The sequence below is a fragment of the Pseudomonas flavescens genome (genome assembly GCF_013408425.1).
GTDB classification, from domain to species: Bacteria; Pseudomonadota; Gammaproteobacteria; order Pseudomonadales; family Pseudomonadaceae; genus Aquipseudomonas; species Aquipseudomonas fulva_A.
In genome coordinates this window covers 114,557-171,581 of record NZ_JACBYV010000001.1, presented here as the reverse complement: position 1 = coordinate 171,581, position 57,025 = coordinate 114,557, and the positions used below count along the sequence as shown (strand labels likewise).

General features: G+C 62.1%; 52 protein-coding genes (2 of these 52 cut by a window edge). 10 read left to right on the top strand and 42 right to left on the bottom strand.

All coding sequences use genetic code 11. The annotated features are described in order from the left end of the window. Positions 1–505, top strand: the 3' portion of a protein-coding gene (locus FHR27_RS00740) for a TMEM165/GDT1 family protein (protein WP_042555212.1). 86 nt of this gene lie to the left of the window's left edge; only the last 505 of its 591 coding nucleotides appear in the window; its start codon lies beyond the left edge, outside the window; its stop codon occupies positions 503–505. A 53-nt stretch (positions 506–558) separates the two neighbouring features. Here FHR27_RS00740 and FHR27_RS00735 read toward each other — a convergent pair whose 3' ends face one another. The 5 genes from FHR27_RS00735 to FHR27_RS00715 all read right to left on the bottom strand — a co-directional run bounded on the left by FHR27_RS00735 (position 559) and on the right by FHR27_RS00715 (position 3,598). Beyond that, positions 559–1,557, bottom strand: a complete 999-nt coding sequence (locus FHR27_RS00735; protein ID WP_179537522.1) for an NAD-dependent epimerase/dehydratase family protein — start codon at positions 1,555–1,557, stop codon at positions 559–561. A 60-nt stretch (positions 1,558–1,617) separates the two neighbouring features. Further along, positions 1,618–2,433, bottom strand: coding sequence for a M48 family metallopeptidase (locus FHR27_RS00730; protein ID WP_042555210.1), 816 nt, complete (start codon positions 2,431–2,433; stop codon positions 1,618–1,620). A gap of 67 nt (positions 2,434–2,500) precedes the next feature. After that, positions 2,501–3,118: an SOS response-associated peptidase gene (locus tag FHR27_RS00725; protein ID WP_179537521.1), complete on the bottom strand. Its 618-nt coding sequence runs from the start codon at positions 3,116–3,118 to the stop codon at positions 2,501–2,503. Positions 3,119–3,155: 37 nt separating this feature from the next. Further along, positions 3,156–3,416 (bottom strand): putative signal transducing protein, encoded by a 261-nt coding sequence (locus FHR27_RS00720; RefSeq protein WP_042555208.1) that lies wholly within the window; start codon positions 3,414–3,416, stop codon positions 3,156–3,158. After that, the gene (locus FHR27_RS00715) at positions 3,416–3,598 is read right to left on the bottom strand and encodes a CPXCG motif-containing cysteine-rich protein (RefSeq protein WP_042555207.1); all 183 of its coding nucleotides are present in this window, start codon (positions 3,596–3,598) and stop codon (positions 3,416–3,418) included. Before FHR27_RS00715 ends, FHR27_RS00720 begins: the two co-directional genes overlap by 1 nt. A 152-nt stretch (positions 3,599–3,750) precedes the next feature. Between FHR27_RS00715 and FHR27_RS00710 the strand changes: the two genes are divergently transcribed. Next, positions 3,751–4,914, top strand: coding sequence for a 1-acyl-sn-glycerol-3-phosphate acyltransferase (locus FHR27_RS00710; RefSeq protein WP_444964371.1), 1,164 nt, complete (start codon positions 3,751–3,753; stop codon positions 4,912–4,914). A 73-nt stretch (positions 4,915–4,987) separates the two neighbouring features. Here the strand turns inward: FHR27_RS00710 and FHR27_RS00705 are convergent, their stop codons facing one another. Then, positions 4,988–5,572 (bottom strand): YajG family lipoprotein, encoded by a 585-nt coding sequence (locus tag FHR27_RS00705; RefSeq protein ID WP_042555205.1) that lies wholly within the window; start codon positions 5,570–5,572, stop codon positions 4,988–4,990. Positions 5,573–6,398: 826 nt separating this feature from the next. Here FHR27_RS00705 and mqo point away from each other — a divergent pair. Beyond that, positions 6,399–7,901 (top strand): malate dehydrogenase (quinone), encoded by a 1,503-nt coding sequence (mqo, locus tag FHR27_RS00700; RefSeq protein ID WP_042555203.1) that lies wholly within the window; start codon positions 6,399–6,401, stop codon positions 7,899–7,901. Positions 7,902–8,056: 155 nt separating this feature from the next. Here mqo and rpoS read toward each other — a convergent pair whose 3' ends face one another. From rpoS to ispF, 7 genes are all read right to left on the bottom strand, one after another. Then, on the bottom strand, positions 8,057–9,067 hold the full coding sequence (gene rpoS, locus FHR27_RS00695) for an RNA polymerase sigma factor RpoS (RefSeq protein ID WP_042555202.1): 1,011 nt from the start codon (positions 9,065–9,067) through the stop codon (positions 8,057–8,059). A 108-nt stretch (positions 9,068–9,175) separates the two neighbouring features. Further along, complete coding sequence (locus tag FHR27_RS00690) at positions 9,176–9,994, bottom strand: peptidoglycan DD-metalloendopeptidase family protein (protein WP_082045847.1); 819 nt, start codon at positions 9,992–9,994, stop codon at positions 9,176–9,178. Positions 9,995–10,085: 91 nt separating this feature from the next. Further along, a complete protein-coding gene (locus tag FHR27_RS00685; protein WP_042555200.1) occupies positions 10,086–11,015 on the bottom strand; it encodes a DUF368 domain-containing protein in 930 nt (309 codons plus the stop codon). Positions 11,016–11,037: 22 nt separating this feature from the next. Further along, positions 11,038–11,706, bottom strand: a complete 669-nt coding sequence (locus FHR27_RS00680) for a protein-L-isoaspartate(D-aspartate) O-methyltransferase (RefSeq protein WP_042555199.1) — start codon at positions 11,704–11,706, stop codon at positions 11,038–11,040. Next, positions 11,703–12,455 carry a 5'/3'-nucleotidase SurE gene (surE, locus tag FHR27_RS00675; protein ID WP_042555198.1) on the bottom strand — a complete coding sequence of 251 codons (753 nt, stop codon included), beginning with the start codon at positions 12,453–12,455 and terminating at the stop codon, positions 11,703–11,705. The genes FHR27_RS00680 and surE overlap by 4 nt, the downstream gene beginning before the upstream one ends. Beyond that, positions 12,443–13,501, bottom strand: a complete 1,059-nt coding sequence (gene truD / locus FHR27_RS00670) for a tRNA pseudouridine(13) synthase TruD (protein ID WP_042555197.1) — start codon at positions 13,499–13,501, stop codon at positions 12,443–12,445. The genes surE and truD overlap by 13 nt, the downstream gene beginning before the upstream one ends. Continuing rightward, positions 13,498–13,971, bottom strand: coding sequence for a 2-C-methyl-D-erythritol 2,4-cyclodiphosphate synthase (gene ispF, locus FHR27_RS00665; protein ID WP_042555196.1), 474 nt, complete (start codon positions 13,969–13,971; stop codon positions 13,498–13,500). Before ispF ends, truD begins: the two co-directional genes overlap by 4 nt. A 331-nt stretch (positions 13,972–14,302) precedes the next feature. Between ispF and FHR27_RS00660 the strand changes: the two genes are divergently transcribed. Further along, positions 14,303–14,848, top strand: a complete 546-nt coding sequence (locus FHR27_RS00660) for a Dps family protein (RefSeq protein ID WP_052493837.1) — start codon at positions 14,303–14,305, stop codon at positions 14,846–14,848. Between the two features lie 56 nt (positions 14,849–14,904). Here the strand turns inward: FHR27_RS00660 and fghA are convergent, their stop codons facing one another. Next, positions 14,905–15,750 (bottom strand): S-formylglutathione hydrolase, encoded by an 846-nt coding sequence (gene fghA / locus FHR27_RS00655; protein WP_179537519.1) that lies wholly within the window; start codon positions 15,748–15,750, stop codon positions 14,905–14,907. Between the two features lie 59 nt (positions 15,751–15,809). Then, on the bottom strand, positions 15,810–16,922 hold the full coding sequence (locus tag FHR27_RS00650) for an S-(hydroxymethyl)glutathione dehydrogenase/class III alcohol dehydrogenase (RefSeq protein ID WP_042555194.1): 1,113 nt from the start codon (positions 16,920–16,922) through the stop codon (positions 15,810–15,812). Between the two features lie 134 nt (positions 16,923–17,056). On the opposite strand from FHR27_RS00650, the gene FHR27_RS00645 reads away from it, so the two are divergent. Then, positions 17,057–17,944, top strand: a complete 888-nt coding sequence (locus FHR27_RS00645) for a LysR substrate-binding domain-containing protein (protein WP_179537518.1) — start codon at positions 17,057–17,059, stop codon at positions 17,942–17,944. A gap of 111 nt (positions 17,945–18,055) precedes the next feature. Beyond that, positions 18,056–18,379: an HPF/RaiA family ribosome-associated protein gene (locus FHR27_RS00640; RefSeq protein ID WP_042555192.1), complete on the top strand. Its 324-nt coding sequence runs from the start codon at positions 18,056–18,058 to the stop codon at positions 18,377–18,379. A 124-nt stretch (positions 18,380–18,503) separates the two neighbouring features. Here FHR27_RS00640 and ispD read toward each other — a convergent pair whose 3' ends face one another. The 5 genes from ispD to FHR27_RS00615 all read right to left on the bottom strand — a co-directional run bounded on the left by ispD (position 18,504) and on the right by FHR27_RS00615 (position 23,523). Then, entirely contained in the window at positions 18,504–19,214 is a 711-nt protein-coding gene (ispD, locus tag FHR27_RS00635; protein ID WP_042555191.1) for a 2-C-methyl-D-erythritol 4-phosphate cytidylyltransferase, read from the bottom strand. Beyond that, entirely contained in the window at positions 19,211–19,489 is a 279-nt protein-coding gene (ftsB, locus tag FHR27_RS00630; protein ID WP_042555190.1) for a cell division protein FtsB, read from the bottom strand. Before ftsB ends, ispD begins: the two co-directional genes overlap by 4 nt. A gap of 157 nt (positions 19,490–19,646) precedes the next feature. Then, the gene (eno, locus tag FHR27_RS00625) at positions 19,647–20,936 is read right to left on the bottom strand and encodes a phosphopyruvate hydratase (RefSeq protein ID WP_042555189.1); all 1,290 of its coding nucleotides are present in this window, start codon (positions 20,934–20,936) and stop codon (positions 19,647–19,649) included. 148 nt (positions 20,937–21,084) lie between these two features. After that, positions 21,085–21,930 (bottom strand): 3-deoxy-8-phosphooctulonate synthase, encoded by an 846-nt coding sequence (gene kdsA, locus FHR27_RS00620; protein ID WP_042555188.1) that lies wholly within the window; start codon positions 21,928–21,930, stop codon positions 21,085–21,087. A 3-nt stretch (positions 21,931–21,933) separates the two neighbouring features. Next, positions 21,934–23,523: a CTP synthase gene (locus tag FHR27_RS00615; protein WP_257027011.1), complete on the bottom strand. Its 1,590-nt coding sequence runs from the start codon at positions 23,521–23,523 to the stop codon at positions 21,934–21,936. Between FHR27_RS00615 and FHR27_RS26775 the strand changes: the two genes are divergently transcribed. Next, entirely contained in the window at positions 23,450–23,635 is a 186-nt protein-coding gene (locus tag FHR27_RS26775; protein ID WP_236101343.1) for a hypothetical protein, read from the top strand. The genes FHR27_RS00615 and FHR27_RS26775 overlap by 74 nt on opposite strands. 225 nt (positions 23,636–23,860) lie before the next feature. Here FHR27_RS26775 and tilS read toward each other — a convergent pair whose 3' ends face one another. The 18 genes from tilS to rpsB form a co-directional block, all read right to left on the bottom strand. Next, the gene (gene tilS, locus FHR27_RS00610; RefSeq protein ID WP_179537517.1) at positions 23,861–25,186 is read right to left on the bottom strand and encodes a tRNA lysidine(34) synthetase TilS; all 1,326 of its coding nucleotides are present in this window, start codon (positions 25,184–25,186) and stop codon (positions 23,861–23,863) included. A gap of 79 nt (positions 25,187–25,265) precedes the next feature. After that, positions 25,266–26,216, bottom strand: a complete 951-nt coding sequence (locus tag FHR27_RS00605) for an acetyl-CoA carboxylase carboxyltransferase subunit alpha (protein ID WP_042555185.1) — start codon at positions 26,214–26,216, stop codon at positions 25,266–25,268. A gap of 245 nt (positions 26,217–26,461) precedes the next feature. Then, on the bottom strand, positions 26,462–30,001 hold the full coding sequence (gene dnaE, locus FHR27_RS00600; RefSeq protein WP_179537516.1) for a DNA polymerase III subunit alpha: 3,540 nt from the start codon (positions 29,999–30,001) through the stop codon (positions 26,462–26,464). A 76-nt stretch (positions 30,002–30,077) separates the two neighbouring features. Next, positions 30,078–30,686 carry a ribonuclease HII gene (rnhB, locus tag FHR27_RS00595; RefSeq protein ID WP_042555184.1) on the bottom strand — a complete coding sequence of 203 codons (609 nt, stop codon included), beginning with the start codon at positions 30,684–30,686 and terminating at the stop codon, positions 30,078–30,080. Further along, entirely contained in the window at positions 30,686–31,819 is a 1,134-nt protein-coding gene (gene lpxB, locus FHR27_RS00590; protein WP_042555183.1) for a lipid-A-disaccharide synthase, read from the bottom strand. Before lpxB ends, rnhB begins: the two co-directional genes overlap by 1 nt. 3 nt (positions 31,820–31,822) lie before the next feature. Then, a complete protein-coding gene (lpxA, locus tag FHR27_RS00585) occupies positions 31,823–32,599 on the bottom strand; it encodes an acyl-ACP--UDP-N-acetylglucosamine O-acyltransferase (protein ID WP_042555182.1) in 777 nt (258 codons plus the stop codon). Next, the gene (fabZ, locus tag FHR27_RS00580; RefSeq protein ID WP_042555181.1) at positions 32,596–33,036 is read right to left on the bottom strand and encodes a 3-hydroxyacyl-ACP dehydratase FabZ; all 441 of its coding nucleotides are present in this window, start codon (positions 33,034–33,036) and stop codon (positions 32,596–32,598) included. Before fabZ ends, lpxA begins: the two co-directional genes overlap by 4 nt. A 49-nt stretch (positions 33,037–33,085) precedes the next feature. Continuing rightward, positions 33,086–34,147 carry a UDP-3-O-(3-hydroxymyristoyl)glucosamine N-acyltransferase gene (lpxD, locus tag FHR27_RS00575; protein WP_042555180.1) on the bottom strand — a complete coding sequence of 354 codons (1,062 nt, stop codon included), beginning with the start codon at positions 34,145–34,147 and terminating at the stop codon, positions 33,086–33,088. Further along, positions 34,147–34,650, bottom strand: coding sequence for an OmpH family outer membrane protein (locus FHR27_RS00570; RefSeq protein WP_042555179.1), 504 nt, complete (start codon positions 34,648–34,650; stop codon positions 34,147–34,149). The genes lpxD and FHR27_RS00570 overlap by 1 nt, the downstream gene beginning before the upstream one ends. Positions 34,651–34,698: 48 nt before the next feature. Continuing rightward, positions 34,699–37,059: an outer membrane protein assembly factor BamA gene (bamA, locus tag FHR27_RS00565; RefSeq protein ID WP_042555178.1), complete on the bottom strand. Its 2,361-nt coding sequence runs from the start codon at positions 37,057–37,059 to the stop codon at positions 34,699–34,701. Positions 37,060–37,132: 73 nt separating this feature from the next. Further along, entirely contained in the window at positions 37,133–38,485 is a 1,353-nt protein-coding gene (gene rseP / locus FHR27_RS00560; RefSeq protein ID WP_179537515.1) for an RIP metalloprotease RseP, read from the bottom strand. Further along, the gene (gene ispC, locus FHR27_RS00555; RefSeq protein ID WP_179537514.1) at positions 38,482–39,675 is read right to left on the bottom strand and encodes a 1-deoxy-D-xylulose-5-phosphate reductoisomerase; all 1,194 of its coding nucleotides are present in this window, start codon (positions 39,673–39,675) and stop codon (positions 38,482–38,484) included. The genes rseP and ispC overlap by 4 nt, the downstream gene beginning before the upstream one ends. After that, positions 39,672–40,487: a phosphatidate cytidylyltransferase gene (locus tag FHR27_RS00550; RefSeq protein ID WP_179537513.1), complete on the bottom strand. Its 816-nt coding sequence runs from the start codon at positions 40,485–40,487 to the stop codon at positions 39,672–39,674. Before FHR27_RS00550 ends, ispC begins: the two co-directional genes overlap by 4 nt. Further along, positions 40,487–41,251, bottom strand: a complete 765-nt coding sequence (uppS, locus tag FHR27_RS00545) for a polyprenyl diphosphate synthase (protein ID WP_179537512.1) — start codon at positions 41,249–41,251, stop codon at positions 40,487–40,489. The genes FHR27_RS00550 and uppS overlap by 1 nt, the downstream gene beginning before the upstream one ends. A gap of 16 nt (positions 41,252–41,267) precedes the next feature. Continuing rightward, on the bottom strand, positions 41,268–41,825 hold the full coding sequence (frr, locus tag FHR27_RS00540; RefSeq protein ID WP_042555173.1) for a ribosome recycling factor: 558 nt from the start codon (positions 41,823–41,825) through the stop codon (positions 41,268–41,270). Beyond that, entirely contained in the window at positions 41,822–42,565 is a 744-nt protein-coding gene (gene pyrH / locus FHR27_RS00535) for a UMP kinase (RefSeq protein WP_042555172.1), read from the bottom strand. The genes frr and pyrH overlap by 4 nt, the downstream gene beginning before the upstream one ends. 187 nt (positions 42,566–42,752) lie before the next feature. Next, positions 42,753–43,616, bottom strand: a complete 864-nt coding sequence (gene tsf, locus FHR27_RS00530; RefSeq protein ID WP_042555171.1) for a translation elongation factor Ts — start codon at positions 43,614–43,616, stop codon at positions 42,753–42,755. Between the two features lie 128 nt (positions 43,617–43,744). Next, positions 43,745–44,488, bottom strand: a complete 744-nt coding sequence (gene rpsB / locus FHR27_RS00525; RefSeq protein WP_042555170.1) for a 30S ribosomal protein S2 — start codon at positions 44,486–44,488, stop codon at positions 43,745–43,747. A gap of 298 nt (positions 44,489–44,786) precedes the next feature. Between rpsB and map the strand changes: the two genes are divergently transcribed. Beyond that, a complete protein-coding gene (gene map / locus FHR27_RS00520) occupies positions 44,787–45,587 on the top strand; it encodes a type I methionyl aminopeptidase (RefSeq protein WP_042555169.1) in 801 nt (266 codons plus the stop codon). 38 nt (positions 45,588–45,625) lie between these two features. Continuing rightward, positions 45,626–48,322 (top strand): [protein-PII] uridylyltransferase, encoded by a 2,697-nt coding sequence (locus FHR27_RS00515; protein WP_042555168.1) that lies wholly within the window; start codon positions 45,626–45,628, stop codon positions 48,320–48,322. 1,757 nt (positions 48,323–50,079) lie between these two features. Here FHR27_RS00515 and FHR27_RS27380 read toward each other — a convergent pair. Then, positions 50,080–51,972 carry a methyl-accepting chemotaxis protein gene (locus tag FHR27_RS27380; protein ID WP_042555167.1) on the bottom strand — a complete coding sequence of 631 codons (1,893 nt, stop codon included), beginning with the start codon at positions 51,970–51,972 and terminating at the stop codon, positions 50,080–50,082. Positions 51,973–52,175: 203 nt separating this feature from the next. Here FHR27_RS27380 and dapC point away from each other — a divergent pair, with 203 nt between their 5' ends. Continuing rightward, a complete protein-coding gene (dapC, locus tag FHR27_RS00505; protein ID WP_179537511.1) occupies positions 52,176–53,372 on the top strand; it encodes a succinyldiaminopimelate transaminase in 1,197 nt (398 codons plus the stop codon). Positions 53,373–53,408: 36 nt separating this feature from the next. Here dapC and FHR27_RS00500 read toward each other — a convergent pair whose 3' ends face one another. The 3 genes from FHR27_RS00500 to FHR27_RS00490 form a co-directional block, all read right to left on the bottom strand. Then, positions 53,409–54,353 (bottom strand): methyltransferase, encoded by a 945-nt coding sequence (locus FHR27_RS00500; protein WP_179537510.1) that lies wholly within the window; start codon positions 54,351–54,353, stop codon positions 53,409–53,411. Positions 54,354–54,370: 17 nt separating this feature from the next. Further along, a complete protein-coding gene (locus FHR27_RS00495) occupies positions 54,371–55,747 on the bottom strand; it encodes an iron-containing redox enzyme family protein (RefSeq protein WP_042555164.1) in 1,377 nt (458 codons plus the stop codon). 412 nt (positions 55,748–56,159) lie between these two features. Further along, a protein-coding gene (locus FHR27_RS00490; protein WP_042555163.1) for a hybrid sensor histidine kinase/response regulator crosses the window boundary here: on the bottom strand, positions 56,160–57,025 show its 3' portion. The gene runs 1,543 nt beyond the window's last position; the window shows 866 of its 2,409 coding nt (coding positions 1,544–2,409); its start codon lies beyond the right edge, outside the window; it ends in the stop codon at positions 56,160–56,162.

The following is a 57,025-nucleotide window of genomic DNA, read 5'->3' as shown; positions in this document are numbered from 1 at the left end:
CGCGCGCTTCCGCAGGCCGTGGCCGATCATCTGGGGCATGGTGGTTGCCACGCTGGCCAACCACCTGGTGGCTGGCGCGGTCGGTAACTGGGTAGCGGGGCTGCTCTCGCCCGCGCTGCTCAGCTGGATACTCGCCGCCTCGTTCATCATCGTGGCGCTGTGGACGCTGATTCCGGACAAGCTCGACGATGACGAAAGCTCCAACCTGAGACGCTACGGCCCATTCCTGACCACCCTGATCGCCTTCTTCCTGGCCGAAATGGGCGACAAGACCCAGGTAGCCACCGTGATGCTCGCCGCCCAGTACCCACACTTCATCATGGTGGTCATCGGCACCACCCTGGGCATGCTGATCGCCAACGTGCCGGTGGTACTGGCTGGCAACTTCGCCGCTGATCGCCTGCCCCTCACCCTGATCCGTCGGCTGGCCGCCACCGCCTTCGCGGCGCTGGCGCTCTATGCGGCCTATCAGGCACTACTGCTGAGCGGCCTCGTCGGCAAGTGATCGCCGAGGCCTGCTGACGCTTCACCGCGGCGGCGCCGAAAGGTCAACAGCCCCTAAGCCGGGCGACGGCGCAGATAGCCGTTCTCGGCGAACCACTGAATGCTGCGCTGCAAGGTATCGTCCACCGACTGGCGGGCAACGAAACCCAGTTCTTCACGGGCCTTGCGCCCGTCGAGGAACTGGCTTCCGGACATCAGCGCGATGGCCGTCTCATCGAGCCACGGCCAGGCGCCGGTGAGGCGATGACGCAGCCTGCCCCATGCCGCCAGACCGTTGGCCTTGTTCAGTGACAACTCTGCCGGCACGGCGACACCCAGCCGCTCGGCGATACGCCCGACCAGATCGGCCATCGGAATGTTCTCGCCGGTGATCAGGTAGCGTTCCCCCACACGGCCATGCTCCAGAGCCAACAGCAAGCCACGCCCCGCTTCGCTGGCATCGATCAGATTGCGTTGACCCGGCACGTAGCCGCGCATCTCGCCACTGTCGATGGCAGTGATCAGCCGCCCGCTGCTTGGCCCGGCATCCAGCTCACCGATACACAGGCCGGGAATCGCGATCACCACCGGCAGCCCGGCACGCGCCTGCTCACGGGCCTGCTGGTCCAGCGCCCATTTGGACAGAAGGTAGGCATTACGCGAGCGCGGCATTTCGTCGTAGAACAGCCCCTCATGCCCAGGCTGCCCCGATGGGTGCCGAGGCAGCGCGATGGCCGAGCCGACGTAGACGATGCGCGTCACCTCGGCAGCCTGGCAGGCGTTGTAGAAACGCTGGGTCTGATCGAGCGCGCTGGCGACCTCGTCCTGCCAGTGGCGGGGCCGCTGCGGATAATAGCCAGCGCAGAAAATCACGCCGTCTACGCCCTGCAGGGCCCTGGTCAGAGCCTGCTGATCGAGCAGCTCGGCTGCCCGGCATTCTGCACCGAGATAGGCCAGGCGCTCGATGCGCGAAGACAGACGATGGACCAGTACCAGCTGATGCCCGGCAGCCTTGACCGCGCGCGCCGCGTGATGACCGAGCAGGCCCGACGCGCCGACGACGGCAATTTTCACGAACGACTCCCGCGCAGCCGAAAAACGGCTAGCCCAGGACGATCACGCACGCTGTCCAGATCACTTCTTCGCTTGCTGATACAGCGGCATCACCTTCGGAATGGCGGCCTGCAGGGATGCGATGCGGCTCGAAGACGCGGGGTGAGTGCTCATGAACTCAGGTGGCGAACCCTCGCTGGCCTTGGCCATTTTCTCCCACAGGGTAACCGCCGCATTCGGGTTGAAACCGCCACGTGCCGAGAGCTCCAGACCGATCAGGTCGGCTTCGTTCTCGTTGCTGCGGCTGTTGGGCAGGGTCATGCCGTAGTTCACCGCGGCATCGGCCAGGGCCATCTTGTCCGGTGTCACACCCAACAGCGCAGCGGCGCCCTGCTTGGCCAGGTTCACACCATAGGCCTTGGACATCGCCTCACGCCCATGCTCGCGCAGGGCGTGGGCGATTTCGTGGCCCATTACCGCGGCGATTTCGTCATCGGTGAGTTTCAGTTTCTGGATGATGCCGGTGTAAAAAATGATCTTGCCGCCCGGGCCGCAGTTGGCGTTCAGTTCCGGGCTGTCGATCAGGTTGACCTCCCACTGCCACTGAGCGGCATCGGGCCGGAACAGTGGCGCCTGCTTGATCAACCGGTCGGCGATACGCTGCAGGCGCTTGGCATCCGCGCTGTTCTTGTCCAGCACGCCCTTGGTGGAGGCTTCCTTGAGCGTTGCCTGATAGGACTGGGCATACATCTGGTTGACTTCATCGGTCGACAGCGCACTGAACATGTACTGCTTGCGCTCGACGCCGACCGCTCCACCGCTGGTGGTATTGACGGCCTGGCATCCTGCCAACAGCAATGCCGCTGCCAGAGTGGTGAAAGACAACGACGATTTCATGCTGGATCTCCCTGAGAACTGAGCGACGTATGCTAGGGGCTGTTAGAGGTGCTCGCAAGCCGAGCGGTCAGGCGGGGGTCAGACACTCCGGCCCGTCGAGCTTCGGATCATTGACCAGGTTGCTCAATACCCGTTCCCGCAGGGGCTGCGGTGCCCCGACGAGCAGCGCCTTCAGCTCCTCCAGCGGTGTATCCGCAGCCAGCCAGCGCTGCTGATCCTGCGCATTCAGAATCAGCGGGCGACGCAGCGTGGCAGCGGCCTGAGTGACCATGGCAGTGCTGAGGTAGACATGCCCGTCGACCGGATAGGCTTCCCAGATGGCCGCGAAGTAAAGGAGCGAGTCCTGGCCGCTCAACCAGTAGGGGCGTTTGCGGGCGGCACCGCGCCACTCGTAGAAACCGTTGGCCGGGATCAACCCGCGCCGCAGGCGAAAGCCGTCGCGAAACATGGGCTGATCGACCAGCGTCTCGGCACGCGCGTGGGCTGGCGTCTTCGACAGGTCGGTGAGCCAGGGCGGTGTCAGCCCCCAGCGCGCCCGCGCCAGCGAACGCTGCTCGCCATCGGCACGCTGCAGGAGCACCTGAGCGCCGGGCGCCAGATTCCAGTGAGGCTGTTGATCAGCGGGAAAACCGGCCAGCGCCGTAAAAGCAGGCGTCCAGCGAAACAGGGCGAAGCGTCCACTCATGGGTGACCCGATCAGGAGGGAGGGACGCGCGGCTGCATCAGCACAGCAACACACCCTGGAAGTTATCCGGCTCGTCACCGGGCAGCGGTTGCGCACCATTGTACTCGGCGATCAACTGGCGGGCGCGCTCGCAATCATCATCCTCGACCAGCATACCCAGCAGACCACAGGCCGGCAGCTCGCCCACCGCGCCAACCAGGTGGCCACCGACCAGATGCGCCTGAATGCCCTCGCTGGCGAGCATGCCTTTCAACAACTCACCCTCCATAAGGTCCTGGGGCTCGTAGATCCGCTTCATCAGTCATTCTCCCCCCTTACGTCCAGTTGCCACTCCACACCATCGGTATTGAGCGAAAACACGATTGGCCGGCAGCACACTGGGCAGTCCTCGATGTACTGCTGATCACCGGCCGACAGGTCCAACACGGCCTCGACCGGCTCACCGCAATACGGGCATTGATAGTCCTGGGTTTCCAGCATAGGGCGCCTCCATGTGACTTGCAGGGTATAATGGGCGGTCTATTGCTGCCTCTCGGGTCGGCTGTCGTCGTGCTCGCGGGCCCGAACGGCGGCGGCTCTCCTCGACGGGGCGCTCAACCTCTCAATCGCAGCGACAATCACAAGAGATCATGATGGGCGAATTCGATAGCATCCGACCCTACGCCGACGCGGAAATTCCAGCGGTTCTGGCGCGCCTGTTGGCCGACGATGCGTTCCTCGACATCCTTACCCAGTTTCGTTTCCCGCGTCTTGCGGGGCCATTCGGCTGGCTGCTCAAACCTCTTATAGCTCACCGACTGCGTTCGCGGTTGCGAGGCATCGATTCGGTGAGAGCCCTGCAGGACACCATCGAGCCCTACGTCGACCGCACCGTCGAGAAAGCCACCGATGGCGTGACCTACTCCGGGGTGGAAACCCTCAAGGCAGGCAGCGCCTATCTGTTCCTGGCCAACCACCGTGACATCGTCATGGATCCGGCCTTCGTCAATTACGCGGTGTATCACGCCGGGCTGCAGACGCCACGTATCGCCATCGGCGACAACCTGCTGCAGAAGCCCTTCGTTAGCGATCTGATGCGCCTGAACAAGAGCTTCATCGTACACCGCTCGATCAGCGGCCGCCGCGAGAAGCTGGCAGCCTACCAATTGCTGTCGGCCTATATCAGCCACTCGATTCGCCACGACGGCGAATCGATCTGGATCGCCCAGGCCGAAGGTCGCGCGAAAGACGGCGACGACCGTACCGATTCGGCGATCCTCAAGATGTTTCACATGAGCCGCAAGGACGAGCCGTTCGCCGAGGTCATCGGCAGCCTCAAGCTGACTCCGGTGTCGATCAGCTATGAATATGATCCCTGCGACCTCGCCAAGGCCCGTGAGCTCTATACCCGTGCGACGACCGGCAGCTACACCAAACAGCCGGGTGAAGACGACAAGAGCATCGCCTTGGGCATCACCGGCTACAAAGGTCGCGTACACGTGCATTTCGGCGACCCGCTAACCAGCGGCTTCGAAGACGCCAAGCAGTTGGCCGCCATCACCGATGCGCACATCCTCACCGGCTATCGCCTGTTTCCCGTGCACTACCTGGCGTATGCGATGTGGAACGAGCGCGATGCACAGCTCGATGTTCCCGCGGCCGAGACGCTGTTCGACGCCGCCGAGCTGGCCGCCGCCAGGGAGCAATGGCAGCAGCGCCTGGGCAAATGCCCGAGCGAACAGCAGCCCTATCTGGTGCAGCAGTACGCCATGCCGGTGCGCAACCAGTACCGCATCAAGGCTGGCCTGCCACTCTGATAACGCAGAATCTGCTAGCTCAGAAATGAAGAAGCCCCGACATGTCGGGGCTTCTTCGTACTGCGTGATCGATCTACTGACCGCTGAGAATCTGCGACAGCGTCGGATCCTTGAAGGTGCGGGTCAGGGCATCGCTCAACACGTCACTGACCAGCTTGGTGTTGGTTTCCTGATTCGGCGCCATGCCGAAGCGCTGGTTGAGAGAAGCACCGTAGCGGCCGCTGTAACGGCGATTGCTGTTCTGCACGTCGGCGCGGAAGGTGGCGGTCATGTCGGCTTCGGTGACGTACAGACCTTCCTTGGGCGACTGATACTTCAGCTCGGCCAGGGTCAGGGTCAGTTGCGGCGCGTTATAGGCGTTGGCCGAAGGCGTGAAGCCCAGCAAACGCACTGCGGCTTCGGCTTGAGCCTGCAGCTTGGGCAGTACGTCCTGGCCAGCGACGCTGATGGCGCTGGTTTCCGGGTAAAGACCGCCACGGGTCCCCAGAACCGGGGATGGACGGCCGTCAACGACGCGTACGACCACGGGCTGGCCCTGGCCAACGGGGGTCAATGATCCGATGAGCTTGGGTTGCGGGCTGATTTGCTGCGGGCTGTGGGCACAACCGACAAGAGCCAGACTGAGAGCGGCAACCAGACCAAACAACAGGCGATTCATACTCGGTTCTCCATGGAGGGGCGCATAAGGCGTCGCGAAGTATAACGAATCGACCTGCAATGGGTGAACGCGGTTCCGGTCATGTGCTCGTCACATGCCAGCGGTATAAGACTTTGGTCGCTTTGCACGATGGAAGTTTGTTTGATGCGCGCACTACTGAAAAAGGCTGCACTGCCACCACGCCCTCGGATTTTCGCCTGCGTCGATGAACACGGCATATGCCGAGCATTTCGCCAGAGCGCCCATGCTCCGGGGCCTGCAAGCTGGCACGAGGTCAACGAGCAACGCCTCGCCTGGCTCGGCTCCGCGCTCCCGGACAGCGCTTTCACCTCCCGCTGAACGCACATCCGGGCGTTTGCAGGCAGAACTGCGCGTGCAATAAAAGTCACACGCATCTGATCAATTCTCTCGCTTTCGCCTTATAATCGCGCCCCGATTATAAGGACGCCTCCTGATCGGCCTCGCCGTACCGCTGATGCACTTCAAGCCATCGGCAACGCCACAGAGAGTCGCCCACTTCGTGCTGCTCGATATCGACAGCCGTCCTCGCTCCATGCAGCGATTACCGCGTTTTCGCGGAACATCTGCCGCCGAGGATGGCCCAACAGGCACATGAACTTTTGAGGTTCGCGTTCCAAAAGAACGTGAAAAAACGGTTTCAATAACTTCACAAGAGTGTGGCGAACATATGAATCATCTTGCGGCAGGACAAGGCGACCCCCTCCCGTCACCCGGATCCCCAGGACAGCTCTGCAACCGCTGACAGGCGCATCTACGCCCAGGCCGAAGGCCATCGATTGGAAGCTGATTTTTTGGAGATGTGGTAATGGCGCAGAACGATTACGAAGCTGTAGATGTAGTGCTGGTCGGAGCCGGCATCATGAGCGCGACGCTGGCCGTGCTACTCAAGGAACTCGATCCGGGCATCAAGCTGGAAGTCGTGGAAGCGATGGACGCCGGTGCAGTTGAAAGCTCCAACCCCTGGAATAACGCAGGCACTGGCCACGCCGGCCTGTGCGAGCTCAACTACACCCCCGAGTCGGCTGACGGTTCCATCGATATCAAGAAGGCGGTGAGCATCAACGCCCAGTTCGAGGAATCCAAGCAGTTCTGGGCTTACCTGGTCAAGAAAGGCACCTTCGGCTCGCCGAAGACCTTCATCAACTCGGTCCCACACCTCAGCTTCGTTCGCGGCCAGAAAGGCATCGACTACCTGAAGAAACGCTTCGAGGCACTGCGTGTGCACCATGCCTTCGAAGACATGGTGTACAGCGAAGACCGCGACACCATGGCCCAGTGGATGCCACTGATGATGCCAGGCCGCGATCCCGGCGAGCCGATTGCAGCGACCCGCGTGGCCAACGGTACCGACGTCAACTTCGGCGCGCTGACCAAGAGCTTGCTGGACTACCTGGTGCAGCAGAGCAACGCTCGCGTGACCTGCAACCAGCGCGTCACGGACCTGACCCGCAACGAGCACGGCTGGCGCGTAAGCACCAAGGACCCGAAGAGCGGTAATCACCGCGAGATCCAGGCCCGCTTCGTGTTCCTCGGTGCCGGGGGCGGTGCCCTGCCCCTGCTGCAGATGTCGGGCATTCCGGAAGGCAAGGGCTTTGGCGGCTTCCCGGTCAGCGGCCAGTGGCTGCGCTGCGACAACCCGGAAGTGGTCAACCAGCACCAGGCCAAGGTGTACAGCCAGGCCGAAGTGGGCTCGCCACCCATGTCGGTGCCGCATCTGGATACCCGCGTCGTCGACGGCAAGAAATCCCTGCTGTTCGGACCTTACGCCGGCTTCACCACCAAGTTCCTGAAGAAGGGCTCGTTCCTCGACCTGCCCATGTCGGTACGCCTCAACAACATCGGCCCGATGCTGGCAGTGGCTCGCGACAACTTCGACCTGACCCGTTATCTGGTCAAGGAAGTGATGCAATCCCAGGATCAGCGCCTCAATACGCTGCGCGGCTTCTATCCGCAAGCCAAGGCCAGTGACTGGCGCCTGGAGATCGCCGGCCAGCGCGTGCAGATCATCAAGAAGGACACCAAGAAAGGCGGCATTCTGCAGTTCGGTACCGAGCTGGTGGCAGCCAAGGACGGTTCCATCGCCGCCCTGCTGGGTGCCTCGCCAGGCGCCTCGGTAACGGTCTCGATCATGCTCGACCTGATTCGCCGCTGCTTCCCCGAAAAGGCGGCATCAGCCGAGTGGAGCAGCAAGCTGCACGAGATGTTCCCAGCACCTTCTGCGGTACTGAGCAGCGATGCAGAGCAATATCGTGCCGTGCAATCGCACTCGGATGCCCTGCTGCAGCTAAAGGAAACGCAGCCGCTCTGATCGGACACAGGAAAGCGAGACGGCGCCCACATGGGCGCCGTTTTTTTTGCTCACCGAGCGAGCAGGACGCGCTGCGAACCGGTTTGCCGGAATCACGCGCCCAATAAAAAGCCAGTCAGCGGAGCTGACTGGCACAAGGCCTGGCAGGCCGGGGTTTACTGGAACAGAGAATCGGCGGAAAGACCGTTCTTCTCGAGTATCTCGCGCAGGCGCTTCAGCGCCTCCACCTGGATCTGCCGAACGCGCTCACGGGTCAGGCCAATCTCCTGACCTACCTCCTCGAGCGTACAGCTCTCATGACCACGCAGACCGAAACGGCGCACCACCACCTCACGCTGCTTGTCGGTCAGTTCCGAGAGCCATTGATCGATGCTTTGGGACAAATCGTCGTCCTGCAGCAACTCACAGGGATCGGTGGGCCGATCATCGGTGAGCGTATCGAGCAGCGTCTTGTCAGAGTCTGGGCCAAGCGACACGTCAACGGACGATACCCGCTCATTCAGCCCGAGCATGCGTTTGACCTCGCCCACCGGCTTTTCCAGCAGGTTGGCGATTTCTTCGGGGGACGGTTCGTGATCGAGCTTCTGGGTCAATTCCCGCGCTGCGCGCAGGTAGACATTGAGCTCCTTGACCACATGAATGGGCAGGCGAATGGTGCGGGTCTGGTTCATGATCGCCCGCTCGATGGTCTGCCGAATCCACCAAGTGGCGTAGGTGGAAAAACGGAAACCACGCTCGGGATCGAATTTCTCGACGGCCCTGATCAAACCGAGGTTGCCCTCTTCGATCAGGTCCAGCAGCGAGAGCCCGCGGTTGACGTAGCGCCTGGCGATCTTGACCACCAGCCGCAGGTTGCTCTCGATCATGCGCTTACGACCGGCAGGATCGCCCTTCTGCGCCAGACGCGCGAAGAACACTTCCTCTTCCGGGGTAAGCAGGGGGGAAAAACCGATTTCGTTGAGGTAAAGCTGAGTGGCGTCTAGCGCCCGGGTGTAGTCGATGTACTTGTGTTGCTTGCTGCCGGTGGATGGCTTGGCTTTGGCGCGCGCAGTGGTCTTGGTACCAGCCTGCTCGCCTGCCCCATCGTCAAGATCGATGTCGGGCTCCATCAGGAGCACTTCATCGTCGATGTCAAACTCCGGCGCTTCTTTGGTCTTGAGTGCCATTTTATTCTTCCGTCCCTTGCTGAGTTCGACCAGCAAGCCCCGATGCGCCGTTATCCTTGGCAACATCCGAGCCCGTCCATCCCACATGAGGGGCGAACGAGCGACAGATCAACGACGTGGCAGGTATTGCATTGGATCTACAGGCTTACCCTGGCGGCGAATCTCGAAGTGAAGCTTCACCCGGTCAGTTCCTGTGGAACCCATCTCGGCAATCTGTTGCCCGACTTTGACCTGCTGCCCCTCACGTACCAACAGCCTTCGGTTGTGACCGTAGGCACTCACGTAGGTATCGCTGTGTTTGATGATCACCAATTCACCGTAGCCCCGTAACCCACTCCCGGCGTAGACAACGGATCCACCAGACGCAGCAAGGACAGGCTGTCCCAATTCACCTGCGATATCAATGCCTTTATTCAAACTACCGTTTGAGGAAAAACGTCCGATAATCGCACCACTGGCAGGCCATGCCCACCCCGTCGCCGAACGCTGAACAGGCTCCACGGGCGTGGTTGCCGGGGTCACGACGACCGGCGTCGAAGGCTGTGTGGTGGTTCTTGCCGGAGGCGCCTGAACCGGCGTGGTTGGCCGACTTGGCGTAGTCACTACAGGTGTGCTGGCAGAAGGGGACGAGGTCGCTACCGGCCTGCTCGAACTGCCTGAGCCGAAGCGAATAACCTGGCCAACCCGGATCATGTAGGGAGCGGCGATGGCGTTGTGGGCGGCCAGCGCTTTCCAGTCCCAGCCGTAGCGAAAGGCGATGGAGTAAAGTGTGTCTCCTCGTTGCACGCGGTATTGACCAGACGTCACCGGCTGGCGCTGCGCGGCAGCGTTGTTGCGGTCCACTACCTGCACATTACCGGAGTGCGAGCTGGCACAACCTGCCAGTACCGTGCTCAACACGGCCAGAACCAGCACATTGCGTAGCATGCCCGAGCAAAAGCGCCCTTGATTGGCTGTGAAACTCACCCGTATCTCCCTTGCAGACGGCCTCGAGCGACCCGTAACGAACGCCGAAACGTCAGACTTCTTGCAACTGGCGGCGGCGCGCCAGCCATTCCACACCCAGCACCAATACGATGGCAAAACAGCTCAGGGCAATGGCCAGCAGCAGTTGTGCGTCTTCGCCACTGACATCAGAGAACTGCCACGGCAGTAGATTGACCTGTTCCAGAGGAAACGATTCACCATGACGGTTGATTTGCCATGTAAGCGTCTGCTTCCAGGGCCATACCTTGACCAGCGAACCCAGCATCAGGCCAGCGAGAAACGCCATGGTCAGGTCGCGCATATGCGCCAGCAGCCAGCTCAGTGCCTTGGAAAAGGTCAGCAGGCCCAGCACGCAACCGGCAGAAAATATCGCCAGTACCGCCAGATCGAAATTCTTCACGGCACCCAGCACCACCGGGTAAAGCCCCAGCAACACCAGGATGAAGCTCCCAGAGATGCCCGGCAGAATCATCGCGCTGATGGCGATGGCGCCGGCGATGAACAGCATCAGTGGGTCAGCGGAGAGCTGCATGGGCACAGCGAGCGTGATCCACAGCGCGAACGCCAGCCCCACTGCGAAACCGACCAGCCGATTGGCGCGCCAGGCACTCACTTCGCGCCCCACCAGGTACACGGAAACCAGCACAAGACCGAAGAAGAACGCCCACAGCGGTACCGGGTGCTCGCTCATCAGGAAACTGATCGCCCGCGCCAGGGTGAAGATGCTGCTGAGGATGCCGAGCATGACGACCAGCAGAAAGCTGGCGTTGCAAGCCTGCCAGGCATCCTTGACGCGTCCGCGGAAGAACAGCAGGAGCGCTTCGGGCATGGCGGCAAACGAGGCGAGCAGCTTGTCGTATATACCTGTGATCAGGGCGACGGTGCCACCGGAGAAACCGGGCACCACGTCGACAGCGCCCATGGCTATCCCTTTGGTATATAGCAACAAGGTTTTCTTCATGCATCCTTCCGTATTGATTGAATCAGGCCAGAGGGCCGTTAAGCAGGGGCACGAACCGAACCGCGTCGAGTACGTGCCGAGAAAAACCATGTTCCTCGCGAATGATCAGTAACAATTGCTGAACGTCACCTGAACCGACAGGAATGACCAGTCGCCCACCTGGGGCCAATTGATCCAACAGGGCCTGGGGCACATCGGATGCAGCAGCCGTGACGATAATGCCATTGTAGGGCGCCAGTGCAGGCCAGCCTTCCCAGCCATCGCCCCAGCGGAACACCACGTTGCGCAGGCTGAGTTTGACCAGTCGTTCCTTGGCCCGTTCCTGCAGGCCCTGAATGCGCTCGACCGTGAACACCCGCTCGACCAGTTGAGCCAGAATCGCTGTCTGGTAACCGGACCCCGTACCGATCTCCAGCACCTTGTCCAACGGACCGGCGGCGAGCAGCAACTCGCTCATGCGCGCGACCATGTAGGGCTGCGAGATGGTCTGGTTATGGCCGATCGGCAGCGCCGTGTCTTCATAGGCACGGTGGGCCAGTGCCTCGTCGACGAACAGATGGCGCGGTGTACGGCGAATCACTTCGAGCACCTGGGCGTTCGACAGGCCTTCATCGTAGAGACGCTGGATCAGGCGCTCGCGGGTGCGCTGAGAGGTCATGCCAATCCCGTGGCGGTCATGCTCCCGATTCATGTCATCAGCCCCTCCAGCCAGGGTTTGAGGCGATTCAGGCCATCCTGATAGGTGCGGTCGAGTTGCAGCGGCGTTACCGAGACGTAGCCCTGCATCACCGCGTGAAAGTCGGTGCCCTGAGCGCCATCTTCCACGTCGCCGGCAGCGGCGATCCAATAACCTTCCTTGCCACGCGGGTTGACCACTTTCACCGGCGCCGCAGCCCGAGCGCGATGGCCGAGTCGGGTCAGTTGCACGCCACGGATATGCTCGAGTGGCAGATTGGGCACGTTGACGTTGAGCACGGTGCGCGGCGGCAGATCGAGCTGCTCATGGGCCTCGACCAGCTTGCGAGCGAAATAAGCGGCGGTCGGCATGTTTTCGGCGGAACGCGAAAGCAGCGAAAAGGCGAATGCCGGGCGGGCCAGGAAACGGCCTTCGAGAGCCGCGGCTACGGTACCTGAATACAGCACGTCATCACCGAGGTTGGCCCCCAGGTTGATACCCGCCACGACCAGATCGGCAACGTCGGGCAGCAGGCCATGGAGTCCCAGGTGCACGCAGTCGGTCGGCGTACCATTGAGACTGATGTAGCCGTTGGCCAGGACGCACGGGTGCAGCGGGCGATCGAGGGTCAGCGAACTGCTCGCGCCGCTTCGGTCACCATCGGGTGCAATCACTGTGCAGTCGGCGTAATCGGCCAGCGCAGCATGCAACGCGGCAAGGCCCGGTGCGGCCACGCCGTCATCGTTTGAAATCAGAATACGCATGGGTTGTCCGTCTGCCCTGCAGGCAAAAGGTCGACGATTTCGCGCACCAGAGCAGTGGCGAAACATCCAGCCGGCAGGACGAATTCCAGTTGCAGAATGTCAGGCTCGGGATAATGCCACGTCAAACCGCTAATGGGGAGGCGCAGGATACGCCGTTCGTGCGCCATGCCCGCTTCTGCCAGCCATAAGGCCAGCTGCGCCTCGGCGTCACCGATGCCCTGCTCCAGATGTCGAGTGCTTCCAGCCGCTGGGGACGGGCCTTCGCCCCACAACGGACCGGTCGGGTGCAAGTCCAGCTGGGCCAATCGCGGATCCAGGCATTCGGCTTCACCGGCAGCGAAAAAACTGCGGCTGTTGGTGAACGCCAGCAGGTCGCCGGGCTGCGCCTGGTTCCAGGTGCCGGCGGCGACTCGCTCGGCCAATACCCGGTTGAACAGAAAGCTGCGCGCGGCCGACAGGACGCGAGAGCGCACATTGCGCTTTTCCGGCAGCTCCTTGCGCTCGGCGAAATGCCGGGCATGCGCAACGTTGCCGCCCTCGAAACCGAAGCGCTGAGCGCCGTAGTAATTGGGAATGCCCTGGGCGGCGATGCTTCTCAGGCGTTCATCCAGCGCCGCCTGATCGGCCTGCAAGGCAGTCAGGCGCAGGATGAAACCATTGGCAGCATGGGCGCCGCGCTGCAGCTTTCGCGAATGGCGAACCTGCTTGAGGATCACCAGGGATTCGTCCTGAGCCTTACCCAGATCGGGATCGCTCTTGCCGGGCAAATGCAGGCTGAACCACTGCCGAGTCAACGCCTGGCGATCCTTCAGCCCGGCATAACTGATCATTCGTACCGGCACTCCGGCGGCACGCGCCAGGCGGATAGCAGCCTCCTCGGTATTCAGGCCACGCTTCTCGACCCACAGCCACAGATGCTCACCTGCGCCGGACAATTCGATATCCAGCACTTCGTCGACCTGAAAATCCTCGGCGACGGCCTTAAGAACAGCCTTTCCGCAGGGCTCGCCATAGGCCCGCGGGCCGAGCAGTTCCAGTTCGGTCATGCGCTGACCAGCAAGGCCACGGCATGCACCGCGATACCTTCTTCACGGCCCACGAAACCCAGCTTCTCGGTGGTGGTGGCCTTGACGTTGACCTGATCCAGTTCGACCTGCAGATCCTCGGCGATCAGCCGGCGCATCGCTTCGATATGCGGAGCCATCTTTGGCGCCTGAGCTTCGATGGTGGCGTCGACGTTGCCAACCTTCCAGCCCTTGGCGTGAACCAGCCCCAGCACATGGCGCAACAGCACACGGCTGTCAGCGCCCTTGAAGTCAGGGTCGGTATCCGGGAAATGCTTGCCGATATCACCGAGCGCTACGGCGCCGAGCAACGCATCGGCAAGGGCATGCAGCACCACATCGCCATCGGAGTGGGCAACCAGGCCGAACTTGTGGGGGATACGCACACCGCCCAGGGTAATGAAATCCCCATCGCCGAAGCGGTGCACATCGTAACCATGGCCAATCCGCATGAACCGATGCCCTCGCAAAAAAGGCCGATTCTACCCGAAAGAACAACTGGAGGCGGACTTGCCCGGCTGCTGAAGCGGCCAATGGAATAAAACCCATTCCCGCCTAGCCATTTTCAGTGATCTCCATGTCGAGCAAAACACCGCGCTCCGGCACAGGTTGCTCAGGGCGTCAGCGCGCGACCGTACAGGCGACCTGAAGAGAAAAACCGCAAGGCAGCTTCCCCCTCCACCGCCTTCGCAAACTCTATATCGCGAAAATGTTGGAATGTTCTCGCCCTACGGATAGTCGACAAGAGGTAGCAAAACATTTCTAGCAACCATGGAGACCATCATGGCCGTAGCACGCAAACCGACAGCAGCAAAACCCAAGGCAAAAGCCAGCGCACAGAAACTCAAGGGCGATGGCCTGGCCATCAATACCAGCGTCGATGGCGCTGCCCGCGAGAAGGTCGCTGAAGCACTGACCAAGGCGGTCGCGGACAGCTACACCCTGTACGTCAAGACCCTGGGCGTGCACTGGAACGTGCAAGGCTCGAACTTCTATGGCCTGCACAAGCTGACCGACGCGCAGTACAACGAAATTCATCAGGCCGCTGACGAGCTTGCCGAGCGTATCCGCGCCCTGGGCAAACTGGCGCCGACCGGTGGGGAAACCTTCCGCGCGCTCACCGTCATCGACAATGAAGCGCCACACAAACCTACACCGCAGATGATCGGCGAGCTGGTGAAGGACAACGAAGCAGTGGCTCGGCGCATGAGCGAGTTCGCTGAACTCGCCGAAGAAGCCGGTGACCTGTTCAGCCACGACATGCTGGTAGCGCGCATCGGCGTGCACGAGCAGAATGCCTGGATGCTGAGATCCAGTCTGGGTGAGTGATCCGTAGCAGCGAAAGGAAGGGCGCTGCCGGTTGAACCGGTAGCGCCCTTTTTCATTCAGCGAGCCAGCGCCTCGGCATGATGGCGCAAGTGGTCTTCGATGAAACTGGCGATGAAGTAGTAGCTGTGGTCATACCCCGGCTGCAGGCGCAGGGTCAGCGGATGGCTGGCCGCCTTGGCCGCCGCTTCCAGCGCATGAGGCTTGAGCTGGCCGTCGAGAAAATCGTCACGATCTCCCTGGTCCACCAGAATCGGCAACTTCTCCGTCGCATCGGCGATCAGCACGCTGGCATCCCATTCGCGCCAGCGCGAACGGTCGTCACCGAGATAGTTGGAAAACGCCTTCTCGCCCCACGGGCAGTTCAGCGGATTGGTGATCGGCGAAAAGGCCGAGACCGAAGCATAACGCCCCGGATTCTTGAGCGCGCAGATCAACGCGCCGTGGCCGCCCATGGAGTGTCCGGCGATACCGCGCTTGTCGGATACCGGAAAGTTGGCCTCGATCAACGCTGGCAGTTCCTGCACCACGTAATCGTACATGCGGTAATGACGCGCCCAGGGCTCCTGCGTCGCATTGACGTAGAAGCCGGCACCCAGACCGAAGTCGTACGCGCCATTGGCGTCGTCCGGCACGCCCTCACCGCGCGGGCTGGTGTCGGGGGCGACGATGATCAGGCCGAGCTCGGCTGCCATGCGCTGGGCGCCGGCCTTCTGCATGAAGTTCTCGTCGGTGCAGGTCAGCCCGCTGAGCCAATACAGCACTGGCAGCCTGGCGCCCTTCTCGGCTTGCGGCGGCAGATAGACGGCGAACACCATGTCGCAGTTGAGCGACGTGGAGCGGTGGCGATAGCGCTTGTGCCAGCCGCCAAAGCTCTTGTTGCTGGAAACGATTTCCAAAGTCATGACGAGTCCTCACGGGCGGCGGACAAGCCGTCGGGCGACGGCGTTATCCGCCCCACTGATCAATAGTGGATGACGGTGCGGATGCTCTTGCCTTCGTGCATCAGATCGAAGGCGTCGTTGATCTGCTCCAGGCCCATGGTGTGGGTGATGAAGGTATCCAGCGGGATTTCGCCACTCTGCGACTTCTCCACATAGCTCGGCAGTTCGGTGCGGCCCTTGACGCCACCGAAAGCCGAACCACGCCAAACGCGACCGGTTACCAGCTGGAACGGGCGGGTGCTGATTTCCTGGCCAGCACCGGCCACGCCGATGATCACGCTTTCACCCCAGCCCTTGTGCGCGCACTCCAGTGCGGCGCGCATCAGTTGCACGTTGCCGACGCATTCGAAGCTGTAGTCCACACCGCCATCGGTCAACTCGATGATCACGTCCTGGATCGGCTTGTCGTAATCCTTCGGATTGACGAAATCGGTCGCGCCCAACTCGCGGGCGACGTCGAACTTGGCCGGATTGATATCGACGGCGATGATGCGCGAGGCCTTGGCCATCTTCGCTCCGATGATCGCTGCCAGGCCGATGCCACCCAGGCCGAAGATGGCAACGGTGGCGCCCTCCTCCACCTTGGCGGTGTTGAGCACGGCGCCGATACCGGTGGTCACGCCACAGCCGAGCAGGCAGACCTTTTCCAGCGGCGCTTCCTTCGGAATGACAGCCAGGGAGACTTCCGGCAGGACGGTGTATTCGGAGAACGTCGAGCAGCCCATGTAGTGATAGATCGGCTCACCGTTGTAGCTGAAGCGCGACGTACCGTCGGGCATCAGGCCCTTGCCCTGGGTAGCACGCACCGAGCTGCACAGGTTGGTCTTGCCCGACAGGCAGAATTTGCACTTGCGGCATTCGGCGGTGTACAGCGGAATCACGTGATCCCCTACAGCCACCGATGTCACGCCCTCGCCGATGGCTTCGACGATGCCGCCACCTTCGTGACCGAGGATCGAGGGGAATACGCCCTCGGAGTCGGCACCGGACAAGGTGTAGGCGTCGGTGTGGCAAACACCGGTCGCGACGATGCGCACCAGCACTTCCCCGGCCTTGGGCGGCTCGACATCCACTTCGACGATTTTCAGCGGCTCGTTGGGCGCAAAGGCTACGGCGGCGCGCGACTTGATCATATCCAGATTCTCCTGATGGGAAAGCGATGGGGAGGGAGTGTAGTAGACCCACAGCGAGAGATAATCAGGCAGAATGCAAAACATTATTGCCATCTAGGGACAATCAATCGCTGGCCAAGCAAAAGGGGAAGAACATGAATCGCTGGGAAGGCCTGGACGAATTCGTCGCTGTGGCGGAATGCGGCCAGTTCACGGCTGCCGCCGAACGCCTGGGGTTGTCTTCATCCCAGGTAAGCCGACAAATCGCCCGCCTGGAAGAACGCCTGCATACCCGGCTGTTCTATCGCACCACGCGCAAGGTGGCGCTGACCGAGGCGGGTCAGACCTTTCTGCAGCATTGCCAGCGCCTGCAGGATGCACGGGAGGAAGCGCTCAATGCGATTGGCGATCTGGGCGGCGAGCCCAAGGGGCTGCTGCGCATGACCTGTGCGGTGGCCTATGGCGAGCGCTTCATCGTGCCATTGGTCACCGCCTTCGCCGCCCGCCACCCGAGGCTTTCCGTGGATATCGAACTGAGCAATCGCACCCTGGACCTGCTCCAGGACGGTTTCGACATCGCCATTCGCCTGGGCCGCCTGCAGGTCTCGCGAATGCTCGCGACGCGCCTGGCGCCAAGGCGCATGTACCTGTGCGCATCGCCTGACTACCTGCAGCGCTACGGTCGCCCGCACAGCCTCTCGGAGCTGGCTCGACACAATTGCCTGGTTGGCAGCAGCGATGTCTGGACATTCCAGCTAGATGGCCGCGAAGCCTCGCAACGGGTTCAGGGCAACTGGCGCTGCAACAGCGGCCAGGCCGTGCTGGATGCGGCGCTCGGCGGGCTGGGCCTGTGCCAGCTGCCCGACTATTACGTGCTCGAACACCTGCGCAGTGGCGCCCTGGTGTCCCTGCTCGCCAATCACCAGCCACCGAATACCGCGGTGTGGGCGCTCTACCCGCAACAACGGCATCTGTCGCCCAAGGTCAGGCAACTGATCGATGCGTTGCGTGACGGTTTGAGCCAACGAGTCGAATACACCTAGCCGCTCATATGCTGTCACAACCGTCCGCGAACCTCTGTCGTCATCACCCCGTCGTAAATCATGAGGCCCTTGTTCGGGCCGTTGCGAACCCACCAGCATGAGGAAATGGTTATGCAGGTCATGGTCAACAGCGGAAAACACGTCGACACCTCGATGGCATTCAAGACGGATATCCGAAGCCGAGTACGAGACAAGTTACAGCGCTATGAGGAACATCTCACCCGCGTGGAAATTCATCTCTCCGACGAAAACGCCCTGAAAAGCGGCCCCCAGGACAAACGCTGCAAGGTAGAAGCACGCATGAAGGGGCGCGACCCCATGTCGGTGTCCTTCGATGCCTGCGAAATGCAGCAGGCCATCGACGGCGCCATGAACAGGCTCACCAGTGTGCTCGATCGCAACCTTGGCAAAAACGCCAACAAGTGGATTCACTGAGAGCGGTCCACCTGCGCCACCCGGAGCATCGCCCCAGTACGAATCGATGGGGCCTTGCCGCGGTGCCGGCGTCGCCTGAAGGATTCGCCGCGGGGGCGGGGCTCCTACCGGTGGAGCAACGGCGTCAGCTGCGGCCGCGCCAGACGCGCTCCAGATAGTGCAGGTCTTCCGGGCGGGTGACCTTGAGGTTATCCGCCCGGCCTTCGACGAGACGTGGCGACTGACCGGCCCACTCGATGGCCGACGCTTCGTCGGTCACTGCAACATCCGATACCAGTGCTTCGGCGAGCGCGCGGTGCAAGGCACCCAGGCGGAACATCTGCGGTGTGTAGGCCTGCCAGATGACCGAGCGATCGATGGTTTCGCGCACACGCCCATCGCTGCCGATACGCTTGAGGGTGTCACGAGCGGGAACGGCAAGCAGCCCGCCTACCGCGTCGTCAGCCAGCTCGGCCAGTAAAAGGTCGAGATCGGACTGCGCCAGATTGGGCCGTGCTGCGTCGTGCACCAGCACCCAATCCTGCTCACTGGCGCCCAGTTCTCCCAGACGCAGCAACGCATTGAGCACCGAGTCGGCGCGCTCGGCACCGCCGTTGGCAATATGGATGCGCGGGTCGCGGGCGCAACTCAGGTTTGGCCAGAACGGGTCGTCCTCGGCCAGGCTGACCACCACGCCACGCAGGCACGGATGGTCGAGGAAACAGTTGAGGGTATGTTCGAGAATGCTCTTGCCGGCCAGCTGCAGATACTGCTTGGGCTTGTCGGCACGCATGCGGCTACCGATACCGGCGGCCGGAATCACCGCCCAGAAGGACGGCAGATCAGGAGTGTTCATTCAGCCAACTGATAGAGGGTTTCGCCGTCCTTGACCATGCCCAGCTCATGGCGGGCTCGCTCTTCGACGGTTTCCATGCCTTTCTTGAGCTCCATCACTTCCGCCTCGAGGATGCGGTTGCGCTCGAGCAGACGCTCGTTCTCGCCTTCCTGGTCGGCAATCTGCTGCTGCAGATCGGTAACCTGCGCCAGACTGCCCTCGCCGACCCACAGGCGATATTGCAGCCCTGCAAGTACCAGAACCAGAACGAGAAACAGCCAGTAGGAACTACGCATGGCAGGTGAGGCACTCGGATAAGAAAGGGTCGCTGCTGCGGACATCTGTCGATTCTCCCTGCGTCATCGGCATCCGACAAGACCGTGAAGTCGACTCGACAGATCTTCACAGCGTCCGCGTGGCGAGGTGTTGACCACCTCGCCGAGCGAACCTACCTTAGCCGCGGAACTCGCCGCGACCACGGTACGGCGCCTTGGCGCCCAGTTGCTCTTCGATACGCAGCAACTGGTTGTACTTGGATACGCGGTCGGAGCGGCACAGCGAGCCGGTCTTGATCTGACCAGCGGCAGTACCGACCGCCAGATCGGCGATGGTGCTGTCTTCAGTCTCGCCACTGCGGTGCGAGATGACCGCGGTGTAACCAGCAGCCTTGGCCATCTGGATGGCTTCCAGGGTTTCGGTCAGCGAGCCGATCTGGTTGAACTTGATCAGGATCGAGTTACCGATGCCCTTGTCGATGCCTTCCTTGAGGATCTTGGTGTTGGTCACGAACAGGTCGTCGCCAACCAGCTGGACCTTGTTGCCGATCTTGTCGGTGAGGATCTTCCAGCCCGCCCAGTCGGACTCGTCCAGACCGTCTTCGATGGAGATGATCGGGAAGCGCTCGGTCAGGCCTTTCAGGTACTCGGCAAAACCTTCGGCGTCGAAGGATTTACCCTCGCCTGACAGGTTGTACTTGCCGTCTTCGTAGAACTCGCTGGCCGCGCAGTCCAGTGCCAGGGTAACGTCGGTGCCCAGCTTGTAACCCGCATTGGCCACGGCTTCGGCAATGGCCGACAGCGCGTCTTCGTTGGAAGCCAGGTTCGGCGCGAAACCGCCCTCGTCGCCAACAGCGGTGCTCAGGCCACGAGCCTTCAGCACGGCCTTGAGGTGATGGAAGATTTCCGCGCCGATACGCAGGCCGTCGGCGAAGTTCTTCGCACCAACCGGCTGCACCATGAATTCCTGGATATCGACGTTGTTGTCGGCATGCTCGCCGCCGTTGATGATGTTCATCATCGGTACGGGCATGGAGTACTGGCCAGGGGTGCCATTGAGGTTGGCGATGTGCGCGTACAGCGGCAGATCCTGATCCTGGGCGGCGGCCTTGGCGGCTGCCAGGGAGACGGCGAGGATCGCGTTGGCGCCCAGAGTGGCTTTGTTTTCGGTGCCGTCCAGATCGATCATGATCTTGTCCAGAGCCTTCTGGTCGACCGGATCCTTGCCCAGCAGCGCATCGCGGATCGGGCCATTGATGTTGCCAACGGCCTTGAGAACGCCCTTGCCGAGGTAACGGCTCTTGTCGCCATCACGCAGTTCCAGCGCTTCGCGCGAACCGGTGGAGGCACCGGAAGGCGCACAGGCGCTACCGACGATGCCATTGTCGAGGATTACGTCCGCTTCCACGGTGGGGTTGCCACGGGAGTCGAGAACCTCACGACCCTTGATGTCGACGATCTTTGCCATTCTTGTAAGCTCTCCAGAAATTGTCGAAAACGCACTGCTGCATTCGGCTGCCAGTACCGGGCACGATCAACGGCAGACCGGGCTGACATGACAAACCCGGCCAAAAGGCCGGGCGGTGAAACAGATAAGCGAACCGTGGAAACGCCGGTCAGGCGGTTTCGATCGGATCCTGACTCTTGATCAGATCATCCAGCTGCTTGAGCTGCGCCAGGAACGGCTCGAGCTTGTCGAGACGCAAGGCACAAGGGCCATCGCACTTGGCATTTTCCGGATCCGGATGCGCCTCGAGGAACAGCCCCGCGAGCCCCTGGCTCATGCCGGCCTTGGCCAGCTCGGTCACCTGAGCACGACGCCCGCCCGCAGAATCCGAGCGGCCGCCCGGCATCTGCAGGGCGTGGGTGACGTCGAAGAACACCGGGTACTCGAAGGCCTTCATGATGCCGAAGCCCAGCATGTCCACCACCAGGTTGTTGTACCCGAAGGAAGAACCACGCTCGCAGAGGATGAGCTGATCGTTCCCGGCTTCGACACACTTGGCGAGAATATGTTTCATTTCCTGAGGCGCGAGGAACTGCGCCTTCTTGATGTTGATCACTGCACCGGTCTTGGCCATGGCCACCACCAGGTCGGTCTGCCGCGAGAGGAAGGCAGGCAACTGGATGATGTCGCAGACGTCCGCCACCGGCTGCGCCTGGTGGGGTTCGTGCACATCGGTGATCACCGGCACGCCGAAGGTCTTCTTCACTTCCTCGAAGATCTTCATGCCCTCTTCCAGGCCAGGGCCGCGGAAGGAAGTCACCGACGAACGGTTGGCCTTGTCGAAGCTTGCCTTGAACACATAAGGGATACCGAGCTTTTCGGTAACCCGCACGTATTCCTCGCAGGTACGCAGCGCGAGGTCACGGGACTCCAGCACGTTGATGCCGCCAAACAGCACGAACGGCTTGTCGTTGGCGACATCGATCGCGCCAACGCGGATGGTCTTCTGCGCCATGGGTCAGGCCTTCTTCGCTTGGTGCGCCAGTGCGGCGTTGACGAAACCACTGAACAGCGGGTGGCCGTCACGCGGCGTGGAGGTGAATTCCGGGTGGAACTGACAGGCGACGAACCATGGATGATCCGCGCTCTCGACCACTTCGACCAGGGCGCCGTCACCGGAACGACCGGTGACCTTCAGGCCAGCGTCGATCAGTTGCGGCAGCAGGTTGTTGTTCACTTCGTAGCGATGGCGGTGGCGCTCGACGATCACGTCCTTGCCGTAGCAATCGTGAACCTTGGAGCCGCTCAGCAGTTGGCAATCCTGGGCGCCCAGGCGCATGGTGCCGCCAAGGTCGGAGGCTTCGGTGCGCTGTTCAGTCGCGCCGGTCGCATCCTGCCACTCGGTGATCAGACCGACCACCGGATGCTTGCTGGCGATGTCGAACTCGGTGGAGTTGGCATCATCCCAGCCCAACACGTTACGGGCGAACTCGATGACCGCCACCTGCATGCCCAGGCAGATGCCCAGGTAGGGAATCTTGTTCTCGCGAGCGTACTGGACGGTCTTGATCTTGCCTTCCACGCCACGCAGACCGAAACCGCCTGGAACCAGAATGGCATCGACGCCCTGCAGCAGGTCGGTGCCCTTGTTCTCGATGTCTTCGGAATCGATATAGCGCAGGTTGACCTTGGTACGGTTGCTGATACCGGCATGGCTCATCGCTTCGATCAGCGACTTGTAGGCATCCAGAAGCTCCATGTACTTACCGACCATGGCGATGTTGACTTCTTTTTCCGGGTTCAGCTTGGCATCGACCACGCGATCCCACTCGGACAGGTCGGCACCGCGGCATTCCAGAGCGAAACGCTCGACGACGAAATCATCCAGACCCTGCGAGTGCAGGATGCCCGGGATCTTGTAGATGGTGTCGGCGTCTTCCAGGGCGATTACGGCACGCTCTTCGACGTTGGTGAACTGGGCGATCTTGCGGCGCGACGACAGGTCGATCGGGTGATCGGAGCGGCACACCAGTACGTCCGGCTGCAGGCCGATGGAGCGCAGTTCCTTGACCGAGTGCTGGGTCGGCTTGGTCTTGGTTTCGCCTGCGGTGGCGATGTACGGAACCAGCGTCAGGTGCATCAGCATGGCGCGCTTGGCGCCCACTTCGAAACGCAGCTGGCGGATAGCCTCGAGGAACGGCTGCGACTCGATATCCCCCACGGTGCCGCCGATTTCGACCATGGCGACGTCGGCGTCGCCGGCACCCTTGATGATGCGGCGTTTGATCTCGTCGGTGATGTGCGGGATGACCTGGATGGTCGCGCCCAGATAATCACCACGGCGCTCTTTGCGCAGCACGTCTTCGTAGACGCGGCCAGTGGTGAAGTTGTTGCTCTTGGTCATCGTGGTGCGGATGAACCGCTCATAGTGACCCAGGTCGAGATCGGTCTCGGCACCGTCGTGAGTGACGAACACTTCACCGTGCTGGAACGGGCTCATGGTGCCCGGATCGACGTTGATGTAGGGATCCAGTTTGAGCATCGTGACCTTCAGGCCCCGCGCCTCCAGGATTGCCGCCAAGGATGCCGAGGCGATGCCTTTCCCCAATGAAGAAACAACACCACCCGTGACGAAAATGAAGCGCGTCATGAAAAACCCTAAGAAGTCAGCAGTGGCGGTCGAGCCGCCGGGGAGCAGAGAAGGCCTTGGTTCACCTTAGCAAACATGGCGAACCATGCTGGCAAATAGCAAACATCCACCGCTTCTGGAGAAGCAGCGAATACCTGAATAGAGACGGGAGCGTAGTCTACCGGAAACGTCCTGAGTGGGGAAGAACACGAAGTCCGAAGCAGCGCAAAAGCTGCTGAGATGAGACCTGCCCGGAACCCGGAAAAGCCTCTGGCCTGGGGCTTGGCGCCTGCGACATCGACGCGGCAGCCAGCCCTCAGGCGCGTACGTCGACAGCCCCGGCAAGATGCCGATCGATCTGCGTTGGCTGCCAGTGAAACGTACCGCAACCGGGGCTGGCGAGCAGATTGGCTAGCGCCACGGGCCGTCCGTCGCACAACAGCAGCGGGATGCGCCCACGGACGAATTCGGGCACACCGGCTTCCTGCAGGAGACGCTTGAGATCACGCCGACCGCGCCCTGGCACCTCGAGAATCTCGCCGCCCTGACGATAGCCGACGCTCAACCGTCCCTCCGGTATGGTGCCCTCGAGCCAGACGCGACCATTACCCGGCAATGCCAGTGGCTGCTCAACCAGAGGCCAGGGCTGCGCTTGGCCCGACCAGGTTGCAGACCAGCCAGTACCGAGCCAGAACAGGCAACCGCCATGACGTCGCAACTCGCCGCTTTCCAGTCGCCAGACCGGGCTGGCGTCGGGCCCCGCATCACGCAGATCGACCCACCCCTGCCAATGGCGACTATCGGGCAAGCGGGTGAAATCAGCCAGCCAGTGGCGCAGCACGTTGCGTTGACGGGCATCGGAAAGTCCGCGCAACGCTTGCAGATCCAGACTGGGAACGGTCAGCCAATCGAAAGCCGGCGACGCCTGGGCTCGCTGCAGATCGAGCTCGGCGAGCTCCTGCAGCAACCCCAGCGCCTCGGCCTGATGCTCCGCGGTACGGGCCAGTACCTGGGATGCTTTAGGCCAATGCGCGTGCAAGAGCGGCAGGACCTCGCGACGTAAAAAATTGCGCGCAAGGCGGGTGTCGGCATTCGACGGGTCCTCCACCCAGCGCAGCCCATGCGCCTCGGCATGAGCCTCCAGCGCGCTGCGCGGCACGTCCAGCAGGGGGCGCACGGCATGCCCGGCGGCCAGCGCACGGCTGGCCGCCATGGCCGCCAGACCGCGCACCCCAGCACCACGCAGCAGACGATAGAGAACGGTCTCCGCCTGGTCGTCCTGATGCTGAGCGAGAAGCAGTACCTCCCCCGGATTCAGCCGCGCGGAAAACGCAGCATAACGAGCGTCACGCGCCGCTCGCTCCAAACTGGCACCCGGCGCGACCTGCACATGCTCGACATGCAGCGGCACGCCCAGCTCATCGCACAGGCGCTGGCAATGCAGCGGCCAGGCGTCGGCCGCGGCCTGCAAACCGTGATGCACATGGATAGCGGAGATGGGGGGCAGTGCATGGCTTCGAGCAGCCACTGCCAGCGCGTGCAGAAGCACGGTGGAGTCGAGCCCGCCGGAGAAAGCGACTCGCCAGGCAGATGCCTCACGCCACGGAGCGAGGCGCGCGAGCAGAGCCGATTCGAGGGTCATGCGGCGGCTCAGCGAAGCGACCCCGCAGGCATGCGCGTCGCCAGCACGGCGACTCGCATGCCTGCGGGGCAAACCGGCATCAGGCGATACCGTAGCTCATCAGACGCTCGTAACGACGCGCCAGCAGGGCATCGGTATCGAGTTTGCCGAGATCCTCGAGCTGAGCGCTCAGGACCTGGCGGATGGATTCAGCGGCAGCGGCCGGATCACGGTGCGCACCACCCAGAGGCTCGGCGATCACCTTGTCGACGATGCCCAGGCCCTTCAGGCGCTCGGCGGTGATACCCATGGCTTCAGCGGCGTCCGGTGCCTTTTCGGCGGTTTTCCACAGGATCGACGCACAACCTTCCGGCGAAATCACCGCATAGGTCGAATACTGCAGCATGTTCAGGTTGTCGCACACGCCGATGGCCAGTGCACCACCGGAACCACCCTCACCGATGACGGTGGAGATGATCGGCGTTTTCAGACGCGCCATGACACGCAGGTTCCAGGCGATCGCTTCGCTCTGGCCGCGCTCTTCGGCATCGATACCCGGGTAGGCGCCCGGGGTGTCGATGAAGGTCAGGATCGGCATCTTGAAGCGCTCGGCCATTTCCATCAGGCGACAGGCCTTGCGGTAACCTTCAGGACGCGGCATGCCGAAGTTGCGACGTACCTTCTCGCGAACCTCACGGCCCTTCTGGTGGCCGATGACCATGGCCGGCTGGCCATTGAGGCGCGCAACGCCACCAACGATGGCGGCGTCGTCGGAGAAATGACGATCACCGTGCAGCTCGTCGAACTCGGTGAAGATGTGTTGCAGGTAGTCCAGGGTATAAGGCCGCTGCGGGTGACGGGCAAGCCTGGCGATCTGCCAACTGGTCAGATTGCCGAAGATGCTCTCGGTCAGCGTACTGCTCTTGTCCTGCAGACGGGCGATTTCGTCGCCGATGTTCAGGGAGTTGTCATTACCAACCAGGCGAAGCTCTTCGATCTTGGCTTGCAGGTCGGCAATCGGCTGTTCGAAATCGAGATAATTCGGGTTCATAGGCATCCGTCATGCGTCGACGGCCACAGGGCCGGGGAGCGTGTATCCATTTGGCGCCTACCTTATAGGAACAGGCGCATTCAGGTCGACACTTGCAAGGCACTTCCGGCAGCGAATCTGCCAGCGAATGCACCTTGGCATTCACTCGGCAGCCAAACCCGGAGGGGTTCGGTCGCGTCGGCGGCGATCATGCAGTGTCACGGGCTTCGTGCGGAGCCTTGGCCCCGCATTTCAGCACCGCAATTCTAGCGGTATTGCAGGAAGACGTTTTCTCGTCCGAACTGGTCACGCAAAGCTTGAATCAAGCTGTCGGCCGGGTCGATTCGCCAGTCCTCGCCAAACTGCAGCAAGGCTTTGGCATCGGCACCGGTGTAGTCCACGGTGATCGGACAGGCGCCACGGTGACGACGGCACAGCTCACCCAGCCAGCGTAGACGATCACCCTTCAAGGCAGTGGCCTGCACGCGAACGCGCAAACTCTCGGCCAGCCCGGTACGCGCCTCCTCGAGACTCATCACTCGCTTGGCGCGCAAACGCATGCCACCGGAGAAGTCGTCGTTGCTGACTTCCCCTTCCACCACCACCAGAGCATCGCTCTGCAGCAGCGCCTGGTTGCTGGCGAAGGCATCGGCGAACAGCGAGGCCTCGATACGCCCGGAACGGTCGTCCAGGGTGATGAACCCCATCTTGTCGCCCTTCTTGTTCTTCATCACCCGCAGGTTGACGATCAGGCCGGCGACGGTCTGGGTGTCACGTGCCGGCTTGAGATCGACGATGCGCTGGCGGGCGAAACGCCGCACTTCGCTTTCGTACTCGTCGATCGGGTGGCCGGTCAGATAAAGGCCCAGGGTGTCCTTCTCGCCCTTGAGTCGCTCTTTGAGCGACAGCTCCTTGGCGCGGTGATGGTTGGCGTAAACGTCCGCCTCGGGACTGGCGAACACGCCGCCGAACAGATCCATATGGCCGCTATCATGACTGCGCGCGGTCTGCTCGGCGGCCTGAACGGCCTCCTCCATCGCCGACAGCAACACCGCACGATTGCGGTCGATATTGGCCTGATAGGCCTTGAGCTCGTCGTAAAAGTGCGGCCCCAGACGATCCAGCGCACCACTGCGGATCAATGCATCCATGGTGCGTTTGTTGATGCGCTTGAGGTCGACCCGCGAGCAGAAGTCGAACAGATCCTTGAACGGGCCGTCCTGACGCGCCTCGACAATGGCCTCGACCGGGCCTTCGCCAACACCCTTGACCGCGCCCAGGCCATAAAGAATCCGCGGCACGTCGTTCGCGTCATGACTGACGGTGAACTTGAACTCGGAGGCGTTCACATCTGGCGGATCGATGCGCAACTTCATGTTGCGGCATTCCTCAATGAGGATCACCACCTTGTCGGTGTTGTGCATGTCCGCCGACAGTACCGCAGCCATGAACGGCGCCGGGTAATGCGCCTTCAGCCAGGCGGTCTGGTAGGAAACCAGGCCATAGGCCGCCGAGTGAGACTTGTTGAAACCATAACCGGCGAACTTTTCCACCAGGTCGAAGATGTTGCCCGCCAGCTCGGCATCGATATTGTTGTTGGCACAGCCTTCGATGAAACCACCACGCTGCTTGGCCATTTCCTCGGGCTTCTTCTTGCCCATGGCACGGCGCAGCATGTCCGCCTGGCCGAGGGTATAACCGCCCATGACCTGGGCGATCTGCATAACCTGTTCCTGGTAGAGGATGATCCCGTAGGTCGGCTTGAGTACCGGCTCCAGGCCCGCGTACTGGTAATCAGAATGCGGATAGGACAGCTCGGCACGACCGTGCTTGCGGTTGATGAAGTCATCCACCATGCCGGACTGCAACGGACCAGGACGGAACAACGCCACCAGAGCGATCATGTCTTCCAGGCAGTCGGGCTTGAGCTTCTTGATCAGCTCCTTCATGCCGCGCGATTCGAGCTGGAAGACCGCGGTGGTCTCCGCCTTCTGCAGCATCTGATAGGTCGGCTTGTCATCCAGCGGGATGAAATCGATGTTGACCAGATTCTCTTCCGGCTCGCCCGCCGCACGCTGGTCGCGGTGAATGGTTTCCAGGGCCCACTTGATGATGGTCAGGGTACGCAGGCCGAGGAAGTCGAACTTCACCAGGCCGGCTTGCTCGACATCGTCCTTGTCGAACTGGGTCACCAGCCCGGCGCCCTCTTCATCGCAGGCGATAGGCGAAAAGTCGGTCAACTTGGTCGGTGCGATCACCACGCCCCCGGCGTGCTTGCCGGTACCGCGCACGATGCCCTCGAGCTTCAGGGACATGTCCCAGATCTCGGCTGCCTCTTCGTCGTTCTTGAGGAAATCGCGCAGCGGTTCCTCCATCTCGAAGGCCTTTTCCAGGGTCATGCCGACTTCGAACGGAATCATCTTCGACAGGCGATCCGCCAGGCCGTAGGACTTGCCCTGCACCCGCGCCACGTCACGCACCACCGCCTTGGCCGCCATCGAACCGAAGGTGATGATCTGGCTCACCGCGTTACGGCCGTACTTCTCGGCCACGTAATCGATGACCCGGTCACGGCCATCCATGCAGAAGTCGACGTCGAAGTCGGGCATGGATACACGTTCGGGGTTGAGGAAGCGCTCGAACAGCAGGTCGTAGGCCAACGGATCGAGGTCGGTGATCTTCTGCACGTAGGCCACCAGCGAACCGGCACCTGAACCCCGCCCAGGACCGACCGGCACGCCGTTGCTCTTGGCCCACTGGATGAAGTCCATAACGATCAGGAAGTAGCCGGGGAAGCCCATCTGGATGATGATATCCAGCTCGAAATTCAGCCGATCGATATAGACCTGCTTCTTCGCGTCGTAGTCCGGGGTGTCCTTGGGCAGCAGCACCTCGAGGCGCTCCTCCAGGCCGTCGAACGACACCTTGCGGAAGTACTCGTCGATGGTCATGCCTTCCGGCACGGGGAAGTCAGGCAGGAAGTACTTGCCGAGCAGAACCTCGATATTGCAGCGCTTGGCGATCTCGACGGTGTTTTCCAGCGCGTCGGGAAGATCGCTGAACAGCTCGGCCATCTCTTGTGGCGACTTCAGGTACTGCTGGTCGGAGTAGATACGTGGCCGGCGCGGGTCGTCGAGAATGCGGCTTTCACCGATGCAGACGCGAGTTTCGTGGGCCTCGAAGTCACCCTGCTTGAGGAAGCGCACATCGTTGGTAGCGACCAGCGGAGCCCCCAGCCTATCAGCCAGGGCCACGGCTGCATGCACGTGCTCTTCGTCATTGACGCGGCTGGTGCGCTGCACTTCCAGATAGAAACGCTCCGGGAACACGGCCTGCCATTCCTGCAGCAACGCTTCGGCCCGGGCCAGCTCGCCATCGAGCAGCGCATGGCCGATTTCACCTTCCTTGGCACCGGACAGGGCGATCAGGCCCTCGCTGGCAGCTTTCACCCAGTCACGCTGGATGATCACCAGATCATTGCTCTGCCCTTCACTCCAGCCACGGGAAACCAGCTCGGTGAGGTTGCGATAGCCCTTGGGGTTCATCGCCAACAGGGTCATGCGGGTCAGCGGGCCGTCTTCGTAAGCGCTGGCAAGCCAGATATCGGCACCACAGATCGGCTTGATACCGGCGCCCATGGCGGCTTTGTAGAACTTAACCAACGAGCACATGTTGCTCATGTCGGTGACCGCCACCGCCGGCATGCCCGAGCCGGCCACGGCCTTGACCAGAGGTTTGACGCGAACCAGTCCGTCGACCAGAGAGTATTCGGTGTGCAGGCGAAGATGAACGAAAGAAACAGCCATGAAGAAGCCCTGCAGGAAAAGCGACAAGACGCGGATTGTACCGTAACTGGAAGGATGGACAGCGTCCTGAGTAGGCTCAGTCCGCTCCAGTGGCTTCCAGCAATCGGCGCACCGGCGCGAAGGAGCGCCGATGGATGGGGGTCGGGCCCAGGCGCATCAGGGCCTCGAGGTGCACGGGCGTCGGATAACCCTTGTGCAGGGCGATGCCATAACCCGGATACAGCGCGTCGAGCTCACGCATCTCGCGATCGCGACTGACCTTGGCGAGAATCGAGGCCGCGGCGATGGCCGGCACCTGAGCATCGCCACCGACCACCGGCGCACTGGGCACAGAGAGTTTCGGGCAGCGATTGCCGTCGATCAGCGCCAGTTTTGGCGTTACGCTCAGGCCCTCGACGGCACGCTGCATGGCAAGCATGGTGGCATGCAGGATATTCAGGCGGTCGATCTCTTCCACGTCAGCGCGGGCAATGCACCAGGCCAGGGCCTTTTCGCGGATTTCATCGAACAGCTTCTCGCGCCGGGCCTCGCTGAGTTTCTTGGAGTCGTTGAGACCGAGGATCGGCCGTGCCGGGTCGAGAATCACCGCGGCGGTGACCACTGCGCCACACAAAGGGCCACGGCCGACTTCGTCGACACCGGCGACCAGTTCTTCGACGGTCGAAAAATCCAGCCCCATTTGCATCAGCGACGCCCCAGCAGATCGAGCACCGCGGCAGCCGCGCGCTCGGAGGCGCCGCGTCGCAGGGTGCGGTGAATGGCATCGAAGCCCTCGGTCTGCACGTCGCCATCGACCAGCAGCGGTGCCACCGTCCGAGCCAGGGCATCGGCGGTGGCCGCGTCCTGGATCAGCTCGGGTACCAGCAGGCGCTGCGCGAGCAGGTTGGGCAGCGAGATGTACGGGCTCTTCACCAGGCGTTTGAGAATGCTGAAGGTCATCGGCGCCACACGATAGGCCACCACCATCGGGCGCTTGTACAGCAGCGCCTCGAGGGTAGCGGTGCCGGACGCGATCAGCACGGCATCGCAGGCTGCCAGGGCATCGTGGGAGCGACCGTCGAGCAACTGCAGCGGCAAATCCCGACCGCCGAGCATCTGCTCGAGCTGTTGGCGACGTTCCGGGCTGGCACAGGGCAATACGAAGCGTACACCCGGACGCAGCGCACGCAGACGCTCCGCCGCATCGAGAAACAGGCTGCCCAGACGCGACACTTCACCGCCGCGGCTACCTGGCAGCAAGGCCACCACAGGAGCCTCGAGAGGCAGCCCGAGCAGTTCGCGAGCCGCAGCGCGATCGGCCTGCAACGGGATGGCATCTGCCAGCGGATGGCCGACGAAGCACACAGGGACCTGATGCGCCTCGTAGAACTGCGCCTCGAAAGGAAACAGGGTGAGCATCAGGTCGCAGGCTTCGCGAATCTTCAGCACGCGCTTCTGCCGCCAGGCCCACACCGATGGGCTGACGTAATGCACGGTACGAATTCCGGCACGCCGCAGCTTCAGTTCGACACCCAAGGTGAAATCCGGTGCGTCGATACCGATGAATACATCGGGCTTGCGCGCGATGAGACTGGCGATCAGCCGGCGACGGCGCGACAGCAGCTCGGGTAAACGACCCAGCACCTCGACCAGCCCCATGACCGCAAGGCGCTCCATGGGAAAGTCGCTGACCAGGCCCTCGGCCTGCATGCGTGGGCCGCCCACGCCGATGAACTCCACATTGGGGTGCTGTGCCTTCAGGGCCTGCATCAGGCCTGAACCCAGAATATCGCCGGATGCCTCGCCGGCGACCAGCGCGACACGCAATACCTCAGCCATGGGTCAGCGGGTGATGCCGCGGCTGGAGGTGAGGATGGAGTCACGGAACACCGCTACTTCGGAGAACTGGGCGGCCACGTCTTCCAGCTCGACCAGCGCTTCCTCGATGGTGAAACCCTGGCGGTAGACGATCTTGTAGGCACGCCGCAGGGCCTGCATGGCCTCGGAGCTGAAGCCACGACGGCGCAGGCCTTCGAAGTTCATGCTACGGGCCTCGGCAGGGTTGCCGGAAACGGTAACGTAAGCCGGAACGTCCTTGCCGATCGCCGCGCCCATGCCGGCGAAGGCATGCGCACCGATATGGCAGAACTGGTGCACGAGGGTGTAGCCGGACAGAATCGCCCAGTCACCGATGTGCACGTGACCGGCCAGTGCCACGTTGTTGACCAGAATGCAGTTGTTACCGACGACGCTGTCGTGACCGATATGGGCATAGGCCATGATCAGGTTGTGGTCACCGATGGTGGTTTCGTCACGATCCTGAATGGTGCCCCGGTGCATGGTCACGCCTTCACGGATGATGTTGTGGTCACCGATGACCAGGCGAGTAGGTTCGCCCTTGTACTTGCGATCAGGGGTATCTTCGCCAAGCGAGGCGAACTGATAGATCTTGTTGTGCTTCCCGATTCGGGTCGGTCCCTTGATGATCACGTTGGGACCCAGCACGCTGCCCTCGCCAATTTCTACGTCGGCCCCGATGATCGACCAAGGGCCGACGACGACGTCGTCAGCCAGCTTGGCGCTGGGATCGATGATGGCGCGAGGGTCAATCAAACTCATAACTTGCGTTCCGCACAGATGATTTCGGCCGAGCACACTTCCTTGCCATCGACCGTGGCTTTGCATTCGAACTTCCAGATGCTGCGCTTGCTGCTGAGGAACTTGGCCTCGAGAATCAGCTGGTCGCCAGGCACTACCGGCTGACGGAAGCGTAGCTTATCCGAGCCAACGAAATAATAGAGCGTACCGTCGGCAGGCTTCACGTCCATCATCTTGAAGCCCAGAATACCGGCCGCCTGTGCCATGGCCTCGATGATGAGGACACCTGGCATGATCGGATGCTCGGGGAAATGGCCGTTGAAGAATGGCTCGTTGACGCTGACATTCTTATAGGCACGAACGCTCTTGCCTTCAAGATCCAGATCCGTGACCCGGTCCACCAGCAGGAACGGGTAACGGTGCGGCAAGTACTCGCGAATTTCGTTGATGTCCATCATTTCCAGAGAAGCCCGTAATAAAAAGAATAGAGCACGGCATCAGCCATGCTCAGGCATCAGATGAGGCATTCCCGCTCGAGGTCACGGCATTCAGCTGTTTTTCCAACTGCTTCACACGCCGTGCCATGTCGTCCAGCTGGCGGATGCGCGCCACGCTCTTCTTCCACTCGCCTGCAGGTTGCATGGCCGTCCCGGATGAATACGCCCCCGGCTCGGTGATCGAGCGCGTGACCATGGTCATGCCGGTCACGAATACCCCGTCGCACACATCGATGTGCCCAACCATGCCAACGCCACCAGCGATCATGCAGTTCTTGCCGATCGACGTGCTGCCGGAAATACCGACGCATGCTGCCATCGCCGTGTTGTCACCGACCTGCACGTTGTGCGCGATCATGATCTGGTTATCCAGCTTCACACCGTTGCCGATGCGGGTGTCGGACAGCGCACCGCGATCCAGCGTGGTGTTGGCGCCGATCTCGACGTCGTCGCCGATGCTGACGCCACCGATCTGGGCGATCTTTTGCCAAACGCCCTTCTCGTTGGCGAAGCCGAAGCCCTCACCACCGATCACTGCACCCGACTGAATGACCACACGCTTGCCGATACGCACATCGTGGTACAGGGTCACCCTTGGTGCCAGCCAGCCACCCTCTCCGATCTCGGAGCGCGCACCGACCACGCAATGCGCGCCCAGCGACACACCTGCACCAACCTTCGCGCCACTCTCGATCACCACGAATGGTCCGATCGCAGCGCTCGGGTCCACCTGAGCATCGTCAGCCACCAGGGCGGTGGGATGAATCCCCGCCGCAGCCCTGGGCTTGCGATCGAACAGGTGGGACAGCGACGCGTAGGCCAGGTAGGGGTTGGCCACGATCAACGTATTGCCGGCGAAGCCTTCGGCGTCAGCAGCAGTCAGCAGTACCGCGGCGGCTTGGCAGCTAGGCAGGTGCTTGCGGTACTGAGCGTTCGACAGGAACGTCAGCTGAGACGGGCCGGCATCCTGTAAGGTTGCCAGCCCGTCGACCGTCTGATCCGCAGCGCCACGCAAGGTGGCGCCCAACCGCTCGGCCAGTTGACCGAGGGTGAATACAGGTGTGGACATCATCAACGCATCTGGTTCATGCGCTCGATGACCTGGCGGGTGATGTCGAACTGGGGTTTGACATCGATCACCGCACCACGCTCGAGCACCAGATCGAAGTTGCCGGACTTGATGACCTCTTCAACGGCCTTGTCCAGGTTGGGCTTGAGCTTCTTGAGCATGTCGCGGTCAGCGACGGCCTTGGCCTCGTTCAGCTCCTTGGACTGGAACTGGAAGTCACGTGCCTTCTGCTTGAAGTCCAGCTCGAGACGCTCGCGCTCGGCGGTCTGCATCTTCTCACCGTCTTTGACGATACGATCCTGAATGCGCTTGGCGTCGCTTTCCAGCGTCTTGAGCTTGTTCAGTTGGGGGCCGAATTTCTTCTCGGCGTCCACGGCGTAACGCTTGGCCGCATCGGACTCGAGCAGGGCCATTTGATAATTGAGTACCGCAACCTTCATTTCCGCGAATGCCGGGGTGGCCAGCAGAGCAGCGCTTAACAGAACCAGTTGAGTCAACTTACGCACGGTGTAACTCCTGCAGAAAAACTGTCTTCGTGATTCATGAGCAGACGCTTAGAACGTCTGGCCGAGGGAGAACTGGAATACCTGGGTATCGGCGTCGTCCGGTTTCTTCACCGGCATCGCCAGGCTGAAGCTCAACGGACCGAGCGCAGTGATCCAGGTGACACCGACACCAACCGAGCTGGCCAGGTTGCCGAAATCGATGTCACAGCTGTCGCCACGACGTTTCTGCCCGGAGCTGCAGTCGGTATCGAACACGTTACCCACGTCCCAGAACAGAGCGGTACGCAGCGAACGCTGATCCTTGACGAACGGCAGTGGGAACAGCAGCTCTGCACCGCCCTGAATCAACACGTTACCACCGAACGGCAACGGATCCTGATCCGGGTCGGCCAGGGTTCCAGCGTTCGTACCAGTGCTCGGCGTACTGCGCGGGCCGAGGCTGCTGTCTTCGAAACCGCGAACCGAGTTGAAACCACCGGCGTAGTAGTTCTCGTAGAACGGCAGCTTGCTGGTGGAACCGAACGCGCCGCCGTAACCCAGCTGGGTATGGAAACGCATGGTGTAGGTATCGGTCAGCGGCTTGAAGACCTGGCCACGGTAGTCGAGCTTGTAGAACGACAGGTCGCTACCCGGCACGGTGGTTTCGAACACCAGGCTCTGCGAGTGGCCGCGGTTGGCCAGCACGCCACGGTTCAGGGTGGACTCGGACCAGCCGACGGATGCCTTGAAGTTCAGGTACTTCTCGCCTTCCTGACGGGTGAAGTCGAAGATCTCGTCGACGGTGTAGCGGCCGGTGTTGATCTCGTCCTGCTGCACGGTCAGGCCGTAGGTCAGGCGCGCGGTCTCGCTGATCGGGTAACCGATGTTGATACCGGCGCCCAGGCTGTCGACCGAGTAGCTGGATACATCGACATCGAGCTCGTCGTAGTCGGTGGTGCGGTAGAAGGCGTTGTAGCCCAGGCTCACGCCATCTTCGGTCCAGTAGGGATCGACGAAGCTGAAGTTGTAGCGGCTCTGGTATTCGCTGCGAGTCAGGCCGAGGCTGACACGATTACCACTACCCAGGAAGTTGTTCTGGGTGATCGAACCACCGAGGATCAGACCGGCGTTCTGGGCGAAACCGACGCTGGCGGTGATGGAACCGGAAGCCTGCTCTTCGACGCTGTAGTTGACGTCGATCTGGTCATCGGTGCCCGGCACTTGCGGGGTCTCGACGTTCACTTCCTTGAAGAAGCCCAGACGTTCCAGACGAACCTTGGACTGGTCGATCAGGTAGGTCGAAGCCCAACCACCTTCCATCTGACGCATTTCACGACGCAGCACTTCGTCTTCGGTCTTGGTGTTGCCACGGAAGTTGACGCGATTGACGTAGGCCCGCTTGCCCGGATCGACGACGAAGGTGATCGATACCGAGTTGTCGTCATCATGCGGCTCGGGCACGCCGTTGACGTTGGCGAAGGTGTAACCCTCGTTACCCAGACGGCGGGTGATCAGCTCGCTGGTGGTGGTCATGACCTTGCGGGAAAACACCTGGCCTTCCTTGACCAACAGCAGCGCACGAACTTCTTCTTCCGGCACCTTGAGGTCACCGGAGAGTTTCACGTCGCGGACGGTGTATTTCTCGCCTTCATCGACGTTGACGGTGATGTAGACGTGTTTCTTGTCCGGCGTGATGGACACCTGGGTGGAGGTGATGTCCATGTTGATGTAGCCGCGGTCCAGATAATAGGAACGCAGGCGCTCGAGGTCACCGGACAGTTTTTCACGGGCGTACTTGTCGTCGTTGCGGAAGAACGACAGCCAGTTGGTGGTCTTCAGCTCGAACAGATCGTTGAGGTCTTCATCGGAGAAGACATTGTTGCCCACCACGTTGATGTGCTGGATGGCTGCAACGGTGCCTTCGTTGATGTTGATCTTCAGTGCCACACGGTTGCGCGGCTGCGGAATCACTTCGGCATCGATCTCGGCGGAATAACGACCCTGGGCCACGTACTGGCGCTGCAGCTCGTTACGCACGCCTTCGAGGGTCGCGCGCTGGAAGATCTCGCCCTCGGCCAGGCCGGACTGATTCAGGCCCTTGAGCAGGTCATCACTGCTGATGGCCTTGTTGCCTTCGATTTCGATGCTGGAAATCGACGGGCGCTCGACCACGGTGATGACCAGCACGTTGCCGTCACGACCCAGCTGGATATCCTGGAAGAAACCGGTCTTGAACAGCTCACGGGTCGCTTCGACCAGCGTGCGATCGTCGGCCGACTCGCCGACGTTCAGGGGCAGCGCACCAAACAGGCTGCCCGCGGAGACGCGTTGCAGGCCGTTAACGCGAATATCGGAGATGGTGAAGGACTCGGCGTGAACTTCGGCGATCATCAATGCGGCAAGAACCGCAGGTAGCAGCAGACGTTTCATGAAGTCCTTTCTTATTCCAACTAACGATAAGAAATCAGTCGTTCGAGACGAAAGATATGTAATTCAGCAGAGGTCACAGGCGCCCAAGGTCATTGACCAGAGCCAGCAGCATCACCCCGATCACCAGGCTGATACCAATCTGCATCCCCCAACCCTGCACCCGCTCGGAGAGGGGACGACCCCGCACCCACTCGACCAGGTAATAAAGCAGATGCCCCCCATCCAGCACAGGAATGGGCAGCAAATTGAGAACACCCAGGCTGATACTCAGGTAGGCGAGGAAATTCAGGAAGTCCCCGAGGCCTGACTCGGCCGAAGCGCCCGCCACTTTAGCAATGGTTATCGGCCCGCTCAAGTTTTTTACCGAGAGCTCGCCGAACAGCATTTTCTTCAGCGAATCGAGGGTCAGAACGCTCATTGTCCAGGTGCGCGACGCGCCTTCACCGACAGCCTCCAGCGGACCATAACTGACCTCGCGAAGCATTTCAGGCGGCCATTGAGCGGACGCGACGCCGGCGCCCAGATAACCGCTGACCGCGTCGCCTTCACCACGCCGGGCCAGGGTGACGGGCACATCCAGACGCTGCCCATCACGCTCCAGCGACAAGGATACCGACTGCCCTGGCAACCCACGCACACGGTCGACCAGATCCTGCCAATCGACCAGCGGCTGCTCGTTCAGCGCCAGCAGGCGGTCGCCAGCACGCAGGCCAGCAGCCTGCGCAGGCCCCTCGGGGTCGAATTCGGCCAACACCGGCTCCAGGCTCGGACGCCAGGGGCGAATGCCCAGCGAAGCGATCGGGTCCGGCTCATTGGCGCCACGCAGCCAATTGTCCAGTTCGACACGATGCAGGGTGTCAGCACCGCCGTCGACATTCCGGGTGGCAATCATCAGCTCGCCACTTTCGCCAAGGCGACGCACCAGCTGCAGATTGACCGCCGACCAGCCCACAGTCGCCTTGCCGTTGATCGAAACGATTTCTTCGCCCGCCTGTAAACCGGCGACTTGCGCCAGGCTGCCGGACTCCACGGCACCGATGACCGGGCGCACCTGCTGGCTGCCCAGCATGGCCACCAGCCAGAAGAACACCAGCGCCAATGCGAAGTTGGCCGCCGGGCCAGCGGCCACGATGGCGATACGCTGCCCGACGGTCTTGCGATTGAACGACTGCTCGGCCAACGCCGGGGGCACATCGCCCTCACGCTCGTCGAGCATTTTCACGTAGCCACCGAGCGGGATGGCGGCGATCACGAATTCGGTGCCCTGGCGATCATGCCAGCGCACCAGCGGCGTGCCGAAGCCTACCGAGAAACGCAGCACCTTGACGCCGCAGCGTCGGGCCACCCAGAAATGACCGTACTCATGAAAGGTCACCAGCACCCCGAGCGCAATCAGGGTACCGACGATCATATACAGTGCGCTCATGCCACCTCTCCACGATTCAACCACTGCCCAGCCAACTCCCGCGCACGGCGGTCGGCCTCGAGCACGGCGTCGAGACACTCGACCGCAACAGCCGGCTCGGCCTCGAGAACGCCGTCAATGATACGCGCGATATCGGTAAAGCGAATCCGCCGTTCGAGAAACGCCGCCACGGCGACTTCGTTCGCTGCATTGAGCATGGCCGGGGCACTACCACCTGCCTCCGCCGCCTGACGCGCCAGGCGCAGGCACGGGAAGCGCACGTCGTCGGGGGCCTGAAAATCAAGCCGCGCAATCTTCAGCAGATCCAGCGGCGCGACACCGGAATCGATGCGCTGCGGCCACGCCAAGGCGTGGGCGATGGGGGTACGCATGTCGGGATTACCCAACTGGGCGAGTACCGAGCCGTCGACATAATCGACCAGCGAATGGATGACGCTCTGCGGGTGGATGACCACTTCGACCTGATCAGGGCGCGCATCGAACAGCCAGCAGGCCTCGATCAGCTCCAGCCCCTTGTTCATCATGCTGGCCGAGTCGACGGAAATCTTGCGCCCCATCGACCAGTTGGGATGAGCGCAAGCCTGTTCGGGAGTCACTGCATGCAGCGCCTCGGGCGTGGTTTCTCGAAACGGGCCACCGGACGCGGTCAGCAGGATGCGACGCACGCCAACCGGCTGCAGGCCACGGGCGTAATCCTGCGGCAGGCACTGGAAAATCGCGTTGTGCTCACTGTCGATAGGCAGCAGCACGGCACCACTCTGCCGTACGGCACGCATGAACAGCGCGCCCGACATCACCAGCGCCTCCTTGTTGGCCAGCAGCACCTTCTTGCCCGCCTCCACCGCCGCCAGCGTGGGCTTGAGGCCTGCCGCACCGACGATGGCCGCCATCACGGCGTCCACCTCGGCATGCGCCGATACCTCGCACAACCCTGCCTCGCCAAACAGCACGTGGGTCGCGAGGCCGGCGAGACGCAGGCGAGCCTGCAGATCATTCGCCGCCTGCACATCCGCAACGACGGCGAAGCTCGGCCGATGGATAACGCACAGGGCCTCCAGCTCCGCCACGCGGCTGAACGCGGTCAGCGCGAAAACCTGATAACGGTCAGGATGACGGGCGATGACGTCGAGTGTGCTGAGGCCGATCGAGCCCGTGGCGCCAAGCACGGTAATGCGCTGCACCTGACTCACAGCGCACCCCAGCCAGCGAGCCACAGCAGTACGGCGAACACCGGCACCGCTGCAGTGAGGCTGTCGATGCGATCGAGTACGCCACCATGACCGGGCAGCAGATTGCTGCTGTCCTTGATGCCGGACTGACGCTTGAACATGCTTTCGGTGAGATCGCCAACCACGGAAATCAGCACCACCAGAGCCGCAGCCGGTAGAGCCAGCAGGAATTCGCCGAACGACCAGTCACGATACAGACCAACGACCACGGTCAGCAGCAGACTGAGCAGCAGACCGCCAATCAGACCTTCCCAGCTCTTGCCCGGACTGACATGCGGGGCCAGCTTGCGCTTGCCGAATCGTTTACCCGAAAAATAGGCACCGATATCCGCCACCCAGACCAGCGCCATCACGGCCAGAATCAGCCAGTTGGCCAGCTGCCACTGTTTCACCACCACCAGCCCTTGCCAGGCGGGCAACAGAATCAGCAGACCGATCAACAGGCGCCCCGGCAGACCACCCCAGTAGCGGCTGCTGTGCGGATAATTGAGCACCAGAAAGGTCGCGAACACCCACCACAGCACGCCAACACCCAGAAGCCAGGGCGCCAGCACGGGCAAACCATGCAACACATATAGCAGCACCGCCACCAGCGCCGCGTAGCCAATACGCAGCGACTGCGTGGCGAAACCGGCCAGGCGCGCCCACTCCCAGGCACCAAGCACCACCACGGCAGCGATGAACAGCGCGAACGCGCCGCCCTCGAGCAGAAAAAAGCCTGCAAGGGCGATCGGCAGCAGGATCAGCGCCGTGATGATTCGTTGCTTGAGCATCAGGCGCGGGCCTCGGCTTCTACTTGTTCACTGGTTTTGCCGAAGCGCCGCTGACGCTTAGCAAAATCCGCCAGCGCTGCGCGCATGGCGTCGTGCTTGAAGTCCGGCCACAGCAGGTCGGAGAAATACAACTCACTGTAGGCCATTTGCCAGAGCAGGAAATTGCTCACCCGATGCTCACCGCCGGTGCGGATACACAGGTCGGGCAAGGGCAGCTCACCGGTGACCAGGCAGCTTTGCAGCAGACCAGGGGTAATGTCCTCAGGCTGCAGGTGCCCGCCCTGAACCTCGCGAGCGAGGCGCTGGGCAGCCTGGGCGATATCCCACTGACCACCGTAGTTCGCCGCGATCTGCAGGATGAAGCGCTTTTCGCCAGCACCACCAGATGTCCTGGACTCGGCCTCCCGCATGGCAGCCTGGAGCTCAGGATGGAAGCGCGAACGGTCCCCGATGATACGCAGGCTGATGCCGTTCTCGTCGAGCTTGCGGGTTTCCCGGCGCAACGCACTGAGAAACAGCTCCATCAGCGCCCCGACCTCTTCGGCGGGACGCTGCCAGTTCTCACTGGAAAACGCGAACAGGGTCAACACCTCGACCCCGGACTCGGCGCACACCTCGATGACCGCACGCACCGCATCGACACCCGCCTTGTGACCGGCCACGCCAGGCAGCAGGCGCTTGCGCGCCCAGCGGTTGTTACCGTCCATAATGATCGCCACGTGCCGTGGAACGGCCATCACGGCACCGACTTTGGAATTGTCCATGGCGACTTCCTGGCCGTTAAACGGCCATCAGGTCCGCTTCTTTCTGCTTGACGGCAGTTTCTATCTCGCCCACGAACTTGTCGGTCAGCTTCTGGATATCGTCAGCAGCACGACGCTCTTCGTCTTCGCTGATTTCCTTTTCCTTGACCAGATCCTTGAGCTGGCTCAGGGCATCACGACGAATATTGCGCACGGCCACACGGCCGTCTTCCGCAGCGTCACGCGCCTGCTTGGTGAAGCCCCTGCGGGTTTCTTCGGTCAGTGCCGGCATGGAGATCAGCAGTAGCTCGCCGAGGTTGGTCGGGTTGAACCCCAGGCCGGAGCTCTGGATCGCCTTGTCCACGGCAGCCAGCATGTTGCGTTCGAACGCCACGACCTGCAGGGTGCGCGAATCCTTCACGGTCACGCTGGCAACCTGATTCAACGGTGTATCGGCACCGTAGTAAGGCACCATCACGCCGCCGAGAATGCTCGGGTGGGCCTGGCCGGTGCGGATGCGGCTGAATGCGTGGGCCAGCGATTCCAGGCTCTTCTGCATGCGTACCTGGGCGTCTTTCTTGATTTCGTTGATCATTCTTTACTTTCCTCGACCAAAGTACCTTCGGCACCACCCACCACGACATTGAGCAGGGCACCCGGCTTGTTCATGTTGAAAACACGCAGTGGCATATTGTGGTCACGGCACAGACAAATGGCCGTCAGATCCATCACGCCCAACTTGCGATCCAGTACCTCGTCATAGGTGAGGCGATCGAATTTTTCCGCGTGCGGATCCTTGAATGGATCGGCAGTGTACACACCATCCACCTTGGTTGCCTTCAGCACCACGTCGGCATCGATCTCGATACCGCGCAGACAGGCGGCAGAGTCGGTGGTGAAGAATGGGTTGCCAGTGCCAGCGGCGAAAATCACCACCTCACCGGTTTTCAGGTGGCGCATGGCCTTGCGGCGATCGTAGTGGTCGGTAACCCCGACCATCGAGATGGCCGACATGACCAGCGCGGGTATGTTGGAGCGCTCCAGCGCATCGCGCATGGCCAGGGCGTTCATCACCGTGGCCAGCATGCCCATGTGATCGCCGGTTACCCGATCCATGCCAGCGGCGCTCAGCGCAGCGCCACGGAACAGGTTGCCACCACCAATCACCACACCGACCTGCACGCCGATACCGACCAGTTGGCCGACTTCCAGCGCCATGCGATCGAGCACCTTGGGGTCGATGCCAAAATCTTCAGACCCCATCAGGGCCTCGCCGCTAAGTTTGAGCAGAATGCGCTTATAGCGCGGTTGACGACCACTCACCTGCTGAGCCATTACCAGTCTCTCCTGCGGCGTAAGAAAACGTGCGAACCCTTTGGCTCGCGCATATCGAGCGCTTCGACAGCGCTCACGACCGTTCGTGCCCTGCGCACCAACCGTCGTTTGGAAAAAAATCCCATTTGAAAAAGAGGCCGCGCGCGTGAGCGGGCAGCCTCTTCTGGGGCACTAGCTTAGACGCCTGTTACTGCTTGCTGGCAGCAACCTGAGCAGCGACTTCGGCAGCGAAGTCGTTCTCGGCTTTCTCGATGCCCTCGCCCACTTCGTAACGTACGAAGGAAACGATTTCAGCACCGGCTTTCTTGACCAGGTCACCGACCTTGACTTCCGGGTCCATGATGAACGCTTGCTCAACCAGGCTGGCTTCTGCCAGGAACTTGTTGATACGGCCCTTGATCATGTTCTCGACGATGTTTTCCGGCTTGCCGGCGATCTTGTCGGCGTTCAGTTGCAGGAAGATTTCCTTTTCTTTGGCAACCAGCTCTTCGGAAACCTGGTCCGGCGAAACCACGGCCGGGTTGGAAGCAGCGACGTGCATGGCAACGTGCTTGGCCAACTCGTCGTTGCCGCCTTTCAGAACGACCAGAACGCCGATGCGGTGACCGTGCAGGTAGGCACCGACGGTTTCGCCAGCGACCGCGGTCAGACGACGGATGTTGACGTTCTCACCGCACTTCGCAACCAGACCTTCGCGAGCGGACTCGCGGGAAGCGATCAGCGGCGCGACTTCGGTCAGGTTCTGGGTGAAGGCTTCATCCAGGCTGTCTTTTACGAAGCCTTTGAAGTCGTCCTGCAGAGCCAGGAAGTCGGTCTGCGAGTTGACTTCGATGATCAGGCCACGGCCACCTTCGACGCGAGCGGCGATAGCGCCCTCAGCGGCGATGTTGCCTGCTTTCTTGGCGGCCTTGATGGCACCCGAAGCGCGCATGTCGTCGATGGCCTTCTCGATGTCGCCACCGGCGGCAACCAGGGCCTTCTTGCATTCCATCATGCCTTGGCCAGTACGCTCGCGCAGTTCTTTAACCAGGGCTGCAGTGATCTCTGCCATTTTGAAAATCCTCTTGGTAGGTCTTCAAGCATCGCCCGTCATGCAGGCGATCAAATCTGTGAGTGGCAAAAAGGGGGCCTAGCCCCCTTTTTGCGCAGCGCATAACACTAAATGCTCTGCGTTACCGCTTAGCCTTCGGCAGCTTCTGCAGCCGGTGCTTCTTCGACGAACTGCTCGGTAGCGCCGCCAGCGTTGCTGCGACCACGAACAACGGCGTCGGCCATGGCACCCATGTACAGCTGGATGGCGCGGATGGCGTCGTCGTTACCCGGGATGATGTAGTCAACGCCTTCCGGGCTGCTGTTGGTATCGACAATGCCGATTACCGGGATGCCCAGCTTGTTGGCTTCGGTGATCGCGATGCGCTCGTGATCGACGTCGATGACGAACAGAGCGTCCGGCAGACCGCCCATATCCTTGATACCACCCAGGCTGCGATCCAGTTTTTCCAGATCGCGCGAGCGCATCAGCGCTTCTTTCTTGGTCAGCTTGGTGAAGGTGCCGTCCTGGGACTGCACTTCCAGATCACGCAGACGCTTGATCGAGGCACGGATGGTCTTGTAGTTGGTGAGCATGCCGCCCAACCAGCGGTGATCGACGAACGGCGAGCCGCAACGAGCAGCTTCTTCGCGAACGATCTTGCCAGCGGAACGCTTGGTGCCGACGAACAGGATCTTGTTCTTGCCAGCAGCCAGCTTTTCAACGAACGACAGCGCGTCGTTGAACATCGGCAGGGTCTTCTCAAGGTTGATGATGTGGATCTTGTTACGCGCGCCGAAAATGTACTTGCCCATTTTCGGGTTCCAGTAACGGGTCTGGTGGCCGAAGTGCACACCGGCCTTCAGCATATCGCGCATATTGACTTGGGACATGATAGTTCCTTGATAAGTCGGGTTAGGCCTCCACGCATCCCAATTTCCAACCCTTGCGGGCACCCAGGAAATCGTGTCGATACGTGTGTGGGGTTAAGCTTTCGGGGTCTGCCCCGTAAAGCGGCGCGTTTTATACCACAGGAAGCGGCCATAAGCTACAAGCGGCAAGCCACAAGCTGAATGTCCGGCGTCCCGGGCAAGTGAGTCTAGTCCAAGATGAGCGTCCTGCTCCTACTTGCGGTTTGCAGCTCGAGGCTTGGGGCTTAGAATGGCGTCCTTTACAGATACCGAGATCACCATGACCGTCACCCTCAAGACGCCCGATGAAATCGAGAAGATGCGCATCGCTGGCCGCCTGGCCGCCGAAGTGCTGGAGATGATCGCCGAGCACATCAGGCCAGGTGTCACCACCGACGAGCTGAACACCCTCTGCCACGAGCATATCGTCAACGTGCAGAAGGCCATTCCCGCGCCGCTCAATTATGGCGCCGCTCCAGGCCGTCCGGGGTTCCCCAAGTCCATCTGCACCTCGCTCAACCACGTGGTGTGCCACGGCATCCCCAATGACAAGCCGCTCAAGGAAGGTGATGTGATGAACATCGACATCACCGTCATCAAGGACGGCTACTACGGCGACACCAGCCGCATGTTCCACGTCGGCAAGGTACCGGAGTGGGCCGAGCGCCTGTCACGCATCACCCAGGAATGCCTTTACAAGGGCATCGAGGTGGTGCGCCCCGGTGCCCGCCTGGGCGACATCGGCGAAGTGATCCAGAAGCATGCCGAAAAGCATGGCTTCTCGGTGGTGCGCGAGTTTTGCGGCCACGGCATCGGCTCGGTGTTTCACGAGGACCCGCAGGTGCTGCACTACGGCCGTGCCGGTACGGGCATGGAGCTCAAGGAAGGCATGACCTTCACCATCGAACCGATGATCAATCAGGGTCGCCCGGAAACCCGCGTACTGGGTGACGGCTGGACCGCGATCACCAAGGACCGCAAGTTGTCCGCGCAGTGGGAGCACACCCTGCTGGTCACGGCCGATGGCTACGAGATATTCACCCTGCGCGGCGATGACACCATTGCACGTGTTTCCCCCTGATCTCGAACCACGCCTATAGATAGAAGGAAGGCCGCCGCATGCCGCAGGTAGACTCCGAGTTGTTCGATCGCGGCCAGTTCCAGGCGGAACTGGCGCTCAAGTCCAGCCCCATCGGCGCCTTCAAGAAAGCCATCCGCCGCGCCCACGAAGTGCTCGATGCACGCTTTCGTGGCGGCCGCGACGTGCGCCGCCTGGTCGAGGACCGTGCCTGGTTCACCGACCAGATTCTGCTCGAAGCCTGGAATCGCTTTGCCTGGAACGCGGACGCCGAAATCGCCCTGCTGGCGGTAGGCGGCTATGGCCGTGGCGAGCTACACCCCTATTCGGATATCGACCTGCTGATCCTCCTCGGCAGCGATGATCAGGAAATCTTCCGCGACGCGATCGAAGGCTTTCTTACCCTGCTCTGGGACATCGGCCTGGAAGTCGGTCAAAGCGTACGCTCGGTCGCCGAGTGCGGCGAAGAAGCCCGCGCCGACCTGACGGTGATCACCAACCTGATGGAAAGCCGCACCATCGCCGGCCATGAGCATCTGCGCGGACGCATGCAGGAGGTCACCTCCAGTGCGCACATGTGGCCGAGCCAGGAGTTCTTCCTGGCCAAGCGTGACGAGCAGAAAGGTCGACACGCCAAGTACAACGACACGGAGTACAACCTCGAGCCCAACGTCAAGGGCTCACCCGGCGGGCTGCGCGACATCCAGACCATTCTCTGGGTCGCACGCCGCCACTTCGGCACCCTCAACCTGCACGCCATGGTCGGCCAGGGCTTCCTGCTGGAAAGCGAATACACCCTGCTGGCTTCTTCCCAGGAGTTTCTCTGGAAGGTGCGCTACGCCCTGCACATGCTGGCCGGGCGCGCCGAAGACCGCCTGCTGTTCGACCACCAGAGCAAGGTGGCCGAACTGCTGGGGTACGACGAGGGAGACACCAAGCGCACCATCGAACGCTTCATGCAGAAGTACTACCGGGTGGTGATGGCCATCGCCGAGCTGAGCGACCTGATCAACCAGCACTTCGAGGAAGAGATCCTGCGTGCCGGTGACAGTGGCCCGGCGACGCCGCTCAACAGCCGTTTCCAGGTTCGTGACGGCTACATCGAGGTGACCCACCCGAACGTATTCAAGCGCACGCCATTCGCCATCATCGAGATCTTCGTGCTGATGGCCCAACACCCGAATCTGAGCGGGGTATGCGCCGATACCATTCGCCTGCTGCGCGATCACCGTCATCTGATCGACGACGATTTCCGCAAGGACATCCGCAACACCAGCCTGTTCATCGAGCTGTTCAAGTGCGAACAGGGCATTCACCGTAATCTGCGCCGCATGAACCGCTACGGCATCCTCGGGCGTTACCTGCCGGAGTTCGGCCATATCGTCGGGCAGATGCAGCACGACCTGTTCCACATCTACACCGTCGACGCGCACACGCTCAACCTGATCAAGCACCTGCGCAAGTTCAAATGGCCGGAGCTGGCGGAGAAATTCCCCCTGGCCAGCAAGCTGATCGACAAGCTGCCAAAGCCCGAACTGATCTACCTGGCCGGCCTTTATCACGATATCGGCAAGGGCCGTGGCGGTGACCACTCCGAGCTCGGCGCCATCGACGCCGAAGCCTTCGGCCGGCGCCACCATCTGCCGGCCTGGGATACCGGGCTGATCGTCTGGCTGGTGCAGAACCACCTGGCGATGTCGACCACCGCTCAGCGCAAGGACCTGTCCGACCCGCAGGTGATCCATGACTTCGCCGCGTTCGTGGGCGACCAGACCCACCTGGACTACCTCTACGTGCTCACCGTGGCCGACATCAATGCCACCAACCCGAGCCTGTGGAATTCCTGGCGCGCCAGCCTGATGCGTCAGCTCTACACGGAAACCAAGCGAGCCTTGCGCCGCGGCCTGGAAAACCCGGTGGAGCGCGAAGAACAGATTCGCCTGACCCAGAGCGCGGCGCTGGATACCCTGGTACGCGGCGGCACCGACTCCGATGACGTCGAGCAGCTATGGTCGCAACTCGGTGATGACTACTTTCTGCGCCACACCGCCAGCGATGTCGCCTGGCACACCGATGCGATCCTCCAGCACCCGAGCGATGGGGGTCCGCTGGTGCTGATCAAGGAAACCACCCAGCGCGAGTTCGAGGGCGGCACGCAAATATTCATCTACGCACCGGATCAGCATGATTTCTTCGCGGTGACGGTTGCTGCCATGGCGCAGTTGAACCTGAACATTCACGACGCGCGAATTCTCACCTCGACCAGTCAGTTCACCCTCGACACCTACATCGTGCTCGAGGTGGAAGGTGGCTCCATCGGCGATAACCCACAGCGTATCAAGCAGATCCGTCAGAGCCTGATCGATACCCTGAAACACCCGGACGAGTACCCCAACATCATTCAGCGTCGGGTGCCGCGTCAGCTCAAGCACTTCGCCTTCGCACCGCAAGTGACCATCCACAACGATGCCCAGCGGCCGGTCACCGTACTGGAGCTGACCGCGCCAGACCGCCCCGGCCTGCTGGCCAAGATCGGCCGGATATTCCTGGACTTCGACCTGTCACTGCAGAACGCCAAGATCGCCACACTGGGCGAGCGCGTAGAGGACGTCTTCTTCGTCACCGACGCCAACAACCAGCCGCTGTCCGACCCGGAACTGTGCGCACGCCTGCAGCAGACCATCATCACCAAGCTGTCGGCGACCAGCAGCCCGAGCCCACTGCAAATCAGCATCTAGGCATTTGCAGGAGCGCCGCCCCCACGAAAGCGTGAAAATCCCAGCCCGCTTGCGGGCGATGCGATGGAGGCCTTGCCGCGGAATCGGCATTGGCCCAATGATTCGCCCGCAAGCGGGCTCCTACAGAAATGGATGTTCGACACCCGCGAGGCAGACGCGTCGACCTCGGCGCGCGGGGCGCCTACGAAAGCATGAAGACTCCGGCCCGTAGGAGCCCGCTTGCGGGCGATGCGATGGCGGCCTTGCCGCTGAATCGGCGTTGGCAAGGTGATTCGCCCGCAAGCGGGCTCCTACAGAAAGGGGTGTTCGACACCCGCGAGGCAGGCGCGTCGACCGCGGGGCACCTACGAAAGCATGAAAATCCCAGCCCGTAGGAGCCCGCTTGCGGGCGATGCGATGGCGGCCTTGCCGCGGAATCGGCGTTGACCCGGTGATTCGCCCGCAAGCGGGCTCCTACAGAAATGGCTGTTCGACACACTCGAGGCAGGCGCGTCGACCGCGGCGCGCGGGGCACCTACGAAAGCATGAAAATCCCAGCCCGTAGGAGCCCGCTTGCGGGCGATGCGATGGTGGCCTTGCCGCTGAATCGGCGTTGGCCCGGTGATTCGCCCGCAAGCGGGCTCCTACAGAAAGGGGTGTCCGACACACTCGAGGCAGACGCGTCGACCGCGGGGCGCCTACGGAAGCATGAAGATTCCAGCCCGTAGGAGCCCGCTTGCGGGCGATGCGATGGCGGCCTTGCCGCGGAATCGGCGTTGACCCGGTGATTCGCCCGCAAGCGGGCTCCTACAGAAATGGGCGTTCGACACACTCGAGGCAGACGCGTCGACCGCGGGGCGCCTACGAAAGCGTGAAGACTCCAGCCCGTAGGAGCCCGCTTGCGGGCGATGCGATGGCGGCCTTGCCGCGGAATCGGCGTTGACCCGGTGATTCGCCCGCAAGCGGGCTCCTACAGAAAGGGGTGTCCGACACACTCGAGGCAGACGCGTCGACCTCGGCGCGCGGGGCGCCTACGAAAGCATGAAGACTCCGGCCCGTAGGAGCCCGCTTGCGGGCGATGCGATGGCGGCCTTGCTGCTGAACCGGCGTTGGCCCAATGATTCGCCCGCAAGCGGGCTCCCACAGAAATGGGCGTTCGACACCCGCGAGGCAGACGCGTCGACCTCGGCGCGCGGGGCGCCTACGAAAGCATGAAGACTCCCGGCCCGTAGGAGCCCGCTTGCGGGCGATGCGATGGCGGCCTTGCTGCTGAACCGGCGTTGGCCCAATGATTCGCCCGCAAGCGGGCTCCCACAGAAATGGGCGTTCGACACCCGCGAGGCAGACGCGTCGACCTCGGGGCACCTACGAAAGCATGAAAATCCCAGCCCGTAGGAGCCCGCTTGCGGGCGATGCGATGGCGGCCTTGCCGCGGAATCGGCGTTGACCCGGTGATTCGCCCGCAAGCGGGCTCCTACAGAAAGGGGTGTCCGACACACTCGAGGCAGACGCGTCGACCTCGGCGCGCGGGGCGCCTACGAAAGCATGAAGACTCCGGCCCGTAGGAGCCCGCTTGCGGGCGATGCGATGGCGGCCTTGCTGCTGAACCGGCGTTGGCCCAATGATTCGCCCGCAAGCGGGCTCCCACAGAAATGGGCGTTCGACACCCGCGAGGCAGACGCGTCGACCTCGGCGCGCGGCTCACACAAAAACGCGACTGCAGGCCAAACGCTGCTGCAGGAGCGGCGCCTGCAAGAAGCGCGGCCGCTGCCCGCTGATCAGATCCTGAAGCTGTCCACCAGTTGCTTGAGGCGCCCGACCTGCTGATCCAGCTCGGTACAGGCATTGAGGCTGGACTGCAGGTTGCGTACGCCATCCTGGTTGAGGGTGTTGATCTCGGTAATGTCCATGTTCAGGCTTTCGATCACCGAGGTCTGCTCTTCGGTGGCGGTGGCCACGGACTGGTTCATGCCATCGATCTCGCCGATACGACGGGTCACGCCGCGCAGATTCTCACCCGCCTGCCCACCGATGCGTACGCTGTCATCGCTGAAGCGACGGCTCTCGCCCATGGTCATCACGGCGTCACGAGCACCAGCCTGCAACTGCTCGATCATCTGTTGAATTTCCTGCGCCGAGCTCTGGGTGCGTTGCGCCAGGTTGCGCACTTCATCCGCGACCACGGCGAAACCACGCCCGGCCTCACCGGCACGAGCCGCTTCGATGGCGGCGTTGAGCGCCAGCAGGTTGGTCTGCTCGGAAATCCCCTTGATCACATCGAGAATCTGACCAATATCGTTGCTCTTCTGGCTCAGCACTTCGATATGGCTGCCGGATGCCTGAATCTTGTCAGACAGATCACCCATGGAGCCCAGCGTGCGCTCAACCATGTTCTGCCCTTCTTCGGCGTCACGACGGGCATCGCTGGCCTGCAGAGATGCATCGGCCGCATTGCGGGCGATCTCCTGGGCGGCGGCGCCGAGCTCGTTGATGGCTGCGGCAACGCTGTCGGTACGTGCCGCCTGCTCGCTGGAGTTGCCCATGGAGGCATTGGACGCTTCGACCACGGTGCTCACGCGGGCATGAACTTCGCGGGTCGCCGAGGCCACCTCGCGGATCGACTCGTGGATACGCTCGACGAAGCGGTTGAAGGCACCCGCCAGCTCGCCGAACTCGTCACCGGAGTCGATCTTCAGGCGCTGGGTCAGATCGCCCTCGCCTTCGGCGATGCCGCCCATGGCGTGGCTCATCACGTGCAGCGGGCGCAACAGGATACGAATCAGCGCGCCCAGCAGCAGCAGGATGGCGATCACGCCGATGACCGTGGACATCAGCGCCGAGATGCGGAACTCCTGCAGAGCGGCGAACGCCTTGCCCTGATCCACGGAAAGGCCGACGTACCAGCGCACCCCTGACAGGCCCTGCACCGGCAGGAAGGTGACGATGCGCGCGCTGCCATCGACGGCCGCTACATCCTGCAGACCGGACTCGAGGCGCGGTGCACCACTGGGGAACAGATCAGGCAGCTTCTTGAGCACCAGGCTCTTGTCAGGGTGCACCAGCACCGTGCCTTTTTCGTCGACCAGGAAGGCATAGCCCATGCCACCCAGATCGAAGGAATTCAGAATGTCGTCAACCGTCTGCAACTTCAGGTCGCCACCGACCACACCTTGAAGGCTACCACCCGTGCTCACAGGGCGAGTGATGGTGATCAGCAGGCCGTCGCGGGGATCCGCCGCCAGGTAGGGCTCGGTCAAGCCCGGGCCGCTGCTGCCCGCAGCGCTCTTGTACCAGGGACGCTGGCGCGGGTCGTAGCCGGCGGGCAACTCGCTGGGGGGAAACTGGGTGTAGGTGCCATCATTCTGGCCGTAATAGGCGTACAGGAAGGCCGAAGCGATGCTGCGGTGCTGCAGATTCCTGGCCAGTGGCTCAGCCGCGCTGTCGTCCTGAACCGACTCGGCCAGGTTGTCCAGCAACTGCATGCGGCCATTGAGCCAGTGCTGAATGTTGCCGGTGGATACCTGACCGACGTCGTGCAGGTAGTTCGCCAGGTTGTCGCGAATCGAGGTGCGCTGCAGGTAGTCGTTGTACAGCGCGAACGATGCGAAGGCGGCAATGACCACCAATGACGCAGCCAGCATGATCTTGTGACTGAACTTGAGGGTGCGCATAGAAGGTCTCGCTGAAAGTAGGACTGAATACGGCTTGCGATCAGGCTATCGGCTCGAAGCGGCCAGCCTTTAGGAAGGCGAACATCAACAGGGCGACCAAAACGGCTGTCCATCGGACAGGCGAAAGGGAATTTTCCTGGGGCGCCCCACGTGCTAGTGTCGGCAACTTTGTCGCCGCCTTACAAAGGACACGTCGGATCATCATGAACCACGCCCTCGCCCAGCTGCAGCCCTACCCGTTCGAGAAACTGCGCGCCCTGCTCGCCGGCGTACAACCCGCCGCCGATCGTTCGCCCATCGCCCTGTCGATTGGCGAGCCGAAACACCGCTCCCCCGCGTTCGTCGCCCAAGCGCTGACCGACAACCTCGAACAACTAGCGGTCTACCCGACCACGCTGGGCATTGCAGCGCTGCGCGAAGCCATCGCCACCTGGTGCGAACGCCGCTTCAAGGTGCCGGCCGGCTGGCTCGACCCCGCGCGCCACGTGCTACCGGTGAACGGCACCCGTGAAGCGCTGTTCGCCTTCACCCAAACCGTCGCCCAGCGTGACGTCGATGGCCTGGTGGTCAGCCCCAATCCGTTCTATCAGATCTACGAAGGCGCAGCCCTGCTCGCTGGCACCCAGCCGCATTACCTGCCGTGCCTGGCCGAACTGGGCTTCAATCCGGATTTCGATGCGGTGGCGCCCGAGGTCTGGCAACGCTGCCAGATTCTCTTCCTCTGCTCGCCCGGCAACCCGACGGGTGCGCTGATTCCCGTGGCAACGCTGAAGAAGCTGATCGCCCTCGCCGACCAGTACGATTTCGTCATCGCCGCCGACGAGTGCTACAGCGAGCTGTACTTCGACGAGACCAACCCGCCTGCCGGTCTGCTGACCGCCTGCGCCGAGCTGGGCCGTAGCGACTTCAAACGCTGCGTGGTGTTTCATAGCCTGTCCAAGCGTTCCAATCTGCCAGGCCTGCGTTCCGGGTTCGTGGCGGGCGACGCGGAGATTCTCAAGGCCTTCCTGCTGTACCGGACCTACCATGGCTGCGCCATGCCGGTACAAACCCAACTGGCCAGCATAGCCGCCTGGCAGGACGAGGATCACGTACGCGCCAACCGCGATCTGTACCGCGAGAAGTTCGCCGCCGTGCTGGAAATCCTCGATGGCGTGCTCGACGTGCAACACCCGGATGGCGGCTTTTACCTGTGGGCCAGAACACCGGGCGACGATGCCGAATTCACCCGTGCACTGTTCGCCCGGGAGCACGTCACCGTGGTGCCCGGCTCCTATCTGTCGCGGGAAGTCGATGGCCTCAATCCCGGCAGCGGCCGTGTGCGCCTGGCACTGGTCGCACCGCTCGAGGAATGCGTGGAAGCCGCACGGCGTATCCGACGCTTCATCGAACAGGCCTAGGCCGCATGGCGGCGCCACCTCGAGGAGGCGCCGCCGTCAACTCGCCGTGCGCGTGACGGTGAGGACCACTGCCGCGATACGTTCTACGTCCTCGTAGCCCGGTTTTTCCAGCTCCTCACCGAACACGTCGGGGTCCACCTCCTCGTAGCGCCAGGCCAACGAGGAGTCGCCAAGCGTGCGCTGTATATAGGCGAGGAAGGGATCGCCGGCAGCGGTCATCGCCACACCGGTATAGAGCAGCAGACTGCCCCCCGCTGCCAGTCGGGTCACCGCGGCCTCGACGATGGCCTGCGACAATCCCGCTCCTAGCTCACCGCCACCGTCACGGTAAGCGCGGCTCTCGCTGTCGAGCATGTAAGGCGGGTTGGCCACGATCAGATCGAACTCACCCTGCACACCGTCGAGCAGATCACTGTGCAGGGCCCTGAGGTTTTCGGCGCCAGCCAGCGCAGCGTTGACCTGAGTGAAGGCCAGCGCCTGGGGATTGATATCCACGGCCAGCACCTCGGCCTCCGGACGCGCCAGCGCGATGCACTGCGCGCCAGGCCCGGCGCCGCAGCCGATATCCACCGCACGACGGATGGAAGTGGACGACGGCGTGCCGAGAAATGCATCGATGGCTCGAACGAAACGATAGGTATCGGGACCGAAGAACACCGCATCAGCCTGCGTTGTCGGATAGCGCGAATGGACGAACAAGCGATCGCCCAGGCTGGAGTAACGCACGGCACTGCGCAGTTGCTCGGCGTCTTCGACCAGAACGCCTGCAGCGCGCATCAACTCGAGCAAATCAGCGCCGACCATGCCCCGCACGAAAGGGCGGCTCCAACCGAAGACCCCCTGCAGATCCTGAGCGAGCGCATTGCCCGGTCGGCCATTGACGCGCTCATGGGTCAGCGGTGTGCCGGTGGTGAATCGATAGCCTCGCTCGGTGAGCGCCTGACCAAGTTGCACTAGAGCCTGCTGGGGTTCGTTAAGCATCGGTGCTCCGACAGCGATTACTGGAGATAGGTATTGAACAGGCGCGTTGCCAGCAACCCTGCGGGGGTGAAGTGGCAGGCAGGCGACATCAGCTCGATCAGCTTTTCCGCCTGCTGGCGGGCTGGCAGCGCACGCAGGGTCGCATGCAGGGCCTGAGCCTCGTCATCCAGGCCGCTCGTCTGCATGGCGTTGGGCTGCGCGGTACTTCGACGGTTGCGACCGCGACTGCGCGCGGCAGTCCAGTCGCCGGCAATCCAGTCATGCAGAATCTGCTGCTCGTAAGCGCTGAACACACCGAACATGGCCGCCCGATCACCCTGCACGAGCTGCCAGAAGCGGCTGTTCTGCGGGTCCTCGTTGCGACGAATCCAGCCGCGTTTCTCCAGCGCCTCGAGCAAACCGCGCACCTGACCCGGCTGGCTTAGCCATTGATTGATGGTGCGTCCCTCGATGCGGCAATAGTCGGAGTGCACCTGAGTGGCGACTTCGCGCTTGCGCTCCAGCATGCCGCACAGTTGTTCGTCGAGATCGAATGCGCCGATCACCGCCGTGGAACCGACACCCAGCTCATTGAGCTGATAGCCGCGCATCACCCGCTGATAGAAGGCATCACGGTCGCCCACTACCGGCAGATTCTCCAGCACGGCCTGCACGGCTTTTTGCGCATGGCCGGTGCTGGCATTGTCGATGGTCACGTGCAGCTGGAAATAATAGGGGTCGATATCCAGCTCGGTGAGCTCGTAGCTGGTGATCAGCAGGTGCAAGGGGAGTTGTTCATAGCCGAGGTTGTAGCCGATCACCTCCGGCAGATACTCATCAGCCAGGTGCCCGAGCGCCAGTTGCTGGGCACCCTGGAGAAAATGCTCGTCTTCCAGCTCCGCCAGCTCATCGCAACCGTTCTGGCTGAGCAGTTGCTTGTACAGCACCACATGGTTCATGGCGGCAACGCCATCGCCCAGTTCCTCGAGGTAGGTACGCAGCAGTGGCCGCAGACTCGGCTCCTGCCAGTGCTTGAACAAGCCATAGAGCCAGGCACCGTCCACCAGTTTGGTGGGCGCCACATGGCGCAGGAAATACACGGCGTGCGCCCGATTGCTGAAATAGCGCCGTGGCTCGCCCTGACGCCGCGCCTCCAGATACTGCGCATAAGCCTGCGTGGTGCGCTGCGCAGCATCGCGCATCCAGTTCAACAGCGCCTCCGGCTGGGCTGGCATGTCACAGGGCTGCCGCTCTGCCTGCTCCAACTGCGCATCGAGGAAGCTGCGCGCCTGATCCACGACACCGTCGGCCAACCGTGGCTGCAGCAATCGCTCATAGAGGGTGCGCGCAGGACCAGCCTGCAGAAAGCTGTAGCTTTCCCGAGGCGTTGTGAAGATCGGCATCAATGTGGTCATGGTCGGAGCCTTGCGTGGGCAGTTCGAAGGCGCTGTGGAAACGGTGAGGTCGAGAACAGCGCTCGGGTGATTCCATGGGTGGCCGTCTTGCCGACTTGCAGGATTGCTCCGGCGAATCGGCCTGGGCCTTATGGAATAAGGAGGACGCTGCGCGAAGAAAGATTCAACTCAGGGGATAGGCGGTAGCGGCCGTATCGAGGCCGCTCGTCAAGACCGCAGGTGTGAGACAGTCAGCCAGAAGGACGGCCAACGGACTGGCAGCGCAGACGCGAGAACGCCAGGCGACGGGCTGCCAGCCTGGCTGCGAGGCGAGCAGGCTCCTTGGCGGCGGAAACATCGAGTTCGCATGGCTCACAGGCATTCGAATCGGCGCACCGACGATTGGAAAGCTAGCGGCCTGCCGTCGCCGGTCTCAGGCTGGACGGCACAGCACCCAGTCATGCAGCAACACCCGCAGTTCGTCGAACTTCACCGGCTTGGCCAGGTAGTCGCTCATCCCGGCGGCCAGGCAGCGCTCGCGGTCACCAGACTGGCTGTGGGCGGTGATCGCCAATACCGGCAGCTCGGCGCAGCCAGGCAACAGGCGCAGCGCCCTGCAGGTGGCGAAACCGTCCATCACCGGCATCTGGCAATCGAGCAGCAATGCATCGACCGACTCGCGCTGCAGACACTCCAGCGCCTCGGCGCCGTTGTCCGCGGTGCGAACCCGGTAACCGAGCTTGAGCAACATACCGCGAATGACCAACTGGTTGATGGCGTTGTCCTCGACCACCAGCACGGTGCATTGCTCCGGCACCCGCACCGGGCTGCCCGTGGCGCGACGCACCACGGGCTCGCTGCCGCCCTTCTGCATCGGCAATGTCAGCGTCAGGCTGAGCCGGAAGATGCTACCGCCACCACCCGCGCGATTGGGCTCGTAGGCCAGGCTGCCACCGAGCAGATCGACCAGTTGTCGACAGATGCTCAGGCCGATGCCGAGGCCGCCATACTGGCGGGTCATCGACGTATCGAGCTGATGGAAGCGGCGGTACAGGTCGGACTCGCGGACATCCTCCAGGCCGATGCCGGCATCGATCACCTCGAAGCTCAACGGCAGGCTGTCCAGCGTCGCTTCGCCTTCCCCCCTTACGCGCAGACGCACCTTGCCGGCGGCGGTGAACTTGATGGCGTTATCCAGCAGGTAACCCAGCCCCTGGGCCAACTTCAGGGCATCGCCTTCCACGGTGTCGGGCAGGCGCTCGTCCAGGTCGAGGGAAAACGCCAACCCCTTGTCGCGGG

What these genes read in the sequence shown, in the direction of transcription:
- FHR27_RS00730 (WP_042555210.1), bottom strand. Translation starts at nt 2,433, where the DNA reads ATGAAATCGTCGTTGTCTTTCACCACTCTGGCAGCGGCATTGCTGTTG.
- FHR27_RS00725 (WP_179537521.1), bottom strand. Translation starts at nt 3,118, where the DNA reads ATGAGTGGACGCTTCGCCCTGTTTCGCTGGACGCCTGCTTTTACGGCG.
- FHR27_RS00720 (WP_042555208.1), bottom strand. Translation starts at nt 3,416, where the DNA reads ATGAAGCGGATCTACGAGCCCCAGGACCTTATGGAGGGTGAGTTGTTG.
- FHR27_RS00715 (WP_042555207.1), bottom strand. Translation starts at nt 3,598, where the DNA reads ATGCTGGAAACCCAGGACTATCAATGCCCGTATTGCGGTGAGCCGGTC.
- FHR27_RS00710 (WP_444964371.1), top strand. Translation starts at nt 3,751, where the DNA reads ATGGGCGAATTCGATAGCATCCGACCCTACGCCGACGCGGAAATTCCA.
- FHR27_RS00705 (WP_042555205.1), bottom strand. Translation starts at nt 5,572, where the DNA reads ATGAATCGCCTGTTGTTTGGTCTGGTTGCCGCTCTCAGTCTGGCTCTT.
- mqo (WP_042555203.1), top strand. Translation starts at nt 6,399, where the DNA reads ATGGCGCAGAACGATTACGAAGCTGTAGATGTAGTGCTGGTCGGAGCC.
- rpoS (WP_042555202.1), bottom strand. Translation starts at nt 9,067, where the DNA reads ATGGCACTCAAGACCAAAGAAGCGCCGGAGTTTGACATCGACGATGAA.
- FHR27_RS00690 (WP_082045847.1), bottom strand. Translation starts at nt 9,994, where the DNA reads ATGCTACGCAATGTGCTGGTTCTGGCCGTGTTGAGCACGGTACTGGCA.
- FHR27_RS00685 (WP_042555200.1), bottom strand. Translation starts at nt 11,015, where the DNA reads ATGAAGAAAACCTTGTTGCTATATACCAAAGGGATAGCCATGGGCGCT.
- FHR27_RS00680 (WP_042555199.1), bottom strand. Translation starts at nt 11,706, where the DNA reads ATGAATCGGGAGCATGACCGCCACGGGATTGGCATGACCTCTCAGCGC.
- surE (WP_042555198.1), bottom strand. Translation starts at nt 12,455, where the DNA reads ATGCGTATTCTGATTTCAAACGATGACGGCGTGGCCGCACCGGGCCTT.
- truD (WP_042555197.1), bottom strand. Translation starts at nt 13,501, where the DNA reads ATGACCGAACTGGAACTGCTCGGCCCGCGGGCCTATGGCGAGCCCTGC.
- ispF (WP_042555196.1), bottom strand. Translation starts at nt 13,971, where the DNA reads ATGCGGATTGGCCATGGTTACGATGTGCACCGCTTCGGCGATGGGGAT.
- FHR27_RS00660 (WP_052493837.1), top strand. Translation starts at nt 14,303, where the DNA reads ATGGCCGTAGCACGCAAACCGACAGCAGCAAAACCCAAGGCAAAAGCC.
- fghA (WP_179537519.1), bottom strand. Translation starts at nt 15,750, where the DNA reads ATGACTTTGGAAATCGTTTCCAGCAACAAGAGCTTTGGCGGCTGGCAC.
- FHR27_RS00650 (WP_042555194.1), bottom strand. Translation starts at nt 16,922, where the DNA reads ATGATCAAGTCGCGCGCCGCCGTAGCCTTTGCGCCCAACGAGCCGCTG.
- FHR27_RS00645 (WP_179537518.1), top strand. Translation starts at nt 17,057, where the DNA reads ATGAATCGCTGGGAAGGCCTGGACGAATTCGTCGCTGTGGCGGAATGC.
- FHR27_RS00640 (WP_042555192.1), top strand. Translation starts at nt 18,056, where the DNA reads ATGCAGGTCATGGTCAACAGCGGAAAACACGTCGACACCTCGATGGCA.
- ispD (WP_042555191.1), bottom strand. Translation starts at nt 19,214, where the DNA reads ATGAACACTCCTGATCTGCCGTCCTTCTGGGCGGTGATTCCGGCCGCC.
- ftsB (WP_042555190.1), bottom strand. Translation starts at nt 19,489, where the DNA reads ATGCGTAGTTCCTACTGGCTGTTTCTCGTTCTGGTTCTGGTACTTGCA.
- eno (WP_042555189.1), bottom strand. Translation starts at nt 20,936, where the DNA reads ATGGCAAAGATCGTCGACATCAAGGGTCGTGAGGTTCTCGACTCCCGT.
- kdsA (WP_042555188.1), bottom strand. Translation starts at nt 21,930, where the DNA reads ATGGCGCAGAAGACCATCCGCGTTGGCGCGATCGATGTCGCCAACGAC.
- tilS (WP_179537517.1), bottom strand. Translation starts at nt 25,186, where the DNA reads ATGACCCTCGAATCGGCTCTGCTCGCGCGCCTCGCTCCGTGGCGTGAG.
- FHR27_RS00605 (WP_042555185.1), bottom strand. Translation starts at nt 26,216, where the DNA reads ATGAACCCGAATTATCTCGATTTCGAACAGCCGATTGCCGACCTGCAA.
- dnaE (WP_179537516.1), bottom strand. Translation starts at nt 30,001, where the DNA reads ATGGCTGTTTCTTTCGTTCATCTTCGCCTGCACACCGAATACTCTCTG.
- rnhB (WP_042555184.1), bottom strand. Translation starts at nt 30,686, where the DNA reads ATGCAAATGGGGCTGGATTTTTCGACCGTCGAAGAACTGGTCGCCGGT.
- lpxB (WP_042555183.1), bottom strand. Translation starts at nt 31,819, where the DNA reads ATGGCTGAGGTATTGCGTGTCGCGCTGGTCGCCGGCGAGGCATCCGGC.
- lpxA (WP_042555182.1), bottom strand. Translation starts at nt 32,599, where the DNA reads ATGAGTTTGATTGACCCTCGCGCCATCATCGATCCCAGCGCCAAGCTG.
- fabZ (WP_042555181.1), bottom strand. Translation starts at nt 33,036, where the DNA reads ATGATGGACATCAACGAAATTCGCGAGTACTTGCCGCACCGTTACCCG.
- lpxD (WP_042555180.1), bottom strand. Translation starts at nt 34,147, where the DNA reads ATGATGTCCACACCTGTATTCACCCTCGGTCAACTGGCCGAGCGGTTG.
- bamA (WP_042555178.1), bottom strand. Translation starts at nt 37,059, where the DNA reads ATGAAACGTCTGCTGCTACCTGCGGTTCTTGCCGCATTGATGATCGCC.
- rseP (WP_179537515.1), bottom strand. Translation starts at nt 38,485, where the DNA reads ATGAGCGCACTGTATATGATCGTCGGTACCCTGATTGCGCTCGGGGTG.
- FHR27_RS00550 (WP_179537513.1), bottom strand. Translation starts at nt 40,487, where the DNA reads ATGCTCAAGCAACGAATCATCACGGCGCTGATCCTGCTGCCGATCGCC.
- uppS (WP_179537512.1), bottom strand. Translation starts at nt 41,251, where the DNA reads ATGGACAATTCCAAAGTCGGTGCCGTGATGGCCGTTCCACGGCACGTG.
- frr (WP_042555173.1), bottom strand. Translation starts at nt 41,825, where the DNA reads ATGATCAACGAAATCAAGAAAGACGCCCAGGTACGCATGCAGAAGAGC.
- pyrH (WP_042555172.1), bottom strand. Translation starts at nt 42,565, where the DNA reads ATGGCTCAGCAGGTGAGTGGTCGTCAACCGCGCTATAAGCGCATTCTG.
- tsf (WP_042555171.1), bottom strand. Translation starts at nt 43,616, where the DNA reads ATGGCAGAGATCACTGCAGCCCTGGTTAAAGAACTGCGCGAGCGTACT.
- rpsB (WP_042555170.1), bottom strand. Translation starts at nt 44,488, where the DNA reads ATGTCCCAAGTCAATATGCGCGATATGCTGAAGGCCGGTGTGCACTTC.
- map (WP_042555169.1), top strand. Translation starts at nt 44,787, where the DNA reads ATGACCGTCACCCTCAAGACGCCCGATGAAATCGAGAAGATGCGCATC.
- FHR27_RS00515 (WP_042555168.1), top strand. Translation starts at nt 45,626, where the DNA reads ATGCCGCAGGTAGACTCCGAGTTGTTCGATCGCGGCCAGTTCCAGGCG.
- FHR27_RS27380 (WP_042555167.1), bottom strand. Translation starts at nt 51,972, where the DNA reads ATGCGCACCCTCAAGTTCAGTCACAAGATCATGCTGGCTGCGTCATTG.
- dapC (WP_179537511.1), top strand. Translation starts at nt 52,176, where the DNA reads ATGAACCACGCCCTCGCCCAGCTGCAGCCCTACCCGTTCGAGAAACTG.
- FHR27_RS00500 (WP_179537510.1), bottom strand. Translation starts at nt 54,353, where the DNA reads ATGCTTAACGAACCCCAGCAGGCTCTAGTGCAACTTGGTCAGGCGCTC.
- FHR27_RS00495 (WP_042555164.1), bottom strand. Translation starts at nt 55,747, where the DNA reads ATGACCACATTGATGCCGATCTTCACAACGCCTCGGGAAAGCTACAGC.